This is a genomic window from Kitasatospora aureofaciens (assembly GCF_019192735.1).
Lineage (GTDB): Bacteria > Actinomycetota > Actinomycetes > Streptomycetales > Streptomycetaceae > Kitasatospora > Kitasatospora aureofaciens_A.
The window spans coordinates 1-55,979 of record NZ_JAHTKP010000021.1 but is presented as its reverse complement, the minus strand read 5'-3'; the positions used below and the strand labels follow the sequence as shown (position 1 = coordinate 55,979).

55 protein-coding genes (1 of these 55 running past the window's edge) are annotated in these 55,979 nt (G+C 73.1%); 40 read left to right on the top strand and 15 right to left on the bottom strand.

The window, feature by feature from the left end; genetic code table 11:
- Positions 1–833 carry the 5' portion of a HipA family kinase gene (locus tag KV557_RS21360; RefSeq protein WP_218202598.1) on the bottom strand. The gene continues 64 nt to the left of window position 1, outside the view, so only the first 833 of its 897 coding nucleotides appear in the window; its start codon is at positions 831–833; its stop codon lies beyond the left edge, outside the window.
- 136 nt (positions 834–969) lie between these two features.
- Here KV557_RS21360 and KV557_RS21355 point away from each other — a divergent pair, with 136 nt between their 5' ends.
- From KV557_RS21355 to KV557_RS21315, 9 genes are all read left to right on the top strand, one after another.
- Entirely contained in the window at positions 970–1,410 is a 441-nt protein-coding gene (locus KV557_RS21355; protein ID WP_218202596.1) for an SRPBCC family protein, read from the top strand.
- A 150-nt stretch (positions 1,411–1,560) separates the two neighbouring features.
- Positions 1,561–2,715, top strand: coding sequence for a glycosyltransferase (locus KV557_RS21350; protein ID WP_218202595.1), 1,155 nt, complete (start codon positions 1,561–1,563; stop codon positions 2,713–2,715).
- A 333-nt stretch (positions 2,716–3,048) separates the two neighbouring features.
- The gene (locus tag KV557_RS21345; protein WP_218202593.1) at positions 3,049–4,572 is read left to right on the top strand and encodes a sugar transferase; all 1,524 of its coding nucleotides are present in this window, start codon (positions 3,049–3,051) and stop codon (positions 4,570–4,572) included.
- Positions 4,573–4,577: 5 nt separating this feature from the next.
- Positions 4,578–5,882 carry an O-antigen ligase family protein gene (locus KV557_RS21340; protein WP_308129998.1) on the top strand — a complete coding sequence of 435 codons (1,305 nt, stop codon included), beginning with the start codon at positions 4,578–4,580 and terminating at the stop codon, positions 5,880–5,882.
- Positions 5,883–7,616: a murein biosynthesis integral membrane protein MurJ gene (murJ, locus tag KV557_RS21335; protein WP_218202591.1), complete on the top strand. Its 1,734-nt coding sequence runs from the start codon at positions 5,883–5,885 to the stop codon at positions 7,614–7,616.
- Entirely contained in the window at positions 7,606–8,523 is a 918-nt protein-coding gene (locus KV557_RS21330) for a polysaccharide deacetylase family protein (protein WP_218202589.1), read from the top strand. Before murJ ends, KV557_RS21330 begins: the two co-directional genes overlap by 11 nt.
- On the top strand, positions 8,520–9,635 hold the full coding sequence (locus KV557_RS21325) for a glycosyltransferase (protein WP_218202587.1): 1,116 nt from the start codon (positions 8,520–8,522) through the stop codon (positions 9,633–9,635). Before KV557_RS21330 ends, KV557_RS21325 begins: the two co-directional genes overlap by 4 nt.
- A gap of 87 nt (positions 9,636–9,722) precedes the next feature.
- Positions 9,723–10,505 carry a Wzz/FepE/Etk N-terminal domain-containing protein gene (locus KV557_RS21320; protein ID WP_218202585.1) on the top strand — a complete coding sequence of 261 codons (783 nt, stop codon included), beginning with the start codon at positions 9,723–9,725 and terminating at the stop codon, positions 10,503–10,505.
- Positions 10,502–11,674: a GNAT family N-acetyltransferase gene (locus tag KV557_RS21315; RefSeq protein ID WP_218202584.1), complete on the top strand. Its 1,173-nt coding sequence runs from the start codon at positions 10,502–10,504 to the stop codon at positions 11,672–11,674. Before KV557_RS21320 ends, KV557_RS21315 begins: the two co-directional genes overlap by 4 nt.
- Positions 11,675–11,682: 8 nt before the next feature.
- Here KV557_RS21315 and KV557_RS21310 read toward each other — a convergent pair whose 3' ends face one another.
- Positions 11,683–12,909, bottom strand: a complete 1,227-nt coding sequence (locus KV557_RS21310; protein WP_256177735.1) for a glycoside hydrolase family 26 protein — start codon at positions 12,907–12,909, stop codon at positions 11,683–11,685.
- A 377-nt stretch (positions 12,910–13,286) separates the two neighbouring features.
- Here KV557_RS21310 and KV557_RS21305 point away from each other — a divergent pair, with 377 nt between their 5' ends.
- The 9 genes from KV557_RS21305 to KV557_RS21265 all read left to right on the top strand — a co-directional run bounded on the left by KV557_RS21305 (position 13,287) and on the right by KV557_RS21265 (position 20,265).
- On the top strand, positions 13,287–14,336 hold the full coding sequence (locus KV557_RS21305; protein ID WP_218202583.1) for a PQQ-like beta-propeller repeat protein: 1,050 nt from the start codon (positions 13,287–13,289) through the stop codon (positions 14,334–14,336).
- A 213-nt stretch (positions 14,337–14,549) separates the two neighbouring features.
- Complete coding sequence (gene abc-f, locus KV557_RS21300; RefSeq protein ID WP_218202581.1) at positions 14,550–16,148, top strand: ribosomal protection-like ABC-F family protein; 1,599 nt, start codon at positions 14,550–14,552, stop codon at positions 16,146–16,148.
- 327 nt (positions 16,149–16,475) lie between these two features.
- Positions 16,476–16,709, top strand: a complete 234-nt coding sequence (locus KV557_RS21295) for a helix-turn-helix domain-containing protein (RefSeq protein ID WP_030059940.1) — start codon at positions 16,476–16,478, stop codon at positions 16,707–16,709.
- A gap of 231 nt (positions 16,710–16,940) precedes the next feature.
- Positions 16,941–17,747, top strand: a complete 807-nt coding sequence (locus KV557_RS21290; protein WP_218202579.1) for an enoyl-CoA hydratase/isomerase family protein — start codon at positions 16,941–16,943, stop codon at positions 17,745–17,747.
- A gap of 182 nt (positions 17,748–17,929) precedes the next feature.
- Positions 17,930–18,430: an Asp23/Gls24 family envelope stress response protein gene (locus tag KV557_RS21285; RefSeq protein WP_218202712.1), complete on the top strand. Its 501-nt coding sequence runs from the start codon at positions 17,930–17,932 to the stop codon at positions 18,428–18,430.
- Positions 18,431–18,486: 56 nt separating this feature from the next.
- A complete protein-coding gene (locus KV557_RS21280) occupies positions 18,487–18,678 on the top strand; it encodes a hypothetical protein (protein WP_218202576.1) in 192 nt (63 codons plus the stop codon).
- Positions 18,678–19,013 carry an Asp23/Gls24 family envelope stress response protein gene (locus KV557_RS21275; RefSeq protein WP_218202574.1) on the top strand — a complete coding sequence of 112 codons (336 nt, stop codon included), beginning with the start codon at positions 18,678–18,680 and terminating at the stop codon, positions 19,011–19,013. The genes KV557_RS21280 and KV557_RS21275 overlap by 1 nt, the downstream gene beginning before the upstream one ends.
- Complete coding sequence (locus KV557_RS21270; RefSeq protein ID WP_218202572.1) at positions 19,010–19,621, top strand: DUF6286 domain-containing protein; 612 nt, start codon at positions 19,010–19,012, stop codon at positions 19,619–19,621. Before KV557_RS21275 ends, KV557_RS21270 begins: the two co-directional genes overlap by 4 nt.
- The gene (locus KV557_RS21265) at positions 19,618–20,265 is read left to right on the top strand and encodes an alkaline shock response membrane anchor protein AmaP (RefSeq protein WP_218202569.1); all 648 of its coding nucleotides are present in this window, start codon (positions 19,618–19,620) and stop codon (positions 20,263–20,265) included. The genes KV557_RS21270 and KV557_RS21265 overlap by 4 nt, the downstream gene beginning before the upstream one ends.
- 10 nt (positions 20,266–20,275) lie before the next feature.
- Here the strand turns inward: KV557_RS21265 and KV557_RS21260 are convergent, their stop codons facing one another.
- On the bottom strand, positions 20,276–21,046 hold the full coding sequence (locus KV557_RS21260; RefSeq protein WP_218202567.1) for an SDR family oxidoreductase: 771 nt from the start codon (positions 21,044–21,046) through the stop codon (positions 20,276–20,278).
- 142 nt (positions 21,047–21,188) lie between these two features.
- On the opposite strand from KV557_RS21260, the gene KV557_RS21255 reads away from it, so the two are divergent.
- Entirely contained in the window at positions 21,189–21,614 is a 426-nt protein-coding gene (locus tag KV557_RS21255; protein ID WP_218202566.1) for a MerR family transcriptional regulator, read from the top strand.
- Between the two features lie 3 nt (positions 21,615–21,617).
- Positions 21,618–21,950, top strand: coding sequence for a thioredoxin (trxA, locus tag KV557_RS21250; protein ID WP_256177733.1), 333 nt, complete (start codon positions 21,618–21,620; stop codon positions 21,948–21,950).
- A gap of 43 nt (positions 21,951–21,993) precedes the next feature.
- On the opposite strand, the gene KV557_RS21245 is transcribed toward trxA, so the two are convergent.
- Complete coding sequence (locus KV557_RS21245; RefSeq protein WP_218202564.1) at positions 21,994–22,788, bottom strand: SURF1 family cytochrome oxidase biogenesis protein; 795 nt, start codon at positions 22,786–22,788, stop codon at positions 21,994–21,996.
- A 31-nt stretch (positions 22,789–22,819) separates the two neighbouring features.
- A complete protein-coding gene (locus tag KV557_RS21240; RefSeq protein ID WP_218202562.1) occupies positions 22,820–23,815 on the bottom strand; it encodes a DEDDh family exonuclease in 996 nt (331 codons plus the stop codon).
- A 159-nt stretch (positions 23,816–23,974) separates the two neighbouring features.
- Between KV557_RS21240 and KV557_RS21235 the strand changes: the two genes are divergently transcribed.
- The 4 genes from KV557_RS21235 to moaA all read left to right on the top strand — a co-directional run bounded on the left by KV557_RS21235 (position 23,975) and on the right by moaA (position 28,341).
- The gene (locus tag KV557_RS21235) at positions 23,975–25,018 is read left to right on the top strand and encodes a zinc-dependent alcohol dehydrogenase family protein (protein ID WP_218202560.1); all 1,044 of its coding nucleotides are present in this window, start codon (positions 23,975–23,977) and stop codon (positions 25,016–25,018) included.
- A 289-nt stretch (positions 25,019–25,307) separates the two neighbouring features.
- Entirely contained in the window at positions 25,308–25,664 is a 357-nt protein-coding gene (locus KV557_RS21230; RefSeq protein ID WP_218202558.1) for a DUF485 domain-containing protein, read from the top strand.
- Entirely contained in the window at positions 25,661–27,271 is a 1,611-nt protein-coding gene (locus KV557_RS21225) for a solute symporter family protein (protein ID WP_218202556.1), read from the top strand. The genes KV557_RS21230 and KV557_RS21225 overlap by 4 nt, the downstream gene beginning before the upstream one ends.
- Positions 27,272–27,351: 80 nt before the next feature.
- On the top strand, positions 27,352–28,341 hold the full coding sequence (gene moaA, locus KV557_RS21220) for a GTP 3',8-cyclase MoaA (protein WP_218202555.1): 990 nt from the start codon (positions 27,352–27,354) through the stop codon (positions 28,339–28,341).
- A gap of 25 nt (positions 28,342–28,366) precedes the next feature.
- Here the strand turns inward: moaA and KV557_RS21215 are convergent, their stop codons facing one another.
- The 6 genes from KV557_RS21215 to KV557_RS21190 all read right to left on the bottom strand — a co-directional run bounded on the left by KV557_RS21215 (position 28,367) and on the right by KV557_RS21190 (position 34,270).
- Complete coding sequence (locus tag KV557_RS21215; RefSeq protein ID WP_218202553.1) at positions 28,367–28,585, bottom strand: hypothetical protein; 219 nt, start codon at positions 28,583–28,585, stop codon at positions 28,367–28,369.
- Between the two features lie 293 nt (positions 28,586–28,878).
- The gene (locus KV557_RS21210; protein WP_218202551.1) at positions 28,879–29,262 is read right to left on the bottom strand and encodes a DUF3099 domain-containing protein; all 384 of its coding nucleotides are present in this window, start codon (positions 29,260–29,262) and stop codon (positions 28,879–28,881) included.
- A gap of 115 nt (positions 29,263–29,377) precedes the next feature.
- Positions 29,378–29,926, bottom strand: a complete 549-nt coding sequence (locus KV557_RS21205) for an RNA 2'-phosphotransferase (protein WP_218202708.1) — start codon at positions 29,924–29,926, stop codon at positions 29,378–29,380.
- A 32-nt stretch (positions 29,927–29,958) separates the two neighbouring features.
- On the bottom strand, positions 29,959–31,356 hold the full coding sequence (locus KV557_RS21200) for a metallopeptidase TldD-related protein (protein WP_218202550.1): 1,398 nt from the start codon (positions 31,354–31,356) through the stop codon (positions 29,959–29,961).
- A complete protein-coding gene (locus tag KV557_RS21195; protein WP_256177732.1) occupies positions 31,356–32,957 on the bottom strand; it encodes a TldD/PmbA family protein in 1,602 nt (533 codons plus the stop codon). The genes KV557_RS21200 and KV557_RS21195 overlap by 1 nt, the downstream gene beginning before the upstream one ends.
- Positions 32,958–33,124: 167 nt before the next feature.
- Positions 33,125–34,270 carry an MBL fold metallo-hydrolase gene (locus KV557_RS21190; protein WP_218202548.1) on the bottom strand — a complete coding sequence of 382 codons (1,146 nt, stop codon included), beginning with the start codon at positions 34,268–34,270 and terminating at the stop codon, positions 33,125–33,127.
- 308 nt (positions 34,271–34,578) lie between these two features.
- On the opposite strand from KV557_RS21190, the gene fabG reads away from it, so the two are divergent.
- Both fabG and fabI read left to right on the top strand, forming a co-directional pair.
- Complete coding sequence (gene fabG, locus KV557_RS21185) at positions 34,579–35,298, top strand: 3-oxoacyl-[acyl-carrier-protein] reductase (RefSeq protein WP_218202546.1); 720 nt, start codon at positions 34,579–34,581, stop codon at positions 35,296–35,298.
- Positions 35,299–35,300: 2 nt separating this feature from the next.
- Entirely contained in the window at positions 35,301–36,068 is a 768-nt protein-coding gene (gene fabI / locus KV557_RS21180; protein WP_218202544.1) for an enoyl-ACP reductase FabI, read from the top strand.
- 64 nt (positions 36,069–36,132) lie between these two features.
- On the opposite strand, the gene KV557_RS21175 is transcribed toward fabI, so the two are convergent.
- The gene (locus KV557_RS21175; RefSeq protein WP_218202541.1) at positions 36,133–36,807 is read right to left on the bottom strand and encodes a FadR/GntR family transcriptional regulator; all 675 of its coding nucleotides are present in this window, start codon (positions 36,805–36,807) and stop codon (positions 36,133–36,135) included.
- A gap of 127 nt (positions 36,808–36,934) precedes the next feature.
- On the opposite strand from KV557_RS21175, the gene KV557_RS21170 reads away from it, so the two are divergent.
- From KV557_RS21170 to KV557_RS21165, 3 genes are all read left to right on the top strand, one after another.
- Positions 36,935–38,281 (top strand): CynX/NimT family MFS transporter, encoded by a 1,347-nt coding sequence (locus KV557_RS21170; protein WP_374106657.1) that lies wholly within the window; start codon positions 36,935–36,937, stop codon positions 38,279–38,281.
- An 89-nt stretch (positions 38,282–38,370) separates the two neighbouring features.
- On the top strand, positions 38,371–38,493 hold the full coding sequence (locus tag KV557_RS42825; RefSeq protein ID WP_256177730.1) for an SGM_5486 family transporter-associated protein: 123 nt from the start codon (positions 38,371–38,373) through the stop codon (positions 38,491–38,493).
- A gap of 159 nt (positions 38,494–38,652) precedes the next feature.
- A complete protein-coding gene (locus KV557_RS21165; RefSeq protein WP_218202538.1) occupies positions 38,653–39,180 on the top strand; it encodes a SixA phosphatase family protein in 528 nt (175 codons plus the stop codon).
- Positions 39,181–39,252: 72 nt separating this feature from the next.
- Here the strand turns inward: KV557_RS21165 and serB are convergent, their stop codons facing one another.
- Positions 39,253–40,509, bottom strand: a complete 1,257-nt coding sequence (gene serB, locus KV557_RS21160) for a phosphoserine phosphatase SerB (RefSeq protein WP_218202536.1) — start codon at positions 40,507–40,509, stop codon at positions 39,253–39,255.
- Between the two features lie 304 nt (positions 40,510–40,813).
- Between serB and KV557_RS21155 the strand changes: the two genes are divergently transcribed.
- From KV557_RS21155 to KV557_RS21140, 4 genes are all read left to right on the top strand, one after another.
- Positions 40,814–43,366 (top strand): FHA domain-containing protein, encoded by a 2,553-nt coding sequence (locus KV557_RS21155; protein WP_218202533.1) that lies wholly within the window; start codon positions 40,814–40,816, stop codon positions 43,364–43,366.
- 302 nt (positions 43,367–43,668) lie between these two features.
- Positions 43,669–44,766, top strand: coding sequence for a GAF domain-containing sensor histidine kinase (locus KV557_RS21150; RefSeq protein WP_256177741.1), 1,098 nt, complete (start codon positions 43,669–43,671; stop codon positions 44,764–44,766).
- Entirely contained in the window at positions 44,759–45,415 is a 657-nt protein-coding gene (locus KV557_RS21145) for a response regulator (protein WP_218202529.1), read from the top strand. Before KV557_RS21150 ends, KV557_RS21145 begins: the two co-directional genes overlap by 8 nt.
- A gap of 192 nt (positions 45,416–45,607) precedes the next feature.
- Positions 45,608–46,444: a hypothetical protein gene (locus KV557_RS21140; RefSeq protein ID WP_218202527.1), complete on the top strand. Its 837-nt coding sequence runs from the start codon at positions 45,608–45,610 to the stop codon at positions 46,442–46,444.
- Between the two features lie 159 nt (positions 46,445–46,603).
- Here the strand turns inward: KV557_RS21140 and KV557_RS21135 are convergent, their stop codons facing one another.
- Positions 46,604–47,407 (bottom strand): hypothetical protein, encoded by an 804-nt coding sequence (locus KV557_RS21135; RefSeq protein ID WP_218202526.1) that lies wholly within the window; start codon positions 47,405–47,407, stop codon positions 46,604–46,606.
- 148 nt (positions 47,408–47,555) lie between these two features.
- Here KV557_RS21135 and KV557_RS21130 point away from each other — a divergent pair, with 148 nt between their 5' ends.
- The 6 genes from KV557_RS21130 (at position 47,556) to KV557_RS21105 (ending at position 53,294) form a co-directional block, all read left to right on the top strand.
- Positions 47,556–48,347, top strand: a complete 792-nt coding sequence (locus KV557_RS21130; RefSeq protein ID WP_218202525.1) for an ABC transporter ATP-binding protein — start codon at positions 47,556–47,558, stop codon at positions 48,345–48,347.
- Between the two features lie 121 nt (positions 48,348–48,468).
- Positions 48,469–48,891: an NfeD family protein gene (locus KV557_RS21125; RefSeq protein WP_308129997.1), complete on the top strand. Its 423-nt coding sequence runs from the start codon at positions 48,469–48,471 to the stop codon at positions 48,889–48,891.
- 10 nt (positions 48,892–48,901) lie between these two features.
- On the top strand, positions 48,902–49,954 hold the full coding sequence (locus tag KV557_RS21120; RefSeq protein WP_218202523.1) for an SPFH domain-containing protein: 1,053 nt from the start codon (positions 48,902–48,904) through the stop codon (positions 49,952–49,954).
- A gap of 229 nt (positions 49,955–50,183) precedes the next feature.
- Positions 50,184–50,942 (top strand): sulfite exporter TauE/SafE family protein, encoded by a 759-nt coding sequence (locus KV557_RS21115; protein WP_218202522.1) that lies wholly within the window; start codon positions 50,184–50,186, stop codon positions 50,940–50,942.
- Between the two features lie 77 nt (positions 50,943–51,019).
- Positions 51,020–51,325 carry a 4a-hydroxytetrahydrobiopterin dehydratase gene (locus tag KV557_RS21110; protein ID WP_218202519.1) on the top strand — a complete coding sequence of 102 codons (306 nt, stop codon included), beginning with the start codon at positions 51,020–51,022 and terminating at the stop codon, positions 51,323–51,325.
- Between the two features lie 79 nt (positions 51,326–51,404).
- Positions 51,405–53,294: an outer membrane protein assembly factor BamB family protein gene (locus tag KV557_RS21105; RefSeq protein WP_218202517.1), complete on the top strand. Its 1,890-nt coding sequence runs from the start codon at positions 51,405–51,407 to the stop codon at positions 53,292–53,294.
- A gap of 95 nt (positions 53,295–53,389) precedes the next feature.
- Here KV557_RS21105 and KV557_RS21100 read toward each other — a convergent pair whose 3' ends face one another.
- Positions 53,390–53,911: an HNH endonuclease gene (locus KV557_RS21100; protein WP_218202515.1), complete on the bottom strand. Its 522-nt coding sequence runs from the start codon at positions 53,909–53,911 to the stop codon at positions 53,390–53,392.
- 316 nt (positions 53,912–54,227) lie between these two features.
- On the opposite strand from KV557_RS21100, the gene tyrS reads away from it, so the two are divergent.
- Positions 54,228–55,499 carry a tyrosine--tRNA ligase gene (tyrS, locus tag KV557_RS21095; RefSeq protein ID WP_218202702.1) on the top strand — a complete coding sequence of 424 codons (1,272 nt, stop codon included), beginning with the start codon at positions 54,228–54,230 and terminating at the stop codon, positions 55,497–55,499.
- Positions 55,500–55,979 lie beyond the last annotated feature (480 nt).

Below are 55,979 nucleotides of genomic sequence, written 5' to 3'. Positions count from 1 at the left end.
GTCTGGAGCCAGGCCGGCCGTCCGGCCCTGGTCCGGGCCGCCCGCCGCCGCTCCGCCTCGCGCAGCTGCTCGGGCGTGGCGAAGCCCTCCGGCAGCCACTCGGCGGAGAGCACCGCCCGGGCCGCCAGGTGCGTGACGTACGCGTGCCGCACCGCGGCCACCGAGTCGAAGCCGGGCTCGTCGGCCAGCCACTCGTCGGGGACCAGCGCCAGCACCTCCTCCAGCAGCCCGACGGTGACCAGCGGGCCGAGCTCCTCGTCGGCCAGCCGGACGTCCGGGGCGCAGCCGCCGAGCGCGTGCGCGCTGAGGTCGTAGCGCCTGCCGACGGCCGCCTCGGCGGTGGCCCAGCGGTGGTGGAAGATCAGCGCCGCGCCGTTGTCGATCAGCCAGAGCCGCCCGTGCCAGACCACCAGGTTGGGGTTGTGCACGGTGCGGTCGACGTTGCCGGTGAGGGCGTCCAGCCAGACCACCCGGCCGGCCTCGGCGGAGTCCACCGGGATCAGCCCGGGCCGGTAGTCCCGCGCGCCGGGCAGCAGGTCCATCCCGAGGTTGAGGCCGCCGCTGGCCTTGAGCATGTCCTGGATCTCGGCGTCCGGCTCGTCCGCGGCGACCGCCGGGTCGAAGTCCACCAGCCGCAGCTCCGGGACGCGCAGGCCGAGCCGCCGGGCGAGTTCGCCGACGATCACCTCGGCGACCAGCGCCTTGCGGCCCTGCGCGGCGCCGGTGAACTTCACGACGTACGTGCCCAGGTCGTCGGTCTCCACGACGCCCGGCACCGAGCCGCCGGCCCGCAGGGGGTCGACGTAGCGCACTGCTGTCACCAGTTCGAGCACACCGGCCACCCTACGGCCTCGGGCCCGTCTCCGAACTCCCGTCGTCCGCCCGACCGCGAGCCCCGGAAGGCCCGGCACCCGGCGCTGTGGTTGGCTTGCCGCGAGAACCGAACCACCACACGAGGAGTACAAGGTCATGGGACAGGTGCTGGCCACCACCGAGCGGGTCTACGACGCCGCCCCCGAGCGGGTGTACGAGGCGCTGGCCGACTACCAGGTGACCCGCCCGAAGCTGCTGCCCGCGCAGTACAGCGAGTACGAGGTCCGGGCCGGCGGCACCGGCGCAGGCACCCAGGTGCACTGGAAGCTGCAGGCGACCGAGAAGCGGGTGCGGGACTGCCTGTTCACCGTCTCCGCCCCGAAGCCGGACCAGCTGGTGGAGACGGACGCCAACTCCAGCATGGTCATCACCTGGACCGTCGCGGCGGCCGGCGAGGGCCGGTCCAAGGTGACCGTCTCGGCCACCTGGCAGGGCGCGGGCGGCATCGGCGGCTTCTTCGAGCGCACCTTCGCCCCGAAGGGCCTGAACCGGATCCACGACCAGGTGCTCGCCAACCTGGCCGCCGAGGTCCGCTGAGCCACCGCGGCACTGCGGTAATTCGCTTGCGGATTCGAGGAGTTCGTCCACCCGTACGAGCCACGAGCCGTACGGGTGGACGGCCCGCCACCTGCGGGTGACGGGGACCGCCCGGCACGGCGGAGCGACCCTAGGCTCGCCGCCGTGCATATGACGATCCTTCACATTTCGCAGCCGGTGGACGGCGGAGTCGCCCGCGTCGTCGTCGATCTGGTCCGGGGCCAGCGGGAGGCCGGTCACCGGGTGCTGGTGGCCTGCCCGCGCGGCGGCCGGCTGGCCGAGGAGGCCGCCGCCGTGGGCGCGCTGGTCCAGGACTGGCCCGCCGAGCGTTCGCCCGGTACCGGCACCCTGGGGGAGGCCTGGCGGCTGCGCCGGATCGTCCGGGCCGCCGCGCCCGACGTGGTCCATCTGCACAGCGCCAAGGCGGGGTTGGCCGGCCGGCTGGCCGTCCGCGGCGCGGTGCCGACCGTCTTCCAGCCGCACGCCTGGTCCTTCGCCGCCGTGGACGGCGCCCTGGCCGCCGCCACCCTGCGCTGGGAGCGCTTCGCGAGCCGCTGGGCGCACCGGCTGCTCTGTGTCAGCGTCCAGGAGCGGGCCGACGGCGTCGCCGCCGGGGTGCACGCCGACTGGGCGGTGGTGCCCAACGGCGTGGACGTCCGCCACTACGCGCCCGCCGACCGCCGGGCCGCCCGGATCGCGCTCGGCCTGGACCTGGACGCCCCGCTGGCGGTCTGCGTCGGGCGACTGTGCCGGCAGAAGGGCCAGGACGTGCTGCTGGCGGCCTGGCCGGAGGTGCTGCGCCGGGTGCCGCAGGCCCGGCTCGCGCTGGTCGGCGGCGGGCCGGACGAGCAGCAGCTGGCGAAGGTGGTCCGGGAGTCGGCCGAGCCGTCCCGGGTCCGGCTGGTGGGGGACGTGCCGGATCCGCGGCCGTGGCTGGCGGCGGCCGATCTGGTGGTGCTGCCCTCGCGCTGGGAGGGGATGGCGCTGGCCCCGCTGGAGGCGATGGCGGCCGGCCGTCCGGTGCTGCTGACCGACGTGCCCGGGGCCCGGGAGTGCCTGCCCCCGGCCGAGCGCGCGCAGGCGGTCGTCCCGGCCGAGGACGTGACCGCGCTTGCCACCCGAATGGCCGAAGCGCTGTCCGATCCGATCGAGTGCGAGCGCCGCGGTGCCCGGCTCCGTCGTCACGTGGTCGCCCGGCACGACGTCCGCACGGTGGTCGAACAGGTGGACGCTCTGTACCGCCATCTGCTGGGGGCCGGCCCGGCGGCCGGACGGCGCCGCACCCGTGTCCCAGAGCGGATCTGATCGTTTCACATGCCGTGAATGCCCGCCGTTCAGGCGCGGTCGTATTCGCACCCTCAACCGGATAAGGGCGAGGCGCTAAATCCGAAATACCTATTAATGGGCGGCTGGAATGAAATGGCAAGTCACTTTCCAGCCGGAAAGGCTCGGCTCGGTATTGTCTGATTTTGCCTGCTTCGTTTCGATTTTACGCCGGGAATTTGCGAGAGAGCCTAGAGCCGCCAGCGGCAGCAGGTGCTGTCAGGACCGCGCCCACCGGGCTGGGACGGCCGCTCCGCGCCAACCGGTGCCGGGGCGCCGTCACCCCGGGCACACAGCAGGGGAGTTCGTGCGCTGATGACCATTGACCACGACAGCGTGCCGCGATCCGGCCGACCCCTGGCCGGCCCGCGGCGGCCCGGCACCGGGCTGCTCGACCGCCCGGCCGGGGCGGCGCAGACCTGGGCCGTGCCGCCGCCGCACCGGCACCGCAGGGCGGTCCGCTCCCGGCTCGCCCTGCCGCTCGCACTGGTCCAGGTCGACGCGATCGCGCTCTGCGCCGCCACCGGCGTCGCCAACCGGGTGCTCGACCCGGCCGTCCGGGTCGCGCCGCTGCTCGGCGCCGCCGCCGTGCTCCCCCTGCTGCTCGCCCTCAACCTCGCCGGCGGCCTCTACCGCACCCGGCTCACCCTCTCCGTCCTCGACGAACTGCCCGCGCTGGCCGTCCGGGCCGTGGTCGCCACCGCATTCGCCGTCACCCTCACCGGCTGCCTGGACGGCCGCTGGCCCGACTGCGGCCCGGCCACCCCGGCCCGGCTCACCGCCCTGCTCGGCGCCCAGCTGCTGATCGCCGCCCTCGGCCGCGGCGTGCTCTACCACCTGGTCCGGCGGATCCGTCGCAGCCGCCCCACCCCCGTCCTGGTGCTCGGCGCCGGCCGGCTCGGCCGCCGGGTCGCCGCCGCTCTCCGTGAGCGCGGCGAGTACGGGATGCGCCCGGTCGGCTTCCTCGACGCCGACCCGCCGCTGCTGGCCGGCGACATCGACCTGCCCGTCCTCGGCGGCCGCGAGGTGCTGGAGCGGGAGATCCGCCGGCACCGCATCCAGCACGTCGTCGCCACCGCCGGCGCGGCCGACGAGGACGAGACCGCCGCCACCCTGCGCGACGCCGTCCGGCTCGGCTGCCAGGTCTGGCTGGTGCCGGCGCTGCGCGAGTACGGCTCGCTGCCCGCCACCCCGCCGGCCGGCGGCGACCACCTGTGGGGCTTCCCCTGCCTCCAGGTCGGCCACCCGGCGATGCGCCGCCCCGGCTGGGCCGCCAAGCGCACCCTGGACGTGACCGCAGCTGCGCTCGGCCTGCTGCTGCTCGCCCCCGTCCTGGTCCTGTGCGCGCTGGCCGTACGCTTCGACACCGGCCCCGGCGTGCTCTTCCGCCAGCAGCGCACCGGGCTGGACGGCCGGGTCTTCACCGTCCTCAAGTTCCGCACCCTGCGCCCCAGCAACGAGCACGAGTCGGCGACCCGCTGGAACATCTCCCAGGACCACCGGATGGGCGCCGTCGGCAAGCTGCTGCGCCGCAGCTCGCTGGACGAGCTGCCGCAGCTCTGGAACGTCCTGCGCGGCGACATGAGCCTGGTCGGCCCACGCCCCGAGCGCCCCTACTTCGTCATGCGGTTCAGCCAGGCCTACCCCGAGTACGCGGACCGCCACCGCGTCCCGGTCGGCCTCACCGGCCTCGCCCAGGTCAACGGCCTGCGCGGGGACACCTCGATCGAGGACCGGGCCCGCTTCGACAACCGCTACATCGAAAGCTGGAGCCTCTGGCAGGACGTCAAGATCCTGTGCCGCACCGCAGCCCTGATGCTCCACCCGGACGGGAGCTGACCAGCGTGGCCCTCACCCTCCCCGCCGTCCCCCGGCCGGCCTTACGGAAGACCCTTCCCGCACTCGCCGACCGGCCCAGCCTGCTCGCCGCGGCGACCGTGCTGCTGGTCTGCGTGCCCACCGGCGAGAAGGACGTCACCGCGGCCGTCCACATCACCGCCGCCGACCTCGCCTCGCTGGCCCTGGTCGCGCTCACCGCGCTGAACCTGCTGCGCGGGCGCCTGCCCGCCGTCGGCACGGCCACGTGCGTCCAGTTCGCCGGGATCGTGGCCGCCGCCGCCGTCGCCACCGTCGGCTCGATCGACCCGGCCGGCAGCGTCACCGGCTTCGTCCGGCTCACCCAGGTGTTCGTCCTGGTGCCGGCCGCGGTGCTCTGCTCGCTGCGCGACCGCACCGACCAGCGGCTCGTCCTCGGCTCCTTCGTGGCCGCCGCCCTGATCCAGGGCGTGGTCGGCGCCCACCAGTACCTCACCCGGACCGGAGCCTCCTACACCGGCCAGCCGATCCGGGCCGTCGGCACCTTCGGCGCGCTCGACATCATGGCGATGTCCACGGTCGTCAGCTACGGCCTGCTCGCCGCCCTGGCCCTCGCTCTCGGCGAGCGCGGGCCCGGCGGCAACGCCCGGCTGCGGCGGGCCATGTTCGGCGCCGCCGCGTTCCTCGCCTTCCCGCTCGCCGTCTCGTTCAGCCGAGGCAGCTGGATCGCCACCGGCGTCGCCGTCACCGTCCTGCTGCTGCGCGCCGACGCCCGGCTCCTCGTCCGCAGCGCGGTGCTCGGCCTGGCCGCAGCGGTCGTCCTGATCGGCGGCCTCGGCCTCGGCGCCTCCGGCGTCACCGAGCGGCTCAGCTCGATCGGCTCCGTCTCCGCCGCCCCCGACCAGTCCGTCTCCGACCGCTACGACCTGTGGGCCACCGCCGGGCGGATCTGGCAGGACCACCCCGTCCACGGCGCCGGCCCCAAGGCCTTCCAACGACTGCGCGACAGCCACGCCCCGCTGCGGCTCTCCAGCGGCAGCGACGCCGCCGACTCCACCATCGGATTCCAGCGCGAGCCGCTGCTCTCCCCGCACAACATGTACTTCCTGGTGCTCAGCGAGCAGGGCCTGATCGGCATCGTCGCCTACGCCGCGCTCTTCCTCGGCCTGCTGGTCGGCTGCCTGCGCCGTTCCCGCGGCCCGGGCCTTGCCGCGCTGGCCCTGCTCACCTGGGTGCTCGTCGACTTCCTGTACGCGGACATCGGCGGCACCACCACCGTGCTGACCTCCGTCGTCCTCGGCCTCGCCGCCCGCGCCGCGACCTCGGAGGCCTGAATGACCACTGACCAGCCCGCGCTCACCCCCACCCTGCCCGCGCCCCGCAGCGCCCCCGCCGCCGAGACCGAGAGCGATCCCGGCCCCGATCCCGCCCCCCGGCGCGGCTTCCTGGCGAAGGCCTTCGGCATCACCGCCGTCCTCAGCGCCGCCGGCTCCGCCCTCGGCCTCCTGCGCGACCTGCTACTGGCCCGGTACTTCGGCGCCAACCAGGGCACCGACGCCTTCCTGGTCGCCTGGACCGTCCCCGAGACGGCCGCGCCGCTGCTGATCGAGGACGCCATGTCCTTCCTCATGGTGCCCGCCTTCACCCTCGCCCTGGTGCTGCGCGAGGAGCGCCCGGACGGCCCGGACCCGGTCCGCCAGCTGGTCCGGGCCACCCTGCCGTGGCTGCTGCTCGCCCTCGGCGCCCTCGCCCTCGGCGCCGCGCTCGGCGCCCCGCAGCTGGTCGAGCTGCTGGCCCCCGGCCTCGCCAACCCCGAACTCGCCGTCGACTGCACCCGGATCACCGCGATCACCGTGCTGCCGTTCGGGGTGGCCGGCTACCTCGCCGCCGCGCTGCGCGCCCACCACAGCTTCACCGCACCGGCCGGCATCTACGTCGCCTACAACGTCGGCATCCTGGCCGTGCTGCTCGGCTGCCACGCCTTCCTCGGCGTCAGCTCGGCCGCCCTCGGCGTCGCGGTCGGCAGCCTGCTGATGTCCGGACTGCTGATCGGCCCGTTCGTACGGCGGCTCCGGGCCGGCCGCCCGGCCCGCGCCCGCCGCACCCGGGGCGCCGGCCAGGCCCTGGTGCTGATGCCGCTCGCCCTGCTGCCGGTCGCGGCGTTCACGCTGACCCGCCAGTCCCAGGTCTTCGTGGAGCGCTACCTCGGCTCCGCGCTGCCGCCCGGCACCATCTCGCACCTCAACTACGCTGCCAAGGTCTCCCAACTGGCCATGACAGCGGGCATCCTGATCTGCACCGTCACCTTTCCGCTGGTTGCCAGGGCGCTCGCCGCCGGGGACCTCACCGGCGCCCGCGACCGGGTGGAGAAGGACCTCGGCCAAGCCGCCGCCGTCGTCCTGCTCGGCACCGCCTTCCTGATGGCCTGCGCCCCCTCGGTGGTCTCGCTGCTGTTCCAGCGCGGCGCCTTCGGCCCGCAGGACACCGCCGCCACCGCCGCCGTCATCCGGGTCTACAGCTTCGGCCTGCCCGCCCAGGCGCTGATCGGCGTGATGATCCGTCCGTACTTCTCACTGCGCCCGGTGGTCCGCCGGGCCGACGATTCGGGCACCGACGACGGCGGGCGGCGCCTGCTCGACTGGTACCCGGTCGCCGCCATGGTGCTCGGCCTCGCCGTCACGGTGACGGTCGGCCTGCTCGCCACCCCCCGCTTCGGCGCGCTCGGCCTCGCCGCCGGGAACGCGGCCGGCATCACCGCCACCGCGGCGCTGCTGCTGCACGGCCTGGTCCTGCGCGGCATCCCGCTACGACTACGCCGCGTGCTCGGCGGCCACGGCCGGCTGCTGACCGCCGCCGCCGGGGCCGCCGCGCTAGGCACCGCCGCGGCCGGCATCTCCGCCGACCCCCTGCCCTCGACCCTGCTCGGGGGCCTGACCGTGGCGCTGGCCTTCGCCCTCCTCGGCACCGGACTCGGTGCCCGCGAGGTGCGCGGCCCGGTCCTCGCCGCCGTTCGGATCCTGAACCCGCCAACCGTCGCCGATGAAGGGAAGCTTCCCCATGGACACTGAACGGGGAACCGTCCGTTCGGCCGAGGCGGGCGCCGTCGACGCCCCGCCGCACTGGGCGCGACTGCCCAGGAGCCGCAGCCCGCTCGGGGAACTGCCCGGCCCCGGCTCCTCCTCGCAGTGGATCCTGATGTACCACTCGGTGGCGGTCGAGAAGGAGGACCCGTACCGGCTCACCGTCAGCCCCGACCGGTTCGCCGAACAGATCGCCTGGCTGCACCGGCGCGGCCGGCGCGGCGTCTCGGTCCGCGAGCTGATGCGGGCCCGCGCCGCCGGGCAGGACGACAAGCTCGTCGGCCTCACTTTCGACGACGGCTACGCGGACTTCGCCCGGCACGCCGTACCGATTCTGCAGGCGTACGGCTTCACCGCCACCGCCTACGTCGTCGCCGACCTGCTCGGCCGGGCCAACGACTGGGACGCCGAGGGCCCGCGCAAGAAGCTGCTCACCGTCCAGGAGGTGACCGAACTCGCCGCCGCCGGCTGGGAGATCGGCTCGCACGGCCTCGGCCACCAGTCGCTGCCCGGCCTGTCCGCCGACGTGCTCGCAGCCCAGACCCGGGAGAGCCGCCGGATCCTGGAGGAGGTCGTCGGCGGTCCGGTCACCGGCTTCTGCTACCCGTACGGCCACGTCGACCTGCCCGCCACCCTGGCCGTCCGGGACGCCGGCTACGACTACGCCGTCGCGATCGCCCACTCCCCGCTCACCGGCCGCTTCGCGCTGCCCCGCTGCTACGTCGGGGACCGCGACGGCGCCTGGCGGCTGCGCGCCAAGCACGGCCGGCACCGGTTCCGCGACACCGTCACCGAACTGCGCCGCAGCCGCATCGCCCGGCCCCGCCCCGAGCCACAGGGCAGCGGGTCCCAGCGACCCGGAGGCGAGCGGGCGACCAAGGAGTCCGGGCGGTGAGGATCCTGCACATTGTCACCGGCCTGGCCTCCGGCGGCGCCGAGCGCCAGCTCCACCTGCTGCTGCGGCACCTGCCGCCGCACCAGCAGTGCGAGGTGCTCGCGCTGACCAACCCCGGCACGGTCGCCGCCGCCCTGCGCGCCGACGGCGTCACCGTCCACCACCTGGGCATGCGCGGCAACCGCGACCTCGGCGCGCTGCCCCGGCTGGTCCGGCTGGTCCGCACCGGCCGCTACGACCTGGTGCACACCCACCTCTACCGGGCGCAGCTGTACGGCCGGCTCGCGGCGCGCCTGGCCGGGGTTCGCGCGGTGGTCGCCACCGAGCACTCGCTGCACGCCGGGGTGATCGAGGGCCGTCCGGTCACCCGCGGCGTCAAGGGCCTGTACCTGGTGGCCGAACGGCTCGGCACCACCACCATCGCGGTCTCCCGGCAGGTCGCCCAGACGCTGCACGCGTGGGGCATCCCGCCGGCCCGGGTCGAGCTGATCCCGAACGGCATCGACGCCGCCCGGTTCCGCCGCCCGGACGCCGAACGGGCCGCCGCCCGGCACCGGCTGCGCGCCGAACTCGGTCTGCCGCAAGGGAGTTGGGTGGTCGGCGGGATCGGCCGGCTGGTCCCGGGCAAGCGCTTCCACGTCCTGCTGGAGGCGCTCGCCGAACTCGACCAGGCCACCAGGCTGGTGCTGATCGGCGAGGGCCCGCAACGCGCCGCCCTGGAGCTGACGGCCGCCGAACTCGGCGTCCGGGAACGGCTGGTGCTCACCGGCGAGCGCGACGACGTGCCCGACCTGCTCACCGCGCTGGACGTGCTCGCCTCCCCCTCCACCGAGGAGACCTTCGGCCTCGGCGTCCTGGAGGGCCTCGCGGCCGGCCTGCCGGTGCGGCACAGCGCCTGCCCGGCGCTCGACGAACTGCCGCCCAGCGCCGCCCCGCAGGCCCGCCGCATCCCGTCCGAGCCCGCCGCGTACGCCACCGCGCTGCGCGAGCTGCGGCACCTGAACGACCACAGCGCCGACCCGCTGCCGCACCCGCCGGCCGTCGGCCACTACGACATCGTCCGGGTCGCCGCCGACCTGGGCGCCCTCTACGACCGCCTGGCCCGCGCCTGACCGCCCGCCTCGCCCCGGACCTTTCCCCGAACCCCCGAACCGCCGGGCCGCCGGCCGGGCGGCCCCCATGTCCAAGGAGTCACACCCATGACCACACCGCGCCGAAGCGCCCGCCGCCTGGTCCGCCGATGGTGGCCGGTGGCGCTCGCGGTGCCGCTGGGCGCCGCGGCCGGCGCCGGGTACGCCGTCGTCTCGTCCCCTTCGTACTCCGCCAGCGCCTACGTCCTCGTGGTGCCGCAGAGCCCGGGGGAGGCCGCCACCGCGACCAACTTCGCCCAGGCGTACGGGCGGCTGGCCGGGCAGCCGCAGGTGCTCGCGGTGGCCGCCGCCGAGACCGGCCACACCCGCGCCGAGCTGGAGACCCTGGTGAGCGGGACGACCTCGCCGGACGCGCCGATGATCGAGATCACCGGCACCGGCACGCGCCCCCAGGAGGCCTCCCAGACCGCCGACGCGGTGGCCCGTTCGCTGGTCGCCTTCGCCAACACCAGCAGCAAGGACACCAACGTCCGGCTGGTCACGCTGGCCCCGGCCGCCGAGCCGGACAAGCCGACCACGCCGTCCGCCCAGCTGGACGTCGCGGTCGGTGGCGCGGCCGGGCTGCTGCTGGGGGCGCTGGTGATGATGACCCGCCGCCGCAGTGAGGCCGATGCGCCCGAGGCCGCCGAGACGCCGGCCACCCCGGAGGCCCCCGCCGCCCCGAGGACCCCGCGCCCGCGGACCGAGGAGCAGCCCGCCGCCGAGGCCGGGCCCGCCGCCGAGGCCGGCCCGGACGCGAAGCCCAAGCCGGGCGCGAAGGCCACCAAGGCCGCCAAGGCCGAGGAGGAGCCCCCCGCCAAGGCGAAGGCCGCCGCCGGGAGCGGGCGATGAGTACCGAGGCGCGGCCGGCCGGCCTGCCGGCCCAGGCCACCGACCCGTCGTCCGGCGCGCGTTGGACCACCGAGCTGCGCCGCGAGGACGACGCCCTCGACACCCTTGCCGAGGAGTGGGACGCCCTGGTCGCCCGCTGCCGGACCGCCACCTTCTTCCAGGCCGCGGACTGGCAGCGCTCCTGGTGGCGCCACTACGGCACCCCGGGCGGCCTGCGGGTGGTGCTGGTCCGCCGGGACGGCCTGCTGGTCGGCGCGGGCGCCTTCCGGCGGCGCGGCGGTCCGCTCGGCGGCCTGACCGGCCTCGGCGACGGGCTGGTCGACTTCACCGACGTCCTGCTCGACGACGACTGTGCCGACCGGGCCGCCGCCGAGTTCGCCGCCGCCCTTCCGCTCACCCGCCCGTGGCACACCCTGGACCTGCGCGAGGTCCGCCCCGAGGCGGCCGTGCAGCGGGTGTTCGAGCACTGGCACGGCCGACGCCGCCGGTTCGCCGACTCGCTCTGCCAGTACCTGCCGGCCGTCCCGATGGAGCAGCTGCTCAAGCGGGTGCCCGGCAAGACCGCGCAGCGCAGCCGGGTGAAGCTGCGCAAGATCGCCGAGGCTGGGGTCGAGGTCCGCTCGACGCCGGTGGCGGAGGTGCCGGCGGCGCTGGAGAGCCTGCTGCGGCTGCACTTCCAGCAGTGGCAGGAGCGCGGCGTGACGCCGGAGCACCGCTCCGAGCGCTTCGCCCGGCACCTGGCCGAGTCCACCACCGGGCTGGTCGCCTCCGGCCGGGCCGCCGTCCACCAGTTCCGGCTGGACGGCGAGCTGGTGGCGGCGAACCTGCTGCTGCTCTGCCCGTCCTTCGGCGGTCTGTACCTGTACGGCGCGCACCCGACGCTGCGGGAGCGGCTGGACATCGCCGGGCTGCTGTTCGGCGCGGCGCTGGACGAGACGGTCGGTGCCGGGATCCCGGTGCTCAGCCTGCTGCGCGGCCAGGAGCCGTACAAGCAGCGCTGGCGTCCGTACCAACTGCCCAACCAGCGGCTGCTGTTCGGTCCCGCCGGGCCGGCCCCGGCGGCCACCGCCCGGGCCGCCGGGGTGCGCGGCCGACAGACGGCGGTGCACCTCCTGCGGAGCCGCTTCCCGCGGCTCAAGGAGGCGCTGCTGGCCCGCCGCCGCAGCTGAACCCGGCGCTACCGCCGCGCGGGCGTGGCCGTCGGCGACGCAGAAGCCGAAGCCGACGGAGAGACCGAGGCCGACGCCGACGGGCTGGGCGCGGGGTTCACCGGCACGCTCGGCGGGGTCGGCACTGCCGGAGCCGTCGGGGCGACCGGAACGGCCGGCGGGGACGGGACCGGGGGCGTCGTCGGGACCACCGTCGGCACCCCCTTCGAGCCGGACATCAGCTGCTTGAACCGGGCGCTGGAGCGCGGGTTGCGGTCGCACTGGAAGAACCCGTGCGGGCAGTAGTCGGTGACGGTCTGGTAGGCGGTGTCGTGGGTGCGCATCCACTCGACCATCCGCTGCACGTACTCCGGGTTGTCCCCGTTCCGGAACAGCCCCCACTCCGGGTACGAGACCTGCTTGCCGCGCCTGGCGGCGAACTCCACCTGGTCCTGGAGCCCGTACGGCTCGCGCACGTAGTCGTCGAAGGTGCCCCCGGCCGGCTGGTCGTAGCTGTCCATGCCGATGATGTCGACCACGTCGTCGCCGGGGTAGCACTTGGTCCACGGGATGGCGTCGAGGCCCCGGTTCGGGGTGAAGTCGAAGCGGAAGCGCTGCCCGGGCACCGAGCGCATCACCTTGACGATCCGCCGCCAGTACGCCTTCCATGCGGTCGGGTCGGGCTTGCAGCGGTGGGTGTAGGTGACGCCGTTCATCTCCCAGCCGAGGGTGAGCACGGTGTCCGCGCCGCCGAGCGCGACCAGCCGGTGTGCGAGCTTGAGGAAGTGCCGGTCGAAGTCGCCGCGCGTGCCCTGGGCGAGCAGCTTGGCGACCTGGCCGTCCGGCAGATTCGCCTCGTTGGGCACCAGCATCGGCACCCCGAGGGTGAGCATCCGGGACGGGTCGGCCAGCCGCCACTGCGACCACATGCCGAGCACCACCGGCTCACCCTCGACGTCCGCCCAGCTGTTGCCGGCCAGATAGGTGTGGCCGACCTGGAGGTTGGCGTTGCCGAGCCACTGCGCGTACCGGCCGATCTGCGGGATGTAGTTGTCCCAGGACCCGACGAAGGCGCCGAACGGCGGCTCGTGCCTGGGGCGTTGGACGACCGGGCGGGGCGCGGCGCCGCGCGGCGAGAGGGCGTCCGAGGAGAGGGAGTGCCGGTCGGTCTGGCTGAGCGGCGTCCCGGCCGGGACGCTGGCGGTGGCCATCAGCAGCAGGGCGGCGGCGGCCAGCGTCAGGCGGCCGATTCGCATGGTCTCTCCCGGGCGTCGCTGGGCGGGGGGATTCGGGGTGAGCGTGGACGGACCGTGGCGCCCCGCTCGCCGACAGTAGGCCCGGCGGGCAGCGGAAAAGCCGAATGTCACCCTAAAGTGGGCGATATTCGAACGCCGTCTGCCGTAAAACCGGCCGGGCCGCCCGCCGTGTATCACCTCTGTAACAGTCCGGAGCGGCCCCGGCGCCCGACCTCGGCGAGCCGTGCGGACCGGCGCCGGACCCGGGCGGCCTCGACGGCGCAGGTCGGCGGGCGGGTGCGCGCGCGGGGCGAGAGCGTGCGGGCGTCCGGTCCGTAGTACGTACGGGTGACGATTCCCGGCTGACTCGCGTGCCCGGCGAAAGGTACCCTCCGCACGTGTCCTGGAAGCCTCTGCGTGTACTGACCCCCCGCTCGATCCTGCCTGCCCTGGCGGTGATGCTGGTTCTTGCGGCCGGGGCGGCGGCACACGCGAACAAGCCGGTGCCGTTCGGCGACCGGGTGGCGGGGCCGGGCGACGCGGAGGCCACACCGGTCAACTCCCAGTCGCTGAGCGCGGCCGACCTGGAACTGAAGGTCGGCCCCGGCCTGGAGGCGTACCACCGGCAGACCGGCGAGCAGGCCTGGTCCTACCGCCGCGAGGGCGCCACCGCGCTGTACCTGGCGATGGCCGGGGAGAACGCCATCGTGCTCTGGGACGACGGCCTGGTCACCTCCGTGCGCCCGGGCGACCACGAGGTGCGCTGGCACCGGGCGGTGCCCGGCCTGGCGGACTGGCTGCGCGGTGACGGCGAGCCGGGCGCCGACAAGCGGACCGACGAGCAGCGCAAGCAGCTCGCCCAGGAGCGGGCCGCGGCGGCGCTGCACACCGTCCAGAAGGACTCCCCGTGGGTGGCCGTGGTCACCCCCAACCTGACCACGGGCCTGCGCGACCTGGACGGCGACCTGCGCTACAACTCCAGGCCGCCGGGCAACTGCGTCTACGACCCGATGCGCACGGTGGGCACCGACTACGCGGTGCTGGTCCCGCGCAGCTGCCTGGGCAGCAACGGGCAGCCGGTCTCCGGCGGCATCACCGGCTACCGGCTCGACAGCACCGGCTGGGCGCTGAACGCCGGTCCGGCCGTGCAGATCAAGGCGCTGGACGGCAGCCGGGTGCTGATCTCGGACGGCCCGATCGTCCCGCCGAAGGTCTTCGACACCAAGGCCGCGGCCCCCGAGGTCGCCTGCGGCAGCCCGTCCGCGCCGTTCGCCGCCGTGCACCCGCAGGGTGCCTGCACGGACCCGGCGGCGGCTCCGACGGCGGACGCGACGCCGACCACGCCGACCCCGGCCACCGACCAGCCCTCGGCGCAGCCGTCCGTCCAGCCGTCGGCCCCGGCCACCGACCAGGCGTCCGCCCCGGCCACCGACCAGCCGCAGCCGTAACGCGACGCCGGGCCGCCCGGTACCCCCGGGTGGTAGCCCCGGGCGTTCCCGCGCGGCCCGGTAGACTTGCCGTCATGGCTGACTTCTCCGGGCAATAGCGGGCGCGCGGCACCGCCCCGTGCGCTGTGCCGACCACCGACGACGCCCCTTCCCGCTGCCCGGCCCCGGGCCCCGTTCGGCCGCCCGCCCACGTCCCAGGAGTAGTTCCCCGCCATGATTTCCGCCAATGCCCTAGAGCTGCGCGCCGGTGCCCGGATCCTGATCGAGTCCGCGAGCTTCAAGGTCGCCGCCGGCGACCGGATCGGCCTGGTCGGGCGCAACGGCGCCGGCAAGACCACCCTCACCAAGGTGCTGGCCGGCGATGGCCTGCCCGCCGCCGGCACGGTGACCCGCTCGGGCGAGGTCGGCTACCTCCCGCAGGACCCGCGCACCGGCGACCTCGACGTCCTCGCCAAGGACCGTATCCTCTCCGCGCGCGGCCTCGACACCGTGCTGAAGAAGATGCGCGAGAACGAGGAGCGGATGGCGAACGGCAAGGGCGCCACCCGGGACCAGGCGATGAAGAAGTACGCCCGGCTGGAGACCGAGTTCCTCACCAAGGGCGGCTACGCCGCGGAGGCCGAGGCCGCCACCATCGCCGCCGCGCTGGGCCTGCCGGACCGCATCCTCGACCAGCCGCTGCACACCCTCTCCGGTGGTCAGCGCCGCCGCGTCGAGCTTGCCCGGATCCTGTTCTCGGACTCCGACGTGCTGCTGCTCGACGAGCCCACCAACCACCTGGACGCCGACTCGATCGCCTGGCTGCGGGACTTCCTGAAGACCTACAAGGGCGGCTTCATCGTCATCTCGCACGACGTCGACCTGGTCGAGACGGTCGTCAACAAGGTCTTCTACCTGGACGCCAACCGCTCCGCCATCGACGTCTACAACATGGGCTGGAAGCAGTACCAGCAGCAGCGCGAGGACGACGAGAAGCGCCGCAAGCGCGAGCGGGCCAACGCCGAGAAGAAGGCCGCGACCCTCAACGCGCAGGCCGACAAGATGCGCGCCAAGGCGACCAAGACGGTCGCCGCGCAGAACATGGCCCGCCGCGCCGAGAAGCTGCTCTCCGGCCTTGACCAGGTGCGCCAGAGCGACAAGGTCGCCAAGCTCCGCTTCCCCGAGCCCGCCCCCTGCGGCAAGACCCCGCTGACCGCCGCCGACCTGTCCAAGTCCTACGGCTCGCTGGAGATCTTCACCGGCGTGGACCTGGCGATCGACCGCGGCTCCCGGGTCGTCATCCTCGGCCTCAACGGCGCCGGCAAGACCACCCTGCTGCGGATGCTGGCCGGGGTGGAGCGCCCGGACACCGGCGAGGTCATCCCGGGCCACGGCCTGAAGATCGGCTACTACGCCCAGGAGCACGAGACGCTGGACCCGGACCGCTCGGTGCTGGAGAACATGCGCTCGGCCGCGCCGGACACCGACCTGGTGCAGATCCGCAAGATCCTGGGCTCGTTCCTGTTCTCCGGCGACGACGTCGAGAAGCCGGCCGGGGTGCTCTCCGGCGGTGAGAAGACCCGGCTCGCGCTGGCCACCCTTGTGGTCTCCAGCGCCAACGTGCTGCTGCTCGACGAGCCCACCAACAACCTCGACCCGGCCAGTCGCGAGGAGATCCTGGGCGCGCTGCGCGAGTTCAGCGGCGCAGTCGTGCTGGTCACCCACGACGAGGGCGCGGTCGACGCGCTCCAGCCGGAGCGGATCATCCTGCTGCCGGACGGCGTGGAGGACCTGTGGAGCCCGGCCTACGCCGATCTGGTTTCTCTCGCCTGACCGGAAGTAGACGCCGCATCCACTTTTCGGACCAGAAAATCTAGTCCATACGGCGTGTCCGGGAATGAAGCAATCCCGGATTCCGTTTAAGGAGCTTCCGTCGGCCCGCCACTCGATCGTGGTCGGGCCGACGCTGCTGATCAGCCCTTTCTCCGCAGACGGCGCAATCACCCCGGGGGCGTGCACTCTGCGTGAGCGCCCTGGTGCGCTCGGATCACCACCGTAGGACGGCGCATTTCCGACATCGACCTTGTCGAATGGGTGGCCAGGACGCGGTCGATGGGTGATCATGGGAATCTGACCGAGCAACGCTACGAGGAGGCACGGGTGGCCGAGACTCTGAAAAAGGGCAGCCGGGTGACCGGTGCCGCGCGTGAGAAGCTCGCGGCCGATCTCAAGAAGAAGTACGACTCCGGGGCGAGCATTCGCGCTCTCGCGGAGGAGACCGGTCGCTCGTACGGCTTCGTGCACCGGATGCTGAGCGAGTCCGGAGTGATCCTCCGGGGCCGCGGTGGTGCCACGCGGGGCAAGAACAAGGCGACTGCCGGGGCCGGTTCCTGACGGTCCGTCAGCTCGAGCTGGATGACGCGGCGGCAGGGCGCCGGCCGGGGAGGCGACAGTTGACCGTCAGCTGATCGTCCGCCCTCGGGCCGAGTGGACCGGCCGCCGATCGTCATGTCCGGATCGTCACCCTCCCATCTTCGGCCGATCTTTCCGGGCCGGTGGTCTGCCGCTGCGCGCCCGGGTTTGTTACTCTCCGGTAGCCAAGCCCCTCGCCACCGGAGGTCCCGCATGACCGCCCCCGCCACCGACCCGCAGACCCCGAGCAAGGAGCAGGACGGCGTCCGCCTGGAGATCGACGGCGAACTCGCCGTCGTCACCCTGTGTCAGCCCAAGCGGCGCAACGCCCAGTCGCCCGCGATGTGGCGCGCCCTCGCCGCCGTCGGCCGTGAACTGCCCGGCACCGTCCGCGTCGTGCTGCTCCGGGCGGAGGGCGTCTCCTTCTCCGCCGGGTTGGATCGGGCCATGTTCACCCCCGAGGGCATTCCCGGCGAGCCCAGCTTCCTCCAGCTCGCAGCGGCCGGGGACAAGGACCTCGACGACACCATCGCCTCCTACCAGGAGGCCTTCACCTGGTGGCGTCGGCCCGACCTGATCTCCATCGCCGCCGTTCAGGGCCACGCCGTCGGCGCCGGCTTCCAGCTCGCGCTCGGTTGCGACCTGCGCGTCGTCGCCGACGACGTCCAGTTCGCCATGAAGGAGACGTCGCTCGGCCTCGTCCCCGACCTGGCCGGCACCAAGCCGCTCACCGAACTCGTCGGCTACGCCCGGGCGCTGGAGATCTGCGTGACCGGCCGCTGGGTCGGTGCCGAGGAGGCCGTCGCCACAGGCCTGGCCAACCTGGCCGTCCCCGGCGCGGAACTCGACGCCGCCGCCCGCGACCTCGCCGCCGCCCTGCTCGCCGCGCCGCGCAACGCCGCCATCGAGACCAAGGCCCTGCTCCAGGTCGCCTCCGGGCGCTCCTTCGACGAGCAGCGCTCCGCCGAACGGGCGGCCCAGGCCCGCCGCCTGCGGGACCTCGCCGGGATCGGCGACTGACCTCCCGCCTTTCCGGCCTGTGAACGAAGGCCCGGCCCCGGACGCGTGCTCCGGGGTCGGGCCTTCGGCGTTCCCGGCGGGCGCGAAACGTGGCGAAATGCCAGAGTTGGGGGGATCTGCGATATAGCTGGAGCCGTACGACGGGAGACCGCCCCATGCCTGACACTCCGACGCCCGCGAGCATGCACAAGCACTCCGCCAACGCTCCGGCCTCTGCCTCCTCATCCGCCTCCGCCTCCGCGTCCGCTTCGGACGGTACCAAGCCGAGCGGCGAGCGCGGCCGTACGGCGCTGGCCGTCGGCGTGGTCGAGAAGATCGCCGGCATGGCCGCCCGCGAGGTCGCCGGCATCCACGCCCTCGGCTCCGGCCTCGCCCGGACCTTCGGCGCCATGCGGGACCGGGTGCCCGGCGGCAGGTCCAGCATCGGACGCGGCATCAAGGCCGAGGTCGGCGAGAAGCAGACCGCCATCGACATCGCCCTCGTCGTCGAGTACGGCGTGGTCATCCCCGAACTCGCCCGCCAGGTACGGGAGAACATCATCGACGCGGTCGAGCGAATGACCGGCCTGGAGGTCGTCGAGGTCAACATCGCGGTCAACGACGTCCACCTGCCGGACGAGCCGGACGTCGAGGAGGAAATGGAGCCGGTGCTCGCCCCGGGGCAGCGGCCCAAGCTCAAGTAGCCCCAAGCTCACGCAGCGATGTCACGCGGCACCCGGCAGCGGAAGAGGAGTAGCGGATGAACCTGGCCATCGTCGGCCTGGTGGTGGGCATGGCCCTCGGCTTCGCCGGGTACTTCGGCGGGTTCGCGGCCTTTCTGCTGGTGGGCGCGCTCGGGCTGGTCGGCTACGTGCTCGGGCGCCTGCTCGAAGGCGACATCGAACTCGGCGACCTCAGCGACCTGCTCCGCGGCCGCGACCGGCGCCGCTGATGGCGGCCGCCAGCACCGCCGCCGCTGCCCGCGGCCGGCTCCGGATCGCCGACCGGGTGTACGCCCGCATCGCCGCACGCGCCGCCCGGGAGGCGCTGGCCGGCGTATGGATCGGACGGAGGGTCAAGGGCGCGCCCCCTACGGTGTCGGTGGTCGTCCCCGGCAGCACAGTGAGGGTCCGGGTCGGCGTCGAGCTGCCCTTCCCCGCCGACCTGGCCGCCCTCGCCCGCGCCGTCCGCGACCGCGTCACCACGCAGGTCAACGGGCTGACGGGGACGCGGGTATCGGAGGTGGTGGTGGTCGTCGAGCGCCTGGTGACGGGAGGCCGGTCGTGACGGGACCGGGGGACGAGGGCGGGCCGGAGGGCTCGGAGGTGCCCGGGGAGGTGCCCGAGCCGGAGCAGGCAGCCGTGAAGGTACCGCGGCCCAAGGCGCCGCGGACGCCGGAAACGGCGCTGGTGGCGACGGGTGTGCTGCTGGTCGCGGGGGCGCTGCTGTACGACGTGGTCGCCGTGCGGACCGGGCATCCGGCCCGTCGGTGGCGTGCCGAGATCGCCGACGAGCTGGCCACCCGGCACCTCGACGACCTGTGGGTGCTGGTCGGGGCGGGTGTGGCCACGCTGCTCGGCGGCGTGCTGCTCTGGCTGGCTTTCGCGCCCGGCCTGCGCCGCTGGCTGTCGCTGCGCCCCCACGGCGGCACCGGCGCCACCATCGAGCGCGCCGGGATCGGCCATCTGCTCGCCGACCGGGCCGCCGGGCTCACGGGCATCGAGCACCTCAGGATCCGGATCGGCCGCCGCCGCGTCCGCGTCACATTGATCGGACCGGCCGACCCGGCGTCGGTGCAGCGGCAGCTGCGGGAGGAGCTGGGGCGGGTGACGCTGGCGCGGCCGATGCGGCTGGACGTTCGTTCGGCGCGTGGGGCGGGAGGGGTGGCGGGATGAGGCGGGGGACCGTCAATCGGACGTTGCTCGGGGTGGTCGGGGCGGTGCTGCTGGCCGTCGGGGTGCTGGTGCTGGCCGGCGGGCTCGACCTGTACGGGCGGCTCGGGGTGGATCCGCCCGGGTGGTGGCCGCTGACCTCGCCGGATCAGCCGGTGGTCAGCGCGCGTTCGCGCACGCGGTGGGTGGGGGAGTCCTGGTGGTGGCCGACCATGATCGGTGGGCTGTCGGTGGTGGTCGTGGCCATGGTCTGGTGGCTGGTGGCGCAGCTGCGGCGCAGCGGTCCGACGAGCATCGCCGTTCCGACGCCCGGGGCGAGCGGGCTTCGGTTGCGCGTCCGTACCCGGGCGCTGGAGGAGGCGCTGGAGGCCGGGACGTCCGTGCTCCCCGAGGTCGAGCGCGCGGGCGTACGCCTGGTGCGCGCGCCCGGGCATCCGCGCCTGCGGGGTGCCGTCCGGCTCACGCCCGGCGGGGATCCGGCCGGGCTGGTGGAGCACTTCGAGACCGGGCCGCGGGCCGATGCCCTCAGCAGCCTCGGTCTGCCGGAGCTTCCCGCCGACCTGCGGATCCGGGTGCTCCAGGCTGCCCCCACCGAGCCGCGGCACTGGCTGTCGCGGCGTTGGCGGAGGCATCCGAGGGTCGAGTGACCGGAGCGGGTCAGAGGGTGCGGAGGGCACCGCCGTCGACCGGGATCATCACACCGGTCAGGTAGGAGGCAGCGGGGGAGAGCAGGAAGGCGGCGACCCTGCCGAACTCCTCCGGGGTGCCGTAGCGGCCGAGCGGGATCGTGGCGTTGGCCCGGGCGCGGGCGCCGTCCGGGTCGCCGCCGAGGGCGTCGAGTTCGCGCACCCGGTCGGTGTCGATGCGGGCCGGGAGCAGGCCGACCACCCGGATGCCGCGCGGGCCGAGCTCGTCGGCGAGCGACTTGGCGGCCATCGCCAGGCCGGGGCGCAGGCCGTTGGAGATGCCCAGGCCGGGGATCGGCTGGCGGACCGAGGCGGAGAGCACGAAGCCGATCACGCCGCCCTCGCCGAGGGCTCCGGCGGCGGCGCGGGCGATCCGCAGGGCGCCGAGGAAGACCGACTCGAACGCGCTGCGCCAGGCCTCCTCGGGGGTGGTCTCCACCGGGCCGGCCTGCGGGCCGCCGACGCTGATCAGCACGCCGTCGAGCCGGCCGAAATGCTGGACGGCCTCCGCGACGAGGCGCTCGGCGGTCGACGGGTCGGCGTTGTCGGTGACCAGGCCGTGGGCGGCGCCGGCGCCGCCGAGGGCGGCGAGCTCGGTGACGGCCGCGTCCACGGACTCCTTGCTCCGGCCGGTCACCAGCACGCGGGCGCCGTCGGCGGCGAGCTCCCGGGCGGCGGCGAAGCCGAGGCCGCGGGTGGCACCGGTGACGACGTACACCTTGTCCTTCAGTCCAAGATCCATGGGGGCCATCCTGCCCGGTGGAGGGTGGCGGGGGTAGCAGGTGGGGTGGGGGAAGCGAGCGCCCGTTCGCTGGCGTTGACGTCGGCGTCAAGGTCTACCGTCGGGTTCGGCGGCGCGCGGAGGCGGGTCGGGAGGAGCGGTCATGCGGATCGGGGAGCTGGCGCAGCGGGCGGGGACGACCACGCGGGCGTTGCGGTACTACGAGCAGCTCGGGCTGTTGCCGGCCCGGCGGGCGGGCAACGGGTACCGGGCGTACGGCGAGGACGATCTGCGGCTGCTCCGGCAGATCCGGACGCTCCAGGACTTCGGGTTCGGGCTGGAGGAGACCCGGCCGTTCGTGGAGTGCCTGCAGGCGGGGCATCCGGAGGGGGATTCCTGCCCGGCCTCGCTGGAGGTGTACCGGCGCAAGCTGGCCGAGCTGGACGAGTGCATCGCGCGACTCCAGGACGTCCGGGCGCAGGTGGCCGGGCAGTTCGACCGGGCCGTGCGGGCCAGGGACGAGCTGGCGGCCGGGGCCTCCGCGCAGCCGCCGCAGTGCGAGTTGGCGACCGAGTGGGCGAAGGAGTAGGCGATGGCGGGGATTCCGGGAGTGCCGGCGGTGACGGACGACACGTTCGCCGCGGAGGTGCTGGCGGCCGAGGGGCCGGTGCTGGTGGACTTCACGGCGGACTGGTGCCCGCCGTGCCGGATGATGGCGCCGGTGCTGGCGGACATTGCCCGGGAGGAGGCGCACCGGCTGACGGTGGTGAGCCTGGACGTGGACCGCAACCCGGCGACGCAGGCGGCGTACGGGGTGCTCTCGATGCCGACGCTGATGGTGTTCCGCGGTGGTGAGCCGGTGCGGTCGGTGGTCGGCGCCCGGGCGAAGGCGCGGCTGCTGCGCGAGCTGGACGACGTCCTGTAGGGACCGTCTGCGGGGCGTGTGTAGGGCCCGTCCTCGAAGCGCGCTACGCCGGTACGGCGGCCAGCGGCACCTCGGCCTCGCCGGCCTCCTTGGCCCGGTCCTTGACCTCGCGGCGGATCAGGATCCAGACGCCGACCGGGATCATCGTGGTGAACAGCCACCACTGGATCGCGTACGCCATGTGCGGGCCGATGTCGGAGTGGTTGGGCTCGGGGATCAGCTGGGGCTGGTCGGCCGGGGCCGGGTTGGTGGCGGCGAGCTCCAGGTAGCCGCCGAGCAGGGTGGCGCCGGTCTCCTTGGCCTGCTGCTCGGTGTTGATCAGGTTGAACTGCCGGTCGGGCAGGCCGGCGCGGTCCTTGATCCAGCTGGACGAGGTCTCGTCGGCGCGCAGCCGGCCGGTGAGGGTGACCTCGCCGGTGGGGGCGGCCGGGACCGACGGGTAGACGGTGGCGGTGTCGCCGGAGGCCACCCAGCCGCGGTTGACCAGGACGGTGCCCCTGCCGTCGGAGAGCTTCATCGGGGTGACGACGAAGTAGCCGATCGTGCCGTTGGAGTCGGTCCGCTTGCGGACCACGAACTCGTGTGCCGGGTCGTACTGCCCGGTGGCCGTCACGGCGTGCCAGGTGAGGTCCGTGGGCACCGCGAAGCCGGGGGTCGGCGACAGGGTGTCGAAGGGCACCGGGGCGGCCGTGAGGGCCTTGCCGATCAGCTCGTTGCGGGCCACCCGCGTTTCGTGGCGGTGCAGCTGCCAGAAACCCAGCTCGATCGTCGCGGGGATCAGCAGCAGCGCGATCAGCATGGTGATCAGCCACTGCCGGGTCAGCAGAAATCGGTACACATGGGAACGGTACGCCGACCTCACAACCGGCTTACGCACCGGGGTGCGGGGCGACCTCGCGCAGCAGCTGGAGGAAGGCGTCCTCGCCGACCACCGGGGTGCCGACCTCGCGGGCCTTGCGCGCCTTGCCGCTCCAGCTGTGCGGCTCGTTGGTGACGAGCAGGCTGGTGAGCCGGCTCACCGAGCCGGCGATGTGCAGGCCGGCCTCGGTGGCGCGGTCCTCCAGCAGTTCGCGGTCGGTGGCGGTGTCGCCGGTGAAAGCCACCCGCATGCCCTGGACGAGCGGCTTGCCGTCCTCCCAGCGCCCCGGGTTGGGGTACGGGCAGGGCGGGCGCTTCTTGGCCTGGCGGTAGTTGGCGCCGGTCCAGGTGCTGCGGCCGGGGCCGGCCGGCTCGTCCTCGCCGAGGTCGGTGACCGCGACGCAGGTCTGCAGCGGCAGCGGGACGCCGCCCAGGCGGGCCAGGTGCAGGCTGGGGCGGAACGCCTCGGCGAGCACCCGGGCGTCGTCCAGGGCGTTGTGCGCGTGGCGCTGCCGGACGCCGAAGTGGGCGGCGAGCGAGGCGAGCTTGCCGTTGGGCAGCGGCAGCCGCAGGTCGCGGGAGAGCACCATGGTGCAGATCCGCTGCTCGACCGGGGCGCGGAGGCCGGCCCGGGAGAACTCGCGGGAGATCATGTTCCAGTCGAAGAGTGCGTTGTGGGCGACCAGGACCCGGCCGCTGAGGCGCTCGGCGAACTCGTCCGCGATCTGCGGGAAGGTCGGGGCGCCGGAGAGCAGCTCGGCGGTGAGGCCGTGGATCCAGACCGGGCCGGGGTCCCGCTCGGGGTTGACCAGAGTGTACCAGTGGTCGGTGACCTCGCCGTCCGGGTCCAGCTGGTAGACGCCCGCCGAGATGACGCGGTCCGAGCGGCCGAGGCCGGTGGTCTCGACGTCGACCACCGCGAAGCCCTCGGCGGGGGCGGCGGTGCGCTGGGCGGGGACCGGGGCGGTCCGCGGCGCGCCGTACGTCTCGGGCTGGATCGGTTGCATGGTCCAACAGGATAAGCGCCGTCCGGGCCGTCCCCGGTCGAAATGTTCCGGCCGACCGGCCGGAATAGAGTGGTCCGCATCGGCGTCGTACATCCGGTCGACAACATCCACCGGCCGCCGGCACCCTCCCGGCGGCCGTCTCCGTAAGGACGAAATCCCATGCGTGCCACCGTGATCCACGGTCCCAACGACATCCGGATCGAAGAGGTACCGGACCCGGTGATCCACCACCCGACGGACGTGGTGGTCCGGGTGGTGAACGCCTGTATCTGCGGCAGCGACCTGTGGGCGTACCGCGGGGTGGCGCAGCGGGTGGCCGGGCAGCGGATCGGGCACGAGTTCCTGGGCGTGGTCGAGGAGGCCGGCGCCGAGGTGCGCGGCTTCGCGAAGGGCGACCTGGTCGTCGCGCCGTTCGTCTGGTCCGACGGCACCTGCGAGTTCTGCCGCGAGGGCCTGCAGACCTCCTGCCCGCACGGCGGCTTCTGGGGCCAGGTGGGCTCGGACGGCGGCCAGGGCGAGGCGGTGCGGGTGCCGTTCGCGGACGGGACGCTGGTGAAGCTGCCGAAGGAGGCGGCCGGGGACGAGAAGCTGCTGCCCGGCCTGCTGGCGCTGTCCGACGTGATGGCCACCGGGCACCACGCGGCGGTCTCGGCGCGGGTGCGTCCGGGGGCGACGGTCGCGGTGGTCGGCGACGGCGCGGTGGGCCTGTGCGGCGTGCTGGCGGCGCACCGGCTGGGTGCCGGCCGGATCATCGCGCTGGGCCGGCACACCGCCCGGACCGACCTGGCCCGGCGCTTCGGCGCGACGGACGTGGTGGCCGAGCGCGGGGACGCCGCGATCGAGGCGGTGAAGGAGCTGACCGGCGGGCAGGGCGCGCACGCGGTGCTGGAGGCGGTCGGTACCGAGGAGTCGATGCGGACGGCGGTCTCGATCGCCCGGGACGGCGGCGCGGTGGGGTACGTCGGGGTGCCGCACGGCGGCAGCGCGGGGGTCGACATCGGCCAGATGTTCGGACGAAACGTTTCGCTGAACGGCGGCGTGGCGCCGGCCCGCGCGTACATTCCCGAGCTGCTGCCGGACGTGCTGTCCGGTGCCATCGAGCCGGGCCTGGTGTTCGACCGGACCGTGGATCTGGACGGCGTCCCGGACGGGTACCGGGCGATGGACGACCGTTCGGCCCTGAAGGTTCGGATCGCTTTCTGATCGATCCAGATCGGATATATCCGAATCTGATAGTTCGTCATAAGGGGCGTCGCCGTTTGGCGGTGGCGCCCCTTATGCATGGGATGGGGGTCTGCAGATGTGACGCCAGTGGTGGTTTTCGGCCAATTGGATAGTGCGAGGGGGTGAACAGCCAGCCGATCCCGGTCAACCCCTTCCGGGGTGGGCACCACGCTCCTAGCATTGCGCGGCGCGCATACGGATTGTGACGCCCCTCACGTCCGACGTTCCCCTTGTGCGACCGCTATGCCGAAGGAGTGAGGAGTACAGCGTGGAATCGCCGCCGATCGCCACTGCCCCTGCGGATGTCCAACTCATCGACGACAGCCCGGAGTTCCGGACCCTCCGGCGCTCGTTCCGGAGCTTCGCCTTCCCGGTCACCATCGGCTTCGTGCTCTGGTACCTGCTCTACGTCCTGCTCTCCTGCTACGCGCCCGGACTGATGGGCACCAAGGTCGTCGGGCACATCAACGTGGCCCTGGTGCTCGGGCTGCTGCAGTTCGCCACCACCTTCGCCATCGCCGCCTGGTACGCCCGCTACGCGGACCGGCGGATCGACCCGCCCGCCGCCGCGATCCGCGAGGCCCACGGCGCCGTCGTCCACGCCCCTCGGGAGTCCGCCGAATGACCCTGCTCGCCAGCTCCGCCACCGAGCACCGCGGCCTCACGATGACCCTGTTCGGGTTCTTCGTGCTGACCACCCTCGGCATCACCGTCTGGGCCGGTCGGCAGACCAAGGGCGCCGCCGACTTCTACGCCGGCGGCCGCGGGTTCACCGGCTTCCAGAACGGCCTGGCCATCTCCGGCGACTACATGTCCGCCGCGTCCTTCCTCGGCATCGCCGGCGCCATCGCCCTCTCCGGGTACGACGGCTTCCTGTACTCGATCGGCTTCCTGGTGGCCTGGCTGGTCGCGCTGCTCCTGGTCGCGGAGCCGCTGCGCAACTCCGGCCGCTACACCATGGCGGACGTGCTCGCGTTCCGGATGAAGCAGCGCCCGGTGCGCACCGCCGCGGGCGTCTCCACCATCGTGGTGTCGATCTTCTACCTGCTCGCCCAGATGGTCGGCGCCGGGACGCTGGTCGCCTTGCTGCTGGGCGTCAGCGGGGACGCCGCCAAGCGCTGGACCATCGTCGCGGTCGGCGCGCTCATGGTCGTCTACGTGGTGATAGGGGGCATGAAGGGCACCACCTGGGTGCAGATCGTCAAGGCGGTGCTGCTGATCGCCGGCACCGCGCTGATGACCGTCCTGGTGCTGGCCAAGTACCACTTCAACCCCTCCGAGCTGCTGGGCGCCGCCGCCGACGCGAGCGGCAAGGGCGCGGCCTTCCTCGAACCGGGGCTGAAGTACGGGGTGAGCAACACCAGCAAGCTCGACTTCATCAGCCTCGGGATCGCGCTGGTGTTCGGCACCGCCGGTCTGCCGCACATCCTGGTCCGCTTCTACACGGTGCCCACCGCCAAGGCGGCCCGGAAGTCGGTGCTCTGGGCGATCGGCATCATCGGCGGCTTCTACCTGATGACCCTGGCGCTCGGCTTCGGCGCGGCGGCGCTGGTCGGCCCGAAGGCGATCAAGGCGGCCAACGCCGCCGGCAACACCGCGGCCCCGCAGCTGGCCGAGCAGCTCGGCGGCGGCGCGGGCTCCACCGGCGGCGCGATCCTGCTCGCGGTGATCTCCGCGGTCGCCTTCGCCACCATCCTCGCCGTGGTCGCCGGCCTCACCCTGGCCTCCTCGGCCTCCTTCGCACACGACTTGTATGCCAACGTGATCCGGCGCGGCAAGGCCACCGAGAAGGAGGAGGTGCTCTCGGCGAAGTGGGCCGCCGTCGCGATCGGCGCCGTCGCCATCGTGCTCAGCCTCTTCGCGGGCAAGCTCAACACCGCGGCCCTGGTCGCCCTGGCCTTCGCGGTGGCCGCCTCGGCCAACCTGCCGACCCTGCTCTTCTCGCTGTTCTGGAAGCGCTTCACCACCGCCGGCGCGGTCAGCTCGGTCTACGCCGGTCTGATCAGCTCGGTGGTGCTGGTGATCTTCTCGCCGGTGGTCTCCGGCGCCAAGACCGCGCTCTTCCCGGACGCCGACTTCCACTGGTTCCCGCTGGAGAACCCCGGCCTGGTCTCCATCCCGATCGGCTTCCTGGCCGGGTGGATCGGCACCCTGCTGTCCAAGGAACGCCCCGACCCGGCGAAGTACGCTGAACTGGAGGTCCGCTCGCTGACCGGACTGGGCGCCCACTGATCATCGGGCGATGACTATGCTGGCCCGGCCCCGCCGCGACGGCGGGCCGGGCCGGCCGCATTTCTGGTGAAGGGACCGCCGTGCTGCTCGACACCTTCGGACGACAGGCCGTCGACCTGCGCGTCTCCCTCACGGACCGGTGCAATCTGCGCTGCACCTACTGCATGCCGGAGGAGGGGCTGCAGTGGCTCGGCAAGCCCGACCTGCTCACCGACGAGGAGATCGTGCGGCTGGTCACCATAGCGGTGCGCGACCTGGGCGTGCGCGAGGTCCGCTTCACCGGCGGTGAGCCGCTGCTGCGCCCCGGGCTGGTCGCCATCGTCGCCGCCTGCTCCGAGCTCGAACCGCGCCCCGAGCTGTCCCTCACCACCAACGGGATCGGGCTGGCCAGGACCGCGACGGCGCTGCGCGAGGCCGGGCTCGACCGGGTCAACGTCTCGCTGGACACCCTCGACCCCGAGGTGTTCCACACCCTCACCCGCCGCCACCGCCACCAGGACGTCCTGGACGGGCTGGCCGCGGCCGAGGCGGCCGGGCTGGCGCCGGTGAAGCTGAACGCGGTGCTGATGCGCGGGGTCAACGACCACGAGGCGCCCGGCCTGCTCGCCTGGAGCCTGGAGCACGGCTACGAGCTGCGGTTCATCGAGCAGATGCCGCTGGACGCCCAGCACGGCTGGGACCGCTCCGCGATGATCACCGCCGAGGAGATCCTGGACCGGCTCGCCACGCGCTTCACGCTCACCCCGGAGCCGGCTGCCGGCCGGGGTGCGGCGCCGGCCGAGCGCTGGCTGGTCGACGGCGGGCCGGCCCGGGTCGGCGTGATCGCCTCGGTCACCCGCCCGTTCTGCCGGGCCTGCGACCGGACCCGGCTGACCGCCGACGGGCAGGTGCGCAACTGCCTGTTCGCGACCGGGGAGACGGACCTGCGCACCGCCCTGCGTTCGGGTGCGGACGACGCCGAGCTCGGTGCGCTGTGGCGGGCGGCGATGTGGGGAAAGAAGGCCGGGGCCGGGATCGACGACCCGGAGTTCCACCAGCCCGACCGGCCGATGTCGGCGATCGGCGGCTGATCCGCTCGGTTCGCCTCAGTGCGCTTCAGTTCGTTTCGGGGGTCCAGTCGGCGAAGGCGACGACCTCCTTGAGGAAGCCGCGCACGCCCAGGAACTGGGACAGGTGCTCGCGGTGCTCGTCGCAGGCGAGCCAGGTCTTGCGGCGGTCCGGGGTGTGCAGCTTGGGGTTGTTCCACACCAGCACCCAGCGGGCGTCCGCCCGGCAGCCCTTGGCGGAGCAGATCGGCGTCTGCGGGGTGTCCATCGGGCCGTCCTCAGCGATAGGCGGTGGTCTGCACCGCCAGTCTTGCACGCGCGGATCTTCGCGCGGCCCGGGGCCGTCCGGATCAGCGGGCCGTCCGGGTCCGGGCATGGCGACGCCGGGCAGCCACGGGGGGAGCCGCCCGGCGTCGGTCCGTCGCTCCGACGGGGGATGCGGAGCGCGTACGCAGTATGTCACGCCGAGACCCTCGGATGGGGAGGTCTTGCATGATTAATCTGAGCTTCTTTTGAGCTTTCCCTGGGTCAAATTGTGGCGGACCGTGATGAACCGGACAGTCAGCTCGGGCTCTGTGAAGAATCGGTGGGAGCGGCCTTTGCCTCTCCTGTACCAGCAGTCCCACCCGCCCCACCCGTACCACCGGGGCCGAGCATCAGCGGGGTGCCGACCGGGATGTCGAAGGTGCTCGGCAGACCCGGCGCCCGCTCCCGGCCGGCGTTGGCGATCAGCACCGCGAAGTAGGGCAGCAGCACGCCGGCCGCCAGCGCGGCGACCGCCAGCCAGCGCTGCACGTCCCACAGCACCACCGCGAGCAGCACGCAGACCGTCCGCAGCAGCATCGAGGCCACATAGCGGCGCTGCCGCCCCCGGACGTCCTCGGTGAGGCCGCTGCGCGCCCCCGTGATCCGGAAGACCTGCCGATCGTCGGCGCTCTTGCCCATGTCCTACCGCCCTCGTCCCCTGCACCCGCGCGCCTGGCCGCGCGGCCAATTCACCGTACGCCGCGGCCCGGCCGGGGACGAGACCGGGGCGCGCGGACACGCGCCGAACGGGTTGCTACGGGCGCCGGGAGAGGTACTGCGGGGGGACGGCGTCGGTGAGCCAGACGCCGTTCTCGCTGATCCGGAACTCGTGCCCGGCCGCCGTCATCGCGGCCGCGTTGACGGTCAGCACGACCGGGCGGCCGTGCCGGGCGCCGACCCGGACCGCCGTCTCGGTGTCCGCCGAGAGGTGGACGTCCTGGCGGGCCATCGGGCGCAGGCCCTCCCGGAAGATCGACGCCAGGTGGCGGTCGGCGGTGCCGTGGTAGAGCACCGGGGGCGGCGCGGTGGCGGCCAGACCGAGGTCGACCGCCACCGTGTGGCCCTGGTTGGCGCGGATCGAGAGACCGTCCGCGGAGTAGCCGAAGCGGCGCTTGTTGTCGGTCGCCACAACGTGGTCCAGCTCGGCCCTGGTCAGCCGGTTGCCCTTGGCCGTGAGCGCGGCGAGGAGCACGTCGGTCCGGACCCAGCCGGACTCGTCGAGGGTGATCCCCACCCGCTCGGGGTCGTGCCGCAGGATGCGCGACAGCATCCTGCTCGTCTTGACCAGCCGCTTCTCGTCCATCATGTCTCTCGTATCCCCCCGTTGGTCAGTGGCTATGAGGCCTGGCTGACCGAACTCATGTTGAAGTCCGCGACACGCACGGGTGGCATCGCGGTGCGGGTGAAGTAGTCGCTCCACTCGCGGGGCAGGCAGCGCTCGGTGCGGCCCGCCTCGGTGATCCGGCCGAGCAGGTCGACCGGGGACTCGTTGAACCGGAAGTTGTTCACCGCGCCGACCACTTCGCCGTTCTCGACCAGGTAGACGCCGTCCCGGGTGAGGCCGGTGAGCAGCAGCGTCGCCGGGTCCACCTCGCGGATGTACCAGAGGCAGGTGAGCAGCAGGCCGCGCTCGGTGCGGGCGATCATCTCGTCCAGGCTCGGCGCGGACTCCTGGTCGGCCGTCTCCAGCACCAGGTTGTCGACGGACGGGCGCAGCGGCAGGCCGGTGAGGCCGGCCGCGTGGCGGCTGGTGATCAGGTCGGTCAGCACGCCCTCGCGGATCCACTCGGTGGCGGTGATCGGCAGGCCGTTGTCGAAGACCGAGACGTCCCCGCCGGTGGAGTGCGCGAGGACGAACGGCGCGGCCTCCAGGCCGGGTTCGCGCGGGTCGGCGCGCAGCGTCAGCGGCAGGCCGCCGAGCTTGTCGCCGACGCGGGTGCCGCCGCCCGGCTTGGAGAAGACGGTACGGCCCTCGTGGGCGTCCCGGCCGCCGGAGGACCAGTGCAGGTAGACCATCAGGTCGGCGACGGCGGAGGGCGGCAGCAGCGTCTCGTACCGGCCGGCCGGCAGGTCCACCTTGCGGGCGCCCCAGCCGAGGCGCTTGGTCAGCTCGGCGTGCAGGGCGGTGACGTCCACGTCGGAGAAGTCCTGGGTGGCGGCGCCGACCCAGGCCGAGCCGGACAGGTCGGTGGTCTTGGCGTTGATCTCGACCATGCCGGTCGGCTGGTCGTGGCGCAGCCGCAGGCCGGTGGAGGTGCCCAGGTAGCTCGTGGTGACCTCGTGCCGGGCGAAGCCGTACAGCAGCTCGCCCTGCGCGGCGGCGCGGGCGAAGGCCTCGCCGAGAGCCGGGCCGAAGGCGTCGAACACCTCGATGGACGTCTCGGCCGGCGGCTGGGTGAAGTGCGGGGAGGACGGCTGGTCGGCCACCAGGGGCTGGGCGTCCTCGGCCGGGCCGGCCGCGCGGGCGGCGTCCTCGGCCGCCCGGACCAGACCCTCCACCTCGTCCGGTGCGACGGCCTCGCGGGAGACCACGCCGGAGGCGGTGCCCTCGGCACCGGCCACGGTGGCGATCACGGTGAGGCGGCGGCCGCGGGTGACGCCGTTGGTGGTCAGGGCGTTGCCTGCCCAGCGCAGGTTGGCGGTGGACTCCTCGTCGGCGATCACCACGCAGCCGTCGGCGCGGGAGAGGCCGAGCGCCAGCTCGACGAGTTCGTGGGGCTGCATCGCGGTCATCAGTGACCCGCCTCCTGCTGGGTGTTGAGCACGTTGACGTTGCGGAACAGCGCCGACGGGCAGCCGTGGCTGACCGCCGCGACCTGACCGGGCTGCGCCTTGCCGCAGTTGAAGGCGCCGCCGAGGACGTAGGTCTGCGGGCCGCCGACCGCCGCCATCGAGCCCCAGAAGTCGGTGGTGGTCGCCTGGTAGGCGAAGTCCTTGACCTGGCCGGCGAGTTGGCCGTTCTTGATGGCGTAGGCGCGCTGGCCGGTGAACTGGAAGTTGTAGCGCTGCATATCGATCGACCAGGAGCGGTCGCCGACGATGTACAGGCCGTTCTCCACCCCGGCGAACAGGCCCTCGGTGTCGGGGCCGCCGGCGGCGGGCTGGAGCGAGACGTTGGCCATGCGCTGCACCGGGACGTGCGCGGGGGAGTCCGCGAAGGCGCAGCCGTTGGAACGGTCGAAGCCCTTCAGCCTGGCCATGCCTCGGTCGAGCTGGTAGCCGGTCAGGATGCCGTCCTTGACCAGGTCCCAGGACTGGGTGGCGACGCCCTCGTCGTCGTAGCCGATGGTCGACAGGCCGTGCTCGGCGGTGCGGTCGCCGGTGACGTGCATCAGCCCGGAGCCGTAACTGAGCGAGCCGAGCTTGTCGAAGGTGGCGAAGGAGGTGCCGGCGTAGGCGGCCTCGTAGCCGAGCGCGCGGTCCAGCTCGGTGGCGTGGCCGATCGACTCGTGGATCGTGAGCCAGAGGTTGGACGGGTCGATGACCAGGTCGTAGCGGCCCGCCTGGACGCTCGGCGCCTTCATCTTCTCGGCCAGCAGGACGGGCAGTTCGGCGAGTTCGGCGTCCCAGTCCCAGCCCGCTCCCCGCAGGCTCTGTCCATCGGGGGACGACCCCCGGACCCCCGAGAGATATTCGAACCCGCGCCCGACCGGCGGGGCCAGGGTGCGCATGGAGTCGAAGGCGCCCGTGCGCTCGTCCACCGAGGTGGCCTCCAGCGACGGGTGCAGCCGGATGCGCTGCTGGGTGGTGACGGTGCCCGCGGTGTCCGCGTAGAACTTGTTCTCCTGGACGGTCAGCAGGCTCGCCTGGACGTGCGAGACGCCCTCGGCGGACAGCAGCCGCGAACTCCAGTCGGCGAGCAGCGCCGTCTTCTCGGCGTCCGGCACGTCGAACGGGTTGACCTCGTACGAGGAGACCCAGGTGGCGTCCCGGTACACCGGCTCGTCCGCCAGCTCGACCCGCTCGGTGGACCCGGCGGCCCGGCTGATCCCGCCGGACAGGCGGGCCACCGCGACGGCCTGCTCGGCGACCCGGGCCGCCGCGTCGGTGGTCAGGTCCACCCCGGCGGCGAAGCCCCAGGCGCCGTCCAGCAGGACCCGGACGGCGAAGCCGAGCTGCACGCTGTCGGAGGTGCCGGCCGGGCGGGCGTCGCGCAGCCGCCAGGCGGCGCTACGGACCCGCTCCAGGCGGAAGTCGGCATGGGTGACGCCGAGTTCACGGGCCCGGGTGAGTGCGGCGTCGGCGAGGGCGCGCAGCGGGAAGGCGAGGAACAGCGGGTCGACGGCGCGGACGGGCGCGGCGCCGGCGCTGTCGGCCGGAGGGATCGGAGGCAAGCGAGCTCCCTGGTCGCGGAGGGTGACGGTGCGGCGCCGCACAGGGGCGCCCGCACCGCATCATTGCCCGTCCACGCACTTTCGGCCAGCGCATTTCGCTTGGTGCGCCGCGGGTCCGGCCGACGCGCCGCGCGCACTGGCCGACGCGCCGTCGGTCGGCGGGTCCGTCAGCCGACGGTCTCCCACCAGCCGCTCAGCTCCGGCGGGTTGTCGACGTCGACCCGCTCGCCGGGGCGCGGCACCGCGAGCGGGACGGCCTGCATCTTGGCCTCGGCGAGCAGCCGCTCGACCGGCTCGGCCCACGGGTGCAGGCCGAGGTTGAAGGTGCACCAGTGCACGGGCACCAGCAGGCCGGCGTTCAGGTCCTTGTGGGCGAGGACGGCGTCCTCGGGGGTCATGTGGATGTCCGCCCAGGCCGCGTCGTAGGCGCCGATCTGGACCAGGGCGGCGTCGAACGGGCCGTGCTGCTCGCCGATCCGGGCGTAGCCCTCGAAGTAGCCGGAGTCGCCGGTGTAGAAGACCTTGCGGGTGGGGCCGGCGATCACCCAGGAGCCCCACAGGGTGGTGTTGCGGGTCAGGCCGCGGCCGGAGAAGTGGTGGGCGGAGGTGAGGGTGAGCACCAGCTCGCCGAGGGTGCAGGTCTCGTCCCAGTCCAGCTCGATGATCCGGTGCTCCGGCACGCCCCAGCGGCGCAGGTGGCCGCCGATGCCGAGCGGCACCGCGAACGGCGCGGACTGGGTGCGGACCAGGCGCTTGACCGTCGCCATGTCGAGGTGGTCGTAGTGGTCGTGCGAGATCAGCACCGCGTCGACCTGCGGCAGCTCCTCCAGCTCCACCGGCACCGGGTGCAGCCGCTTGGGGCCGATGTGCGCGGCGGGGGAGCAGCGGTCGCTCCACATCGGGTCGAGCAGGACCCGGGAGCCCTCGATCTCCACGAGTGCGGAGGCGTGCCCGTACCAGGTGATCTCGACGCCCTCGGTGGCCGGGTACGGGCCGCTCTCCGGCCGGACGGTCGGCACCGGGTGCGCGGGGACGCGGCCGTCGCGCTGGAACAGCATCCGGCGCACGGTGTCGCGGTCGATGTCGGGGGCGGACGTCGACCGGGCCAGGGTGGAGGGCGCGTTGTGGAAGACGCCGTCGCGGTACTGCGGCGAGTTGCGCACCCGCTCCTCGCGCTCGCCGTCCGGCCGCCGACCGAACGCGGCCGGCAGGTCGCGCAGCGACCAGGCGGCGGCGCCCGCGGCGGCAGCCAGGGCGGTCAGGGCCAGCAGTCGTCCGCGTCGGTGGGTGCTCCCGGGCCGTGCCTTGGTCATGCGCTCTGCCTTCGTTCCTCGTCGGGACGGTCTTCGGGGAAGTTCCGGGGTAGAGGGTACGGCCGGCCCCGGCACGGTCCGCACCACGGGGGCAAACGGCCGTAGCGGCCCGGGTGTTCCCGTCCGGGCCCCGCCCGCGACTCCGGGCGCCGTGACCTGGCAGGTCGGGGCACTGATTGTCGGATTGCGACAGTTCCTTCGGTGAGGCGCTGTGGGAGACCGATTCGTCGACACCGCCGACCGACCGATACCGTCACACTGCGTGCGCATCCAGTCGTACGCGCACCCCTACGGAGAGAGGTGGATCGTTGAGCCGCTCGGTTCTCGTCACCGGAGGAAACCGGGGCATCGGCCTCGCGATCGCCCTGGCCTTCGCCGAGGCGGGCGACAAGGTCGCCATCACCAGCCGCTCGGGCGAGGTGCCCGAGGCGCTGGCGAAGTACGACGTCCTCGCGGTGCGCTGCGACATCACCGACACCGCGCAGGTGGACGCCGCCTTCACCGAGATCGAGGCGAAGCACGGCGGGGTCGAGGTGCTGGTCGCCAACGCGGGCATCACCAACGACACCCTGCTGCTGCGCATGTCCGAGGAGGACTTCACCTCCGTCCTGGACACCAACCTGACCGGCACCTTCCGGGTCGTGAAGCGCGCCTGCAAGCTGATGATGCGCGCGCGCAAGGGCCGCGTGGTCCTGATCTCGTCCGTGGTCGGCCTCACCGGCTCGCCGGGCCAGGCCAACTACGCCGCCTCCAAGGCCGGCCTGGTCGGCTTCGCCCGGTCGCTGGCGCGCGAGCTCGGCCCGCGCAACATCACCGTCAACGTGGTCGCCCCCGGCTTCGTCGACACCGACATGACCGCCGTGCTCAGCGACGAGCGCCGCGCGGAGATCGTCTCGGGCGTGCCGCTGGGCCGCTACGCGGCGCCCGCCGAGGTTGCGTCCACCGTGCGGTTCCTCGGTTCGGACGAGGCCGCGTACATCACCGGAGCCGTCATTCCCGTCGACGGCGGATTGGGCATGGGTCACTGATCATGAGTGGAATCCTTGAGGGCAAGCGGATCCTGATCACCGGTGTGCTGATGGAGTCCTCCATCGCCTTCCACACCGCCAAGCTCGCGCAGGAGCAGGGCGCGGAGATCATCCTCACCGCGTTCCCGCGCCCGACCCTGACCGAGCGGATCGCCAAGAAGCTGCCGAAGCCGGTCAAGGTCCTGTCGCTGGACGTCTCCAGCCCGGAGGACCTCGCGGGCATCGCCGACCAGGTCCGCGAGCACCTGCCGACCCTGGACGGCATCGTCCACTCGATCGGCTTCGCCCCGCAGGACGCCCTGGGTGGCAACTTCCTGGACACCCCGTGGGAGTCCGTGGCCACCGCCATGCACGTCTCGGCGTACTCGCTGAAGTCGCTGACCATGGCGCTGCTGCCGCTGATGCAGGACGGCGGCTCGGTGGTCGGCCTGACCTTCGACGCGCAGTTCGCCTGGCCGCAGTACGACTGGATGGGCCCGGCCAAGGCCGCCCTGGAGTCGACCAACCGCTACCTGGCCCGCTACCTGGGCGAGCGGGACATCCGCTGCAACCTGATCTCGGCGGGCCCGCTCGGCTCGATGGCCGCCAAGTCGATCCCGGGCTTCGGCGACCTCGCCGACACCTGGAACCACCGCTCCCCGCTGAAGTGGGACCTGAGCGACCCGGAGCCGACCGGCCGCGGCGTCGTCGCGCTGCTGTCGGACTGGTTCCCGAAGACGACCGGCGAGATCATCCACGTCGACGGCGGTCTGCACGCCATCGGCGCCTGAGCCGCCGACGCCGCTGCCCGGCATCCCCTTCGTGGGGGTGCCGGGCAGCGGCGTTTTCCGGGGCTTACGCCTCCGCGGGGGTGCAGGTGCCGATCGCGCGGCCGGCCTCGACGGAGGCGCGCTGGGCGTCGCCGGCCCGGATGGCGTCGAGGATCGTGTCGTGGCCGACGTAGCGCTCGGCGATCAGCTCGGGGCCGACGTCGTGCCGCAGGTGGGCGCGGGTCACCTCGCCGAGGTCGGCGTAGACGGCGGCGAGCACGTCGTTGTGCGCGGAGGCGACCACGACCTGGTGGAAGGCGGCGTCGGCCTGGATGAAGTCCTCGGCGTCGCCGGAGTGCCAGGCGGCCTCGCGGCGGGCCAGCGCGGCGTCCAGCAGCTCCAGGTCGCGCGGGGTGCGGCGGACGGCGGCCAGCCCTGCGGCGGAGGTCTCGAGGGCCGCCCGCAGCTCGGCCACCTGGGCCTGGTCGGCGTCGGCGAAGCGGCGGTGCATCACGCCGGCCAGCTCGCTGGTGGCGAGGACGTAGGTGCCGGAGCCCTGGCGGATGTCGAGCAGCCCGTTGTGGGCGAGGGCGCGGACGGCCTCGCGGACGGTGTTGCGGGCGACGCCGAGCTGGTCGACCAGTGCGGCCTCGGTCGGGATGCGCGAGCCGACCGGCCACTCGCCGGAGGTGATCTGGGCGCGCAGCTGCGCGATCACCTGGTCGGACAGCGGGGTGCGCCTCGGCGAGGACAGCGCCACGGGGACTCCTTGCGGCTACGGGTCGGCGGTCGGGGGACGGCGGCTCTGGGACGAATGTGGCCGGTGGATGAACGGTCGGCACATCATGTCAATTCCGAGGTGCGTCAATTCATCCCATCATTCTATGATGGTGCCTATGCTTCCCGCAGCAGACACCACCGCCTCCCCACGAACCGAGGCACGGCCGCAGACCGAGCGGCCCTCCGTCACCCCCGCCACCCCCGGTACGGCCGGCCTGTCCGGCAAGTACGGCGTCTGGCTGTTCGCCACCGCGATCGCCGCCGCTGCCTTCAACCTGCGCCCTGTCGTCACCAGCCTCGGGCCGCTGCTCGACCAGGTCCGCGCCGGCCTCGGGATGAACCCGACGCTGGCCGGGCTGCTCACCGCCGTCCCCTCGCTGTGCTTCGGCCTGTTCGGCTTCGCCGCGCCCGCGATGGCCCGGCGGATCGGCCCGATCGCGGTGATCACCGCCGGGATGGGCGCGATCACCGCGGGCGTGCTGGCCCGCTCCTTCGCCGGCGGCACCGCGGTGTTCCTGCTGCTCACCGCGCTCGCGCTGGCCGGGGTGGCGGTTTCCAACGTGCTGATCCCGGTGGTGATCAAGCGCTACTTCCCGTCCCGGGTCGGTCCGATGATCGGCCTGTACTCCATGTCCCTGTCGGCCGGCACCGCCCTGGCCGCCGCCATCACCGTGCCGCTGACCAGCGCGCTCGGCGGCGACTGGCGCTACGGCCTGGGCATCTGGGCCGTGCTCGGCGCGGTGGCGCTGGTGTTCTGGCTGGTGGTCGCGCTGCTCAGGCGCGAGCGCGGCGACCGGGCCGGCGGCCCCGCCGCCGACCGGCTGCCGATCACCCGCAGCCGAACGGCCTGGGCAATGGCCTGCTTCTTCGGCCTCCAGGCCACCGGCGCGTACGTGGTGATGGGCTGGCTGCCGAAGATCTTCCAGGACTCCGGTATCGACAAGGGCACCTCGGGGGTGCTGCTCGCGGTGACCATGGTGATCGGCGTGCCGGTCTCCTTCGTGCTGCCCAACCTGGCCGCCCGGCGCGGCGACCAGCGGCTGTTCGTCGTCGTGCTGGCCTCCTGCGGCATCGCCGGGTACGCCGGCCTCGCGCTCGCCCCGGCCGCGCTGCCGTGGGTCTGGGCCGCCCTGGTCGGCCTCTCCAACTGCGCCTTCCCGCTGGTGCTGACGATGATCGGGCTGCGCGCCCGGACCGCGGGCGGGGTGGCGCAGCTGTCCGCCTTCGCCCAGGGCGTCGGCTACCTGATCTCCATCCCCGGGCCGATCCTGATCGGCCGGATCTACCAGGTGACGGGCGAGTGGTACTGGCCTCTGGGCTTCCTGGCGTTGCTGCTGGTGCCGCAGATGCTGTTCGGCCTGCGGGCCGCGATGGCCCGGCACATCGAGGACGAGGCGGTGCACCCGGCGGCGAAGGCCGGGCCGGAGAAGGTCGCGCCGGAGAAGGGCGCGTAGGAGAAGGCCACCTCGGAGAAGGTCAAGGACTGACCAAGCGCGAGGGGTCGATGGCCGGCGGGTATGTCCGGGATGGGAGAATCCCGGACATGCCCGTTCTCGAACCGAACCCGACCAACGGCCGCAAGCAGCTCGGCCAGATCGCCCTGGCGGTTGCCGGCATCGTGGTGCTGGTGGCGATCATCGCCACCATCGCCGCCTCCATGGGCTGACCCGGTCCCGCTGCTCCTTCCGACTGCCGCTTTCCGACTGCCGCTGTCCACCGGGCGAAGCCCGGGTGAACGGCGCGTGATGACACCCGCCACCCCTGGGAGTGGCGGCAGCCGGGAGCATCGCGCCGCCGAGCGGCTTTTCTGCCAAGCTTGCTGGATATGAGCGCCGACACGCCCCGCAGGATCATCGTTCTCCGTCACGCCAAGGCCGACTGGCCGAACGGCGTCGACGACCACGAGCGGCCGCTGGCCGACCGGGGCCGCCACCAGGCCCCGGGCGCCGGCCGCTGGCTTGCCGATTCCGGCATCAATCCCGACTTCGTGCTCTGCTCCACCGCCCTGCGCGCCCGGGAGACCTGGAAGCTGGCCGTGCACGAGCTGCCCAAGCGGCCCGGGAAGACCGTGTACGAGGACCGGATCTACGAGGCCAGCCCCGGCGAGATCATCGCGGTCCTTCAGGAGACCCCGGAGGAGTACCCGGACGTCGTGCTGGTCGGGCACAACCCCGGCGTGCTGGGCCTGACCCAGGTGCTGGCCGGGGACGCGGGCGACGCGGACGCGCTGGACCGGTTGCGGCTGGGCGGCTTCCCGACCGCGGCGGTCGCGGTGCTCACTTTCGACGGCTCCTGGAAGAACCTCGAGCCGGGCGTGGCCGAGCTGGTCTCGTACCACACGCCCCAGGACTGACGCCTGCACGCGAGGGGCGCGCGGACCAGGTCCGTGCGCCCGTCACGTACGTCCGCAGGCTCTCGGTCGACCCTATTCGGTCGTGCTGCCGTCCAGGACGTCCGCCGCCTCGACCTCCTCGCGGGTGATGCCCAGCAGGTACAGCACGGTGTCCAGGAACGGCACGTTCACCGCGGTGTCGGCGGCCTCGCGCACCACCGGCTTGGCGTTGAACGCCACCCCGAGCCCGGCCGCGTTCAGCATGTCCAGGTCGTTGGCGCCGTCGCCGATCGCCACCGTCTGCTCCAGCGGCACCTTGGCCTGCTCGGCGAACCGGGCCAGCCAGCGGGCCTTGCCCGCACGGTCCACGATCTCGCCGACCACCCGGCCGGTGAACTTGCCGTCCACCACCTCCAGGGTGTTCGCCGCCGCGAAGTCCAGCCCCAGCTGCTCCACCAGGTGGTCGGTGACCTGGGTGAACCCGCCCGACACCACCGCCACCTGGAAACCCAGCCGCTGCAGCGTACGGATCAGGGTGCGCGCCCCCGGCGTGAAGCGGACCTCCGCGCGCACCTTCTCGGTCACCGAGGCGTCCAGGCCGGCCAGCAGCGCCACCCGGGCGCGCAGCGACTCGGCGAAGTCCAGCTCGCCGCGCATCGCGGCCGCCGTCACCTCGGCGACCTTCTCCTCGCAGCCCGCGTGGGCCGCGAACAGCTCGATCACCTCGTCCTGGATGAGCGTGGAGTCCACGTCCATCACCACCAGGCGCTTGGCCCGGCGCTCCAGCCCGGCCGCCACCACCGCGACGTCCACCCGCTGGGTGGCCGCCTCCTGGGCCAGCTCGGCCCGCAGCTCCTCGGTGGCCACACCCGAGACGGCCAGCTCGACCGCCGTCACCGGGTACTTGGCGAGCCGGAACACGCGGTCGATGTTGCCGCCCGCGGCGGTGATCCGGGAGGTCAGCGCGGAGACCGCGGCGGCGGTCAGCGGGTGGCCCAGCACGGTGACGTGCGAACGGCCCTCGCGGCGCGGCCGGTTGTCGCCGATGCCGGAGATGATCTCGGCCTGGAGCTTCTGCTCCTCCGCCCAGCGGTGCACGGTGGACCGCAGCCCGCCTTCGGCGCCGGGCGCGGTGGGCGGGGTGACCAGGGCGCACAGCGTGATCCGGCCCCGGGTCACGACCTGCTCGATGTCGATCACGTCGACGCCGAAGCCGGCCAGGGTGGCGAAGAGGCCGGCGGTGATGCCGGGGCGGTCCTTGCCGAACACCTTGACGAGCAGGGTGCGCTCGTCCTCGGTCCGGGGCTGCGAGGCGGGAAGAGGCTCAGCGGCCAAGGGCGATGCGTTCATGGTGCCTCCCACGCTACCCGTCGGGCGGCGGCCGCACGGCACCCGTCCACCCCGCGGACGCGGGCGGAGGGTGCCCCGACGGTGTGTGCGAGAACCCGTCGACGTGCAGGTGAGGGGGAGGTGGCGTGGCGGTGCGGCGAACCCCGGGCCACGGGGGTGTCGGCGAATCGTTGCCGCCTGGTCACAGTCCCCAGGGGCGACTTTCGTCAGCGGTCGGCGGGCTGGAATGATTCCCCCCGTCAGTTTCAGGAACCCCCGGCTGGGGGCCACAATCGGGGGACCGAGAGAGCGGGGCAGGCGAGCAGTGCCGCAACTCGTCATTGAGATCAACGGACAGCAGCGGACTCTGGAGCCGGGGCGGTCCTACACCATCGGGCGCAACCCGCAGTCGGACTTCCCGTTCGAGGACGCGCGGGTCTCCTGGCACCACGGGACCATGTCCTTCAACGGGACCGGCTGGCAGCTGGACGACCACGGGAGCACCAACGGCACCTACGTCGCCGGTGCCCGCACCCAGCAGGCCCAGCTGTTCCCGGGCGCCGTCGTCAACCTCGGCAACGCGGAGAACGGCCCCAGGCTCGGCTTCTCCGCGCCCGTCCAGGCCGCCGCCCCGCAGGCGCAGGCGCCTGCCTGGCACGAGGCCGCCACCAGCCGCAGCGCTACCCCGGGGCCGCCGCCGGACCTGCAGCAGGGCTGGGATCCGTTCCAGCACCAGTCGCAGCAGCAGAGCTGGGCCGGCCAGCCGGGCATCCCGCAGCAACAGGGCGGCTACCCGCAGGACTTCGCGCCGCAGCCGAACTTCCCGCAGCAGCAGGGCTTCACGCCGCCCCCGCAGCCGACGATGATCCGCAGCCTGGCCGAGATGACGCGCACGCTGCGCATCGGCCGTGCGCTCGACAACGACATCGTCGTCTCGGACCTCCAGGTCTCCCGCCACCACGCCGAGCTGCGCCAGCTGCCGGACGGCCGCTGGGAGATCGTCGACCTCGGCAGCCACAACGGCATCTTCCTCAACGGCCAGCGGGTCCAGCGTCAGCTGATGGGCGCGCAGGACCGGCTGGTGGTCGGCCACTCCACGTTCACCCTGGTCGGCGACCAGCTGCAGGAGTTCGTCGACACCGGCGCGGTCTCCTTCTCCGCCCGCCACCTGACCGTCGAGGTCGAGCACAAGGGCGCCAAGAAGGTCCTGCTCAACGACGTCAGCTTCAGCGTGCCGGAGAAGTCCCTGGTCGCCGTCATCGGCCCGTCCGGCTCCGGCAAGTCGACCCTGCTGCGCGCCCTCACCGGCTACCGTCCGGCCGACCGCGGCGAGGTCCTCTACGACGGCCGCAACCTCTACAAGCAGTTCGCCGAACTCCGCTCGCGCATCGGCCTGGTGCCGCAGTCCGAGATCCTTCACAAGGAACTCACCGTCCGCACCGGCCTCAAGTACGCGGCCCGGCTGCGCTTCCCCGGCGACACCGAGGCCCGCGAGCGCGAGGCCCGGATCGACGAGGTGCTGTACGAGCTGCGCCTCGACAAGCGCGCCGAGAACCGCATCACCGCCCTCTCCGGCGGTCAGCAGAAGCGCGTCTCGGTCGCCCTGGAACTGCTCACCAAGCCGTCGCTGATCTTCCTCGACGAGCCCACCTCGGGCCTCGACCCGGGCATGGACCGCGAGGTCATGCAGATGCTGCGCGGCCTCGCCGACGACGGCCGCACCATCCTGGTCGTCACCCACTCGGTGGCCGAACTCGCGATCTGCGACCGGCTGCTGGTGATGGCGCCGGGCGGCTCGGTGGCCTACTTCGGCCCGCCGGACGAGGCGCTGCACTTCTTCGGGTACGAGACCTGGGCGGACGTCTTCCAGGCCTTCGAGAACTACCCGGACCACGACTGGGCCGGCCGCTACCGCGGCTCGGTGCACTACCAGCAGTACTCCGCCGCCGCCGTGGAGGGCGGCGACGTGCAGCACGCCCAGGTCGCGCAGGAGGCGATCAAGCCGCCGAAGCCGCAGAGCTGGGGCTCGCAGCTGTGGACGCTGATCCGCCGCTACCTGTCCGTCATCGCCTCCGACAAGGGCTTCCTGGCGCTGTCGGTGCTCCTGCCCGCCGTCATCGGCGCGGTGAGCGTCCTGGTGCCGAACGAACCAGGGCTCGCACCGAACCCCAAGTCGCAACTGGGGCTCAACACCGGGGCCGCGACGATCATCATGCTCATGGCGATCGGCGCCTGCTTCTCCGGCGCGGCCAACTCCGTCCGCGAGTTGATCAAGGAACGGGCGATCTACGAGCGAGAACGGGCCACCGGCCTCTCCCGCTCGGCGTACATGATGTCCAAGGTCATCGTGCTGGGCTTCTTCAGCGTGATCCAGGGCGCGGTCATCTCCGCCGTCGGCTTCCTGCCGCGCAAGCTCCCCGAGCACGGCGGCCTGCTGGTGAAGAACCTGCCGGTCATCGAGATGACCATCGGCATGATCCTGCTGAGCTTCGCCGCGATGATGTTCGGCCTGATGATCTCCGCGCTGGTCAAGACCACCGAGAAGACCATGCCGCTGCTGGTCATGTTCGCGATCGTCCAGGTCGTCTTCACCGGCTGCCTCTTCCAGATCTTCAGCAAGCCCGGCCTGGAGCAGCTCGCCTGGCTGATGCCCGCCCGCTGGGGCACCGGCATGGTGGCCACCACGCTCGACCTGTCGCACCTCTTGGGCCCCTGGAACAAGGACTTCCAGCACCCGAACTACGACCCGCTGTGGAAGCACAGCGTCGCCCAGTGGTCGATCAACGCGGGGGCGCTGATCGTGATGGCGATCATCATCGGCGTCATCGTGACGCGGCTCCAGCGCCGGCACGAGCCGGAGGTCATGCAGAAGGGCTGAGGCCCTCGACCGTCCGTCCCAGGGGCGGCTCTCCCGTGCGGGAGAGCCGCCCTTCGGCGTTGTCGGCCGGGCCCGGGGACCTAGGTCCCCGGACCTGCGTCCCGCGCGGCTGCGGACGGACGCGGGGGCGGGTGGTGCGGCGGTAGGTTGGCGATATGCCCAGCGCGCCCAGTGACCACCGGCCACCGGCCGGTTCCCCTATCGACGGCCGGATACCGGTCGGCCGTCTCCACAACGGCCCGGTGCCGGCCTGCGAGCCCTGCCTGGCCGGCATCGAGGCGGTCAGCCAGGCGCTGCTCGCGATGAGCCGGCACCTGGAGGTCCGCGAGGTGCTGCGCCGGATCACCGCCTCCGCCCGGGACCTCCTCGGCGCCGAGTACGCGGCGCTCGGCGTCCCCGACGACCACGGCGGCTTCGCCCAGTTCGTCGTCGACGGCGTCACCGACGAGCAGTGGAAGGCCATCGGCCCGCTGCCCCGCCAGCACGGCGTCCTCGCCAAGATGCTGCACGAGACCGGCCCGACCCGGCTCGCCGACGTCCGCAAGGCCCCCGCGTTCGAGGGCTGGCCGTCCGCCCACCCCGAGATGGACGCCTTCCTCGGCATGCCCATCCTCGACACCGACGCCGCCGAGGACGAACCGCAGGTGCTGGGCGTCATCTTCCTCGCCAACAAGCGCGGCGGCGGTCTCTTCACCGACCACGACGAGGAACTGCTGCGGATACTCGCCGCGCACGCCGCCCTCGCCCTCTCCAACGCCCGCCTCTACGAGCGCAGCCGCGAGCTCACCCTCGCCGGCGAACGCGCCCGGATCGCCCACGACCTGCACGACGCCGTCTCGCAGAAGCTCTTCTCGCTGCGGCTCACCGCCAAGGCCGCCGCCACACTCGTCGAACGCGACCCGGCCCGGGCCCGCGCCGAGCTCGCCGAGGTCGCCCGGCTCGCCGCGGAGGCCGCCGACGAGCTGCGCGCCGTCGTCATCGAACTGCGGCCCGCCGCCCTGGAGGAGGACGGGCTCAGCGCCACCCTCGCCTCCCAGGTCCAGGTCCTCGACCGGGCCCACACCGCCGACGTCGCCTTCGCCGCCGACAGCGTCCGTGCGCTCCCGCCCGCCCAGGAGGCCGCGTTGCTGCGGGTCGCCCAGGAGGCGCTGCACAACGCGCTGCGCCACTCCGGCGCCCGCCGCGTCACCGTCACCCTCCTCGAGACGCCCGCGCGCGGGGCCGTCCTGCGGGTGCGGGACGACGGGCGCGGCTTCGAACCGGAGTCCGTCCGCCGGGCCGGGCGGCACCTCGGCCTCGCCTCGATGCGCGACCGCGCGGCCGCCGTCGGCGGCACCCTCACCCTGGAATCCGCCCCCGGCCGGGGGACGCTCGTCGAGATGGAGGTCCCCGGTGCCTGACAGCACACCACCGATCCGCGTCCTGCTCGTCGACGACCACCAGGTCGTCCGGCGCGGCCTGCGAACGTTCCTGGAGGTGCAGGACGACATCGAGGTGGTCGGCGAGGCCGCCGACGGGGCGGAGGGCGTCGACCGCGCCCGGGAGCTCGACCCCGACGTCGTCCTGATGGACCTCAAGATGCCCGGCGTCGACGGCATCGAGGCGCTGCGCACCCTCAAGGGAGAGGGCAGCCGGGCCCGGATCCTGATCGTCACCAGCTTCACCGAGCACCGCACGATGGTCCCCGCCCTGCGGGCCGGCGCCGCCGGGTACGTGTACAAGGACGTGGACCCGGAGGCCCTGGCCGGCGCCATCCGCTCGGTCCACGCCGGGCACGTCCTGCTCCAGCCCGAACTCGCCGAGGCCCTCCTCTCCGACGACGGTCCCCGCGCCCCGCAGGGCCGCGGCGGCACCCTCACCGAGCGCGAGCGCGAGGTGCTGGGGCACATCGCGGACGGCCGCTCGAACCGGGAGATCGCGCGGAGCCTGCACCTGTCGGAGAAGACGGTGAAGACGCACGTGTCGAACATCCTGATGAAGCTCGACCTCGCCGACCGCACCCAGGCCGCCCTCTGGGCGGTCCGGCACGGTGAGGCCCGGGAGGCGTAGTGCGCTGAGGGCGTGTGGGGCGGGCGGGGCGCTGTGTCGAACGGCAGGTGTTTGGGGCGGGTTGGGGGCGGGTGGGCGTCAGACGGCGTCAGGGCGTGTGCCGTTCGGCAGGGGATCGGCCGAATCGGGGTGACGGGACGTCAGGGGGGTGTGCCAGGCTGAGCGCCGACATCGATCTTGGGGGAGGACCGCATGAACGCACCGCGCAGTGAGTACGGGCCTGTCGTGCTCGCCAACGAGTTGGAGTTGACGTACCGCCTGTTCGAGCGGGCCAAGCACCTCGGCCTGGTGCCGCCGCCGGACGTCGAGGAGCGGCGGTGGTCCCGGGCGGTGGTGGAGCCGCTGGTGGAACGCCGCGAGGAGATCGGCGCCGCCCTGGCAGCGGACGCGGCGGAGCGGGCCGCGAAGCTGGCGCAGGATACGGCCCGGGAGCGGGAGGCCTACGGCCTCGAGGTGCTGCGCCGCCGGCTCGGGCTGGTGCGCCGGCAGTTCGACGAGGCGCGGGACCGCGGCCTGATCCCCGAGCCGGACACCGAAGGCCGGGCCTGGTCGGCCGCCCTGGAGGCCGAGTTGCGGGCCCGCGCCGCCGAGATCATCGCCGCGCTGGGCGCCGTCCCCCGGGTGGGGGCGGGCAAGGCGGCCCTCGTCATCGGCCACGCCACCGGCCTGCCGGTGACCGCCGAGGACGTCCGCCGGCTCGCGGAGGCGGGCATACTCCAGGCCTCCGGCGAGTTCCGGGGCCACCCCACCTACAGCCGGGAGAGCCTGGCGGCGATGCCGGACGCCGCGGTCGAGGAGGTCGTCACCGACCGCCTGCGCCGGGGCGAGGCCGAGGCGGAGGCCGCCGCCGAGGCGCTGCGGCAGCGGCTGGCGGAGAGTCTGTCGGCGGAGGAGGCGGCCGAGGAACTGGGCTGGTCGGCCCGGCGCCTGCAGGCCGTCACGGAGAAGGGCGGCCTGACGCGCGGAGTGGACGGCCGGTACGCGCGGGCGGAGGTGATGGCGGTGGCTGCTGCCGATCCGTGGCGATAGGGCCGGCCGAGCGGCGGGGCGCCTGAGCTCATCGGGCGCCGGGCTCGCGCCCGTCGTCGGCCCGTAGGTCGGTCGGCCCGTGGCACACGAGTGGCCGGGTGGTCTCCGCCACGGGCCGGACGATCGGTGTGACCGTCCGGCCCGTAGTGGAGGCGCGCGTCAGTGGGATTCGCGTTCGTCGACGAGGGCGTTGTACGCCGCCACCTGCGCGCGGCGGGCGGTGCGCCACAGCGGGGCCAGGACGGACCGGCGGGCGGCCATCTCCGAGGCGCTGACGGCGGCGCCGTGACTCTCGGAGGCGATCGTCAGGAGGACGGACACCTGGCGGGCGGACTCCAGGACGCGGACGGCGCGGGGTGGGTAGCCGGGGGCGAGCAGTTCGGCGTGGCCGCGGCGGCGGTAGGCGTCCAGGGCGCGCAGGGCTTCGGGTCCGGCGCCGGCCACGTCGAGGCGGGCCAGCAGCACGGTCGCCTCGCGCAGCCCGTCGGCGAGCTCGCGCTCGGCCTCGTGCAGCGACGGCACGTCCGCCGGCGGTGCGTCGTTGACCGTCGAGCAGCGCCACAGCACGGTGGCCGACTGGTCCCCGGCCGGGCCGAACACGTCGACCTCCGGCACCAGCCCGAGTGGCACGCCCACCGCGAGGACGGCCTCGCCCGCGCCCATCGCGCGGTCGTTGAACGCCGCCGGGCCGGTCAGCCCGAGGGGGTGTCCGGCGGAGGGCAGGGCCAGCCGAAGGCCCTGCACGCCGAGCACCCGCAGCCGCCCCAGGGCCCAGGTGAGCCCGTGCTGCTCGCCGGGCGCGTCCCCGGGCAGGCCGGTCACCCGGTGGCTCTCGTCGTCGCCCAGGACGGCCGCGGCGGCGTTGTCGGGCGGGACCAGTCCGGCGAGCAGAGCGTTGCCCCAGGCGGCCAGCCGCCCCGAACGGGGCTCTTCGTACGGATTGTCGGCAGGAGTCGCGAGCATCCAGCCAGCCTACGGAATCGGCGGTCATCCGCGTGGCGTAGGTTTGCCCATGCGCGTGCGGCGCACCCACCCCGTGCCCACCGGCTGCCGGAGTAGGCTCGCCGCCCGCATCGACGGTCGAGATTCTTGTATTGGGGAAGGCGTAGGCATGAGCGACGTGCTGGAGCTGGTGGACGTATCCGTGGTCCGGGAGGGGCGCGCGCTGGTCGACCAGGTCTCGTGGTCCATCTCCGAGGGTGAGCGCTGGGTCATCCTGGGCCCGAACGGCGCCGGGAAGACCACCCTGCTGCAGATCGCCTCCTCGTACCTCTTCCCGACCTCGGGCAAGGTGTCGGTGCTCGGCGAGAAGCTGGGCGAGATCGACGTCTTCGAGCTGCGCTCCCGGATCGGCCTGGCCGGTGCCGCGATGTTCGACAAGCTGCCGGCCGAGCAGACGGTGCTGCAGACCGTGCTGACCGCCGCCTACGGCATGACGGTCAGCTGGCAGGAGACCTACGAGCAGTCGGACGAGTCCCGTGCGCTCGCGCTGCTGGACCGCCTCGGCATGGCCGGCCTCACCGACCGCAAGTTCGGCACCCTGTCCGAGGGCGAGCGCAAGCGCACCCTGATCGCCCGCGCGCTGATGACCGACCCGGAGCTGCTCCTGCTCGACGAGCCCGCCGCCGGTCTGGACCTCGGCGGCCGCGAGGACCTGGTCCGCCGCCTCGGCGCGCTGGCCCAGGACGAGTTCGCGCCGGCGATGGCGATGGTCACCCACCACGTCGAGGAGATCGCCCCCGGTTTCACCCACGTCCTGATGATCCGTCAGGGCAAGGTGCTCACCGCCGGCCCGATCGACACCGAGCTGACCGCCCGCAACCTGTCGAAGTGCTTCGGGCTGCCGCTGACCCTGGAGCGCCACGGGGACCGCTGGTCGGCGCAGGGCCTGCCGCTGGGCTGACCCCCCGTTCGACAGTCGCAGCACGCGTCTGCCGGAACCGGTCGCACGCGCGACCGGTTTCCGCCCCTCGACCTGCGGGAACTGTCCGCCACGAAGGCCCTTCGCTCCCTAGGATGGATTCGTGGACAGCTGGTTGTGGTGGCTCCTGGCCGCCGTCGGGCTCGGCATACCGCTGGTACTCACCGCGATGCCGGAGTTCGCCATGTTCGCGGTCGGTGCACTGGCCGCGGCCGGGGTGGCCGGTCTGGGCTCGGGGGTGGTGTGGCAGACGCTGACCTTCGTCGTGGTCTCGGTCGCCCTGCTGGTCGTCGTCCGCCCGATCGCCTATCGGCAGATCAAGAAGGGCCCGCAGATCAAGATGGGCATCGAGGCGCTCCAGGGCGCCACCGCGGTCGTCGCGGAAACCGTCGACGGGGAGGGCGGACGGATCAAGCTGAACGGCGAGATCTGGTCGGCCCGCGCGCTCCACCCGGACACCGTGTACCAACCGGGGCAGCAGGTCGACGTCGTCGAAATCCAGGGCGCGACCGCCCTGGTCGTCTAGGGGAGAGTCCGTGGAACCCGTCCTTATCGTTTTGGTCGTCCTGGTCGTGGTGGCCTTCATCGCGCTGATCAAGACGATCCAGGTCATCCCGCAGGCCAGCGCCGCGATCGTGGAGCGCTTCGGCCGCTACACCCGGACGCTCAACGCAGGCCTGAACATCGTCGTCCCGTTCATCGACCGGGTCCGCAACCGGATCGACCTGCGCGAGCAGGTCGTCCCGTTCCCGCCCCAGCCGGTGATCACCCAGGACAACCTGGTCGTCAACATCGACACGGTCATCTACTACCAGGTCACCGACCCCCGGGCGGCCACCTACGAGGTCGCGAGCTACATCCAGGCGATCGAGCAGCTGACCGTCACCACGCTGCGCAACATCATCGGCTCGATGGACCTGGAGTCGACCCTGACCTCGCGCGAGGTCATCAACGCCGGCCTGCGCGGCGTCCTGGACGAGGCCACCGGCAAGTGGGGCATCCGGGTCAACCGCGTCGAGCTGAAGGCGATCGAGCCGCCGACCTCCATCCAGGACTCGATGGAGAAGCAGATGCGCGCCGACCGTGACAAGCGCGCGGCGATCCTCACCGCCGAGGGTCAGCGCCAGGCGCAGATCCTGAAGGCCGAGGGTGAGAAGCAGGCCGACGTGCTCCGGGCCGAGGGTGAGGCGCAGGCCGCGGTGCTGCGCGCCGACGGTGAGGCGGCGGCGATCCGGACGGTCTTCGAGGCGATCCACGACGGCGACGCCGACCAGAAGCTGCTCGCCTACCAGTACCTGCAGACCCTGCCCGAGCTGGCCAAGGGCGACTCCAACAAGCTGTGGATCATCCCGAGCGAGGTCGGCGACGCGCTCAAGGGCCTCGGTGGCGCGTTCACCGGCCTGACCGGCAACGGCGGCGGGGTCAACGGCGGCGCCGTGGCGGCCCCGAGCGTCCCGGCGGCGGCTCCGGCCGCCACCCAGGTGCCGCTCGACCCGGCGGCCGGACCGCGCCCGGTGGACATCGACAAGGGCTCCGCCCGTCCCCGGGTGGACCCGGCCCGCGAGTACCGCAAGATCGACCCGGAGTGACCGGCTGAGCCGTGCCGCGCGCCAGGGCCCGCCGTCGTACCGAGAGGTGCGGGGCGGGCCCTCGGCGTTGGTGCCGGGTGTGTTCCGCGGTGCCGGGTTCGTTCCGCGGTGCCGGGCGTGTTCCGCATGGTGGGCGTGTTCCGCATCGTGGTCGGGGCTGGTCCGATCGGCGGACCGTCCGGCATGATCCTTCGGGCAGGACCGACAGGACCGTGAGGAGAAGTGAGCCATGACGCTCTGGGAGGCGATTGCCGTCCTGGTGGCGGGCGTCGGTGCCGGGATGATCAATGTGATCGTCGGCTCCGGCACCCTGATCACCTTCCCCGTCCTGCTCGCCGTCGGCATCCCGCCGGTCACCGCCAACGTGTCCAACACCTTCGGCCTGGTGCCCGGCTCGCTCAGCGGCGTGATCGGCTACCGCCGCGAGCTGGTCGGCCAGGGCCGCCGCCTGCTCCGCCTGGGCACCGCCGCACTGTTCGGCGGGCTGGTCGGCGCGCTGCTGCTGATCACGCTGCCGAGCGGCGCCTTCGACGCGATCGTCCCGGTGCTGATCCTGCTGGCCCTCGTCCTCGTGGTGATCCAGCCCCGGGTGGCCAAGGCCGTCGCCGCCCGCCGCCGCCCCGGCGGGGACCCGGACGGCAGCCTGGTGCTGCTCGGCGGCGTCTTCCTCACCGGCATTTACGGCGGCTACTTCGGCGCCGCGCAGGGCGTCCTGCTGATGGCGCTGATGGGCATGCTGCTCCAGGAGGACCTGCAGCGGATCAACGGGGTGAAGAACGCACTCGCCATGATCGTCAACGGCGTCGCCGCGCTCTTCTTCCTGTTCACCTCGACGGTGAACTGGACGGCCGCCGGGCTGATCGCGGTGGGCTCGCTGGTCGGCGGTCTGCTCGGCGCCAAGGTCGGCCGCCGCCTCCCGCCGGCCGCGCTGCGCGGGGTCATCGTGGTGGTCGGGCTGGTCGCCGTGACCAAGCTGCTGATGAGCTGAACGCCCGTCACGGGCGTATGTTCGTCGAAGTGCACTCCGATCCGACCATTGTTCCGACCAGGCACGGGAGCGCTTCGATGAGCAGCAGAGCACGGCTGAGCGAGGACGAGATCACGGCGGCCCTGGCCGGACTGCCGCAATGGTCCCGGGAGGGCGACAGCATCGCCCGCACGGCCGACGCCCCGGACTTCCCGGCCGCGATCCGGGTGGTCGACGCGGTCGCCGAACAGGCCGAGGCCCTGGACCACCACCCCGACATCGACATCCGCTGGCGCACCCTCCGCTTCGTCCTCTCCACCCACAGCGCCGGCGGGCTGACCGGCCTGGACTTCACCCTGGCCGCCCGGATCGACGAGGCCCTGCGCGCCGAGTCCGCGGGCTGACGGAGGCCGGAGCGAGGCGCTCCGGTGGGCGTGAGATGCTGACTCCCCACTGCAGGCGGCTCGGGAGGGACGGAAACGGATGGCGCAGGAGCCCTTCGGAGACGCCCATCAGCAGCCGTGGTACCCCCAGGTGCAGCAGCAGGACTGGCAGGGCGGGTACCACGAGCAGCAGCACGTGACGTCGCAGCACTCGATTCAGCAGCCGCACGTGGAGCAGGAGCACTGGCAGGCGACCGCCGGCTACGGGCAGGCCGTGTACGGGCAGACCGGCGAGTACCCGCAGACCGCCGAGTACGGTCAGTACGGCCAGACCGCGTACGTGCAGGGCGGTTACGCCGAGGGGCAGTACGAGCAGCCCTCCTACCAGTACACCGACTACGGGCAGCAGCAGTACGCGCCGTACGCCGTCCCGCAGCAGCCCGCGGGGGACAGCCTGTACGTCCCGGCGGGTGCGGAGTACTCGGCCGACGGCTTCGTGCACATCGAGCCCGCCGAAACCGAGCCCGCCGAACCGCAGGAGCCGGAGACGCCCGCCGCCCCCGAGCCCGCCGCGCCGTCCCGCGCCGCCGCCCGCCGGGGTGCCGGTGAGGGCAAGGGCGGTTCGTCGCTCACGGAGAAGGCCCGGGCCGCCGCCGACACTGTGATATCCGGCGAGCACGTGCCCAGCCGGCGCGCGCTCCTGGTGCGCACCGGGGCCGGGGTCGCCGCGCTGGGCGTGCTGGTCGCGGCCGCTCTGACGGTGGGCGCCGAGGGCAACGGCAGCGCGTCCACCTCAGGTGGCGGGGGCGGCGAGCCCGGCTTCACCGTCGCCCACACCAAGGCGTGGTCGGCGCAGCCCGCCGCGGCCGGACAGCCGGGGGCCGACGACACGCTGGTCGGCAGCTGGCTGCTGGCCGACGCGGTGGTCCGGGCCGACGCCACCGGCGTGCGTGCGTACGACCTGGCGGCGGGCAAGCCCCTCTGGTCGGTCGAGCCGCCGGCCGCCGGGGCCGTTCCCTGCGGCCTGTCGCAGGGCGTGAACCCGTCCGGCCTGGGCGCGGCGCTGTTCCGGCCGCAGGCCGACCCGAAGAGCCCGTGCACGCTGGTCGCGGCCGTGGACACCAAGACGGGCAAGACCGCCTGGACCAAGACCGTCTCGGACGCCAAGGGCGCCTACACCGCGCGGATCGGCGTCACCGAGGACAAGGTCATAGCCGTCGGCGACGACCGGGTGGTCGCCTGGGAGTCCGCCGACGGCAAGGACGTCTGGCAGTACACCGGGCAGGGCAAGTTCTGCACGCTCTCCGGCGGCGTCACCGGCAAGACCGTGCTGGTCGCCTCCTCCTGCGCCGACTCGACCCCCGCCGACCAGGCCGTCGCGCTGAACACCGCGGACGGCAAGGTGGGCTGGTGGCGCGGCCTGAACAACAGTCCGAAGACCGTGACGGTGCTCTCCGCCGAGCCCGCCGTCGTTCTCACCACCGGCGAGAAGCCGGCCGACGACCGGGTGTTCGCATGGGGCGCGGGCGGCGACCCGGCCGCCGAGATCCCGGTGGCCGTCGACGGGGGCCGGCTGGACGTCGCCCATGGCACGTTTTCGGCCACGCCCGGGGTCTTCTTCCAGGACCGGACGATGGTCACCACGCTGGTTCCGCCGAACAACACCGGGGCGGCGGCCGCGGTCGGCTACGACCTCGACACCGGCAAGCAGCGCTGGAAGGCCCCGGCGGCCGAGAAGGGCGTGGTCCGGGCGGTGGCCGTCGACGGCGGCTCCCTGGTGCTCGCCGCCGACGAACGCCGCGACCAGCCCGCCCACCTCAGCCGCTTCGCGGTGACCGGCGGCCAGGAGTCGACCGGCGGCAACTTCCCGCAGGGCACCGGCTCGCTGCTGATCTCGGGCCGGGTGCTGATCGGCGGCGGCAAGGTCGTCGTGATACCCGAGCACTCGGCCAACTTCGGCACGGCGGCCGGCTACCAGGCCAAGGGCTAGCCGGGGCCGGCCCCCGGGTCCGGGTGCTCGGGTGTTCAGGCCGCGGGCACAGTGCTCAGGCCGCGGGCACAGTGCTCAGGCCGCCGGCACAGTGCTCAGGCCGCCGGCACGGCGACGGCCGGCAGCCAGTCGGCGAGCTCCCGGGCGTCCGAGTCGCGCAGGCCGAGCGCCATCATCAGCGTCGCCTGCGGGGTCGGCACGAACGGCCGGCGCAGCAGCTTCATCCCCGCCTGCTCCGGCGTCCGGTCCGCCTTGCGCTGGTTGTCCTCGGCGCACGCGGCCACCGTGTTCAGCCAGCTGTCCTCACCACCGCGCGACCTGGGCTGCAGGTGGTCCACCGTGCTGGCACGCCGGCCGCAGTAGGCGCACAGGTGCTGGTCACGGGCCAGGACACCCCGCCGCGACCACGGCGCCTGTTGTCGGAACGGTACCCGTACGTACCGTTGCAGTCTGATCACCCGGGGCACCGGGACGGTGATGCCCGTACCGCGGACCGTGCGCAGCGGATGTGCCTGCTCCACCACCGCCTTGTCCTGGAGCACCAGGACGACGGCGCGCTGGAGCGACACCGTTGTCAGGGGCTCGTAGCTCGCGTTCAGAACCAGCGTGTTGCGCACCTCGGCACACCCTTCCCGCGGGCGTGCCACGGCGGCACGACCGTCTCCACACACGTCACTGCCGCCGCACGGCGGTGGGACCACTCTGAATGGGCCCGTGGCCGACGAACAACGGAATTTCCGGTGTCGGCGAGGGGCCCGGGGGAAGGTGGCGGCGGGGCCGACCCGGTGCCCGGGACCGATTGGCGCGCTGCCTCGGGGAAAACTCGCTGGCCGGGACCGCGTAGGCTCTAGCAGGCTGGAGTCGTACCGACCCGGGGCCCGACCGAACCGGGCCAGCACCGGGCGGACGCCCGATCGAAGGAGAAGCGTGACCGTGACGGACATCGTCGACGAGCTGCGGTGGCGTGGGCTGATCGCCCTGTCCACCGACGAGGACGCACTGCGCAAGGCGTTCGCGGACGGCCCGGTCACGTTCTATTGCGGCTTCGACCCGACGGCCCCCAGCCTGCACCTCGGCAACCTGGTGCAGATCCTCACCATGCGCCGCATCCAGCAGGCGGGGAACCTCCCGCTCGGCCTGGTCGGTGGCGCGACGGGCCTGATCGGCGACCCGAAGCCCACCGCCGAGCGCGTGCTCAACGACCCCGAGACGGTGGCCGGCTGGGTCGAGCGCCTGCGGGGCCAGATCGCGCGCTTCCTCGACTTCGAGGGCCCCTACGCGGCGCGCATGGTCAACAACCTGGACTGGACGTCCGGGATGTCCGCCATCAGCCTGCTGCGCGACGTGGGCAAGTACTTCCGCGTCAACAACATGATCGCCAAGGAGGCCGTCGCCCGGCGGCTCAACTCCGACGCGGGCATCAGCTACACCGAGTTCAGCTACCAGATCCTCCAGGGCATGGACTACCTGGAGCTGAACCGCCGCTACGGCTGCACCCTGCAGACCGGCGGCAGCGACCAGTGGGGCAACCTCACCGCCGGCACGGACCTGATCCGCAAGGCCGACGGCAGGTCCGTGCACGCGCTGGCCACGCCGCTGATCGTCAAGGCCGACGGCACCAAGTTCGGCAAGACCGAGTCCGGCACGGTCTGGCTCGACCCCGAGCTGACCACCCCGTACGCCTTCTACCAGTTCTGGCTGAACGCGGACGACCGGGACGTCTCCAACTTCCTGCGGATCTTCAGCTTCCGCTCGAAGGAGGAGATCGAGGAGCTGGAGCGCGAGACCGCCGAGCGCCCCGCCGCCCGTCTCGCGCAGCGCGCCCTCGCCGAAGAGCTCACCACCCTCGTCCACGGCGCCGAGCAGTACGAGCGCGCCGTCGCCGCGTCCAAGGCGCTGTTCGGCCAGGGCGACCTCGCCGACCTGGAGGCCCCGACCCTGGCCGCCGCGCTGGCCGAGGTCCCGAAGGCCAAGGTCGCCGAACTCCAGCCCGTGGTCGACCTGTTGGTCGCCGTCGGCCTGGCGCCGAGCCGCTCGGCCGCCCGCCGGACGATCAAGGAGGGCGGTGCCTACCTCAACAACGTCAAGGTGACGGACGAGGAGGCGGTCCCGGCCGAGGCCGATCTGCTGCACGGCCGCTGGCTCGTGCTGCGCCGCGGCAAGCGCAACCTGGCGGCGGCCGAGCTGGTCGCGCCGGCGGTGTGATCGCAGCGGTGCGACCGAAGGCCTGACTGGGGTGTGACCGAAACACGACGCCGCTGAGCTGCGGCCTTGACGACCGAGGGCGGGATCCAGCCGGATCCCGCCCTCGACGTTTGACGATGTCGTGCAGGTGGCCTAGTGTTGAACGAGTCGCTGAAGCGGCCACCCCACTCGGCAAGTCCCACTCTCACCTCGGCGCCCATTCGGTTGGGTCGGTTGGCGTTCCCGTCAACAGGGTGAGCGTGAATTTCGGGTAACACTCGGAATGCGCTAATGTGGAGGCCGTCGCGGAAAGCGATACCGACCAGTTCGGGAAATCGGATGAATGAAACTCCGGAAAACGGAGCGGAAAACACCTGATAAGCTGGAAACACGAAAGAACGAAGCGCCCGGAGGGCCCGCTGGAAGGCGGTCCGAAGGAAGTGTCCGTTCCTTGAGAACTCAACAGCGTGCCAAAAGTCAACGCCAGATATGTTGACATCC

Bases quoted from the DNA above. Each gene is read 5' to 3' on its own strand.
- KV557_RS21205 (WP_218202708.1), bottom strand. From the start codon at position 29,926: ATGGACGAGAAGCGGCTGGTCAAGACGAGCAGGATGCTGTCGCGCATC.
- KV557_RS21170 (WP_374106657.1), top strand. From the start codon at position 36,935: ATGGTGCCTATGCTTCCCGCAGCAGACACCACCGCCTCCCCACGAACC.
- KV557_RS21105 (WP_218202517.1), top strand. From the start codon at position 51,405: ATGGCGCAGGAGCCCTTCGGAGACGCCCATCAGCAGCCGTGGTACCCC.
- KV557_RS21110 (WP_218202519.1), top strand. From the start codon at position 51,020: ATGAGCAGCAGAGCACGGCTGAGCGAGGACGAGATCACGGCGGCCCTG.
- KV557_RS21210 (WP_218202551.1), bottom strand. From the start codon at position 29,262: ATGGGCAAGAGCGCCGACGATCGGCAGGTCTTCCGGATCACGGGGGCG.
- trxA (WP_256177733.1), top strand. From the start codon at position 21,618: ATGGCGGGGATTCCGGGAGTGCCGGCGGTGACGGACGACACGTTCGCC.
- KV557_RS21350 (WP_218202595.1), top strand. From the start codon at position 1,561: ATGACGATCCTTCACATTTCGCAGCCGGTGGACGGCGGAGTCGCCCGC.
- KV557_RS21315 (WP_218202584.1), top strand. From the start codon at position 10,502: ATGAGTACCGAGGCGCGGCCGGCCGGCCTGCCGGCCCAGGCCACCGAC.
- KV557_RS21280 (WP_218202576.1), top strand. From the start codon at position 18,487: ATGAACCTGGCCATCGTCGGCCTGGTGGTGGGCATGGCCCTCGGCTTC.
- KV557_RS21225 (WP_218202556.1), top strand. From the start codon at position 25,661: ATGACCCTGCTCGCCAGCTCCGCCACCGAGCACCGCGGCCTCACGATG.
- KV557_RS21290 (WP_218202579.1), top strand. From the start codon at position 16,941: ATGACCGCCCCCGCCACCGACCCGCAGACCCCGAGCAAGGAGCAGGAC.
- KV557_RS42825 (WP_256177730.1), top strand. From the start codon at position 38,371: ATGCCCGTTCTCGAACCGAACCCGACCAACGGCCGCAAGCAGCTCGGC.
- KV557_RS21135 (WP_218202526.1), bottom strand. From the start codon at position 47,407: ATGCTCGCGACTCCTGCCGACAATCCGTACGAAGAGCCCCGTTCGGGG.
- KV557_RS21265 (WP_218202569.1), top strand. From the start codon at position 19,618: ATGAGGCGGGGGACCGTCAATCGGACGTTGCTCGGGGTGGTCGGGGCG.
- KV557_RS21255 (WP_218202566.1), top strand. From the start codon at position 21,189: ATGCGGATCGGGGAGCTGGCGCAGCGGGCGGGGACGACCACGCGGGCG.
- fabI (WP_218202544.1), top strand. From the start codon at position 35,301: ATGAGTGGAATCCTTGAGGGCAAGCGGATCCTGATCACCGGTGTGCTG.
- KV557_RS21140 (WP_218202527.1), top strand. From the start codon at position 45,608: ATGAACGCACCGCGCAGTGAGTACGGGCCTGTCGTGCTCGCCAACGAG.
- KV557_RS21200 (WP_218202550.1), bottom strand. From the start codon at position 31,356: ATGACCGCGATGCAGCCCCACGAACTCGTCGAGCTGGCGCTCGGCCTC.
- KV557_RS21115 (WP_218202522.1), top strand. From the start codon at position 50,184: ATGACGCTCTGGGAGGCGATTGCCGTCCTGGTGGCGGGCGTCGGTGCC.
- KV557_RS21235 (WP_218202560.1), top strand. From the start codon at position 23,975: ATGCGTGCCACCGTGATCCACGGTCCCAACGACATCCGGATCGAAGAG.
- KV557_RS21260 (WP_218202567.1), bottom strand. From the start codon at position 21,046: ATGGATCTTGGACTGAAGGACAAGGTGTACGTCGTCACCGGTGCCACC.
- KV557_RS21330 (WP_218202589.1), top strand. From the start codon at position 7,606: ATGGACACTGAACGGGGAACCGTCCGTTCGGCCGAGGCGGGCGCCGTC.
- serB (WP_218202536.1), bottom strand. From the start codon at position 40,509: ATGAACGCATCGCCCTTGGCCGCTGAGCCTCTTCCCGCCTCGCAGCCC.
- KV557_RS21130 (WP_218202525.1), top strand. From the start codon at position 47,556: ATGAGCGACGTGCTGGAGCTGGTGGACGTATCCGTGGTCCGGGAGGGG.
- murJ (WP_218202591.1), top strand. From the start codon at position 5,883: ATGACCACTGACCAGCCCGCGCTCACCCCCACCCTGCCCGCGCCCCGC.
- KV557_RS21215 (WP_218202553.1), bottom strand. From the start codon at position 28,585: ATGGACACCCCGCAGACGCCGATCTGCTCCGCCAAGGGCTGCCGGGCG.
- KV557_RS21320 (WP_218202585.1), top strand. From the start codon at position 9,723: ATGACCACACCGCGCCGAAGCGCCCGCCGCCTGGTCCGCCGATGGTGG.
- KV557_RS21285 (WP_218202712.1), top strand. From the start codon at position 17,930: ATGCACAAGCACTCCGCCAACGCTCCGGCCTCTGCCTCCTCATCCGCC.
- KV557_RS21275 (WP_218202574.1), top strand. From the start codon at position 18,678: ATGGCGGCCGCCAGCACCGCCGCCGCTGCCCGCGGCCGGCTCCGGATC.
- KV557_RS21165 (WP_218202538.1), top strand. From the start codon at position 38,653: ATGAGCGCCGACACGCCCCGCAGGATCATCGTTCTCCGTCACGCCAAG.
- KV557_RS21310 (WP_256177735.1), bottom strand. From the start codon at position 12,909: ATGCGAATCGGCCGCCTGACGCTGGCCGCCGCCGCCCTGCTGCTGATG.
- KV557_RS21150 (WP_256177741.1), top strand. From the start codon at position 43,669: ATGAGCCGGCACCTGGAGGTCCGCGAGGTGCTGCGCCGGATCACCGCC.
- KV557_RS21345 (WP_218202593.1), top strand. From the start codon at position 3,049: ATGACCATTGACCACGACAGCGTGCCGCGATCCGGCCGACCCCTGGCC.
- KV557_RS21190 (WP_218202548.1), bottom strand. From the start codon at position 34,270: ATGACCAAGGCACGGCCCGGGAGCACCCACCGACGCGGACGACTGCTG.
- KV557_RS21355 (WP_218202596.1), top strand. From the start codon at position 970: ATGGGACAGGTGCTGGCCACCACCGAGCGGGTCTACGACGCCGCCCCC.
- abc-f (WP_218202581.1), top strand. From the start codon at position 14,550: ATGATTTCCGCCAATGCCCTAGAGCTGCGCGCCGGTGCCCGGATCCTG.
- KV557_RS21240 (WP_218202562.1), bottom strand. From the start codon at position 23,815: ATGCAACCGATCCAGCCCGAGACGTACGGCGCGCCGCGGACCGCCCCG.